Source organism: Nonomuraea mangrovi (assembly GCF_042681425.1).
GTDB lineage: Bacteria > Actinomycetota > Actinomycetes > Streptosporangiales > Streptosporangiaceae > Nonomuraea > Nonomuraea mangrovi.
The window spans coordinates 738561-794592 of record NZ_JBHUFV010000003.1 but is presented as its reverse complement, the minus strand read 5'-3'; the positions used below and the strand labels follow the sequence as shown (position 1 = coordinate 794592).

The 56032-nt window shown below is 70.5% G+C and carries 55 protein-coding genes (1 of these 55 running past the window's edge); 39 read left to right on the top strand and 16 right to left on the bottom strand.

The window, feature by feature from the left end:
* From gap to ACFSKW_RS03860, 5 genes are all read left to right on the top strand, one after another.
* On the top strand, positions 1-944 hold the 3' portion of the coding sequence (gap, locus tag ACFSKW_RS03880; RefSeq protein ID WP_379569142.1) for a type I glyceraldehyde-3-phosphate dehydrogenase. Its footprint begins 61 nt before the window's first position; only the last 944 of its 1005 coding nucleotides appear in the window; its start codon lies off the left edge, out of view; the stop codon is at positions 942-944.
* Positions 944-2122, top strand: a complete 1179-nt coding sequence (locus ACFSKW_RS03875; RefSeq protein WP_379569140.1) for a phosphoglycerate kinase — start codon at positions 944-946, stop codon at positions 2120-2122. Before gap ends, ACFSKW_RS03875 begins: the two co-directional genes overlap by 1 nt.
* A gap of 48 nt (positions 2123-2170) precedes the next feature.
* Positions 2171-2953 carry a triose-phosphate isomerase gene (tpiA, locus tag ACFSKW_RS03870; RefSeq protein WP_379569138.1) on the top strand — a complete coding sequence of 261 codons (783 nt, stop codon included), beginning with the start codon at positions 2171-2173 and terminating at the stop codon, positions 2951-2953.
* A gap of 98 nt (positions 2954-3051) precedes the next feature.
* Entirely contained in the window at positions 3052-3282 is a 231-nt protein-coding gene (secG, locus tag ACFSKW_RS03865; protein ID WP_358139007.1) for a preprotein translocase subunit SecG, read from the top strand.
* Between the two features lie 69 nt (positions 3283-3351).
* Positions 3352-3696: an RNA polymerase-binding protein RbpA gene (locus ACFSKW_RS03860; protein ID WP_183661989.1), complete on the top strand. Its 345-nt coding sequence runs from the start codon at positions 3352-3354 to the stop codon at positions 3694-3696.
* Between the two features lie 809 nt (positions 3697-4505).
* Here the strand turns inward: ACFSKW_RS03860 and ACFSKW_RS03855 are convergent.
* Both ACFSKW_RS03855 and ACFSKW_RS03850 read right to left on the bottom strand, forming a co-directional pair.
* Positions 4506-6143: an amidohydrolase gene (locus tag ACFSKW_RS03855; RefSeq protein ID WP_379569136.1), complete on the bottom strand. Its 1638-nt coding sequence runs from the start codon at positions 6141-6143 to the stop codon at positions 4506-4508.
* 10 nt (positions 6144-6153) lie between these two features.
* Complete coding sequence (locus tag ACFSKW_RS03850) at positions 6154-7548, bottom strand: NAD(P)/FAD-dependent oxidoreductase (RefSeq protein ID WP_379569134.1); 1395 nt, start codon at positions 7546-7548, stop codon at positions 6154-6156.
* Between the two features lie 192 nt (positions 7549-7740).
* Between ACFSKW_RS03850 and ACFSKW_RS03845 the strand changes: the two genes are divergently transcribed.
* Positions 7741-8772 (top strand): GNAT family N-acetyltransferase, encoded by a 1032-nt coding sequence (locus ACFSKW_RS03845; RefSeq protein WP_379569132.1) that lies wholly within the window; start codon positions 7741-7743, stop codon positions 8770-8772.
* An 89-nt stretch (positions 8773-8861) separates the two neighbouring features.
* Here the strand turns inward: ACFSKW_RS03845 and ACFSKW_RS03840 are convergent, their stop codons facing one another.
* Positions 8862-9629, bottom strand: coding sequence for an intradiol ring-cleavage dioxygenase (locus tag ACFSKW_RS03840; protein ID WP_379569130.1), 768 nt, complete (start codon positions 9627-9629; stop codon positions 8862-8864).
* Between the two features lie 114 nt (positions 9630-9743).
* Positions 9744-10322, bottom strand: coding sequence for a Clp protease N-terminal domain-containing protein (locus ACFSKW_RS03835; RefSeq protein ID WP_465264720.1), 579 nt, complete (start codon positions 10320-10322; stop codon positions 9744-9746).
* A gap of 71 nt (positions 10323-10393) precedes the next feature.
* Between ACFSKW_RS03835 and ACFSKW_RS03830 the strand changes: the two genes are divergently transcribed.
* The 4 genes from ACFSKW_RS03830 to add all read left to right on the top strand — a co-directional run bounded on the left by ACFSKW_RS03830 (position 10394) and on the right by add (position 13653).
* The gene (locus ACFSKW_RS03830; protein WP_379569128.1) at positions 10394-11110 is read left to right on the top strand and encodes a hypothetical protein; all 717 of its coding nucleotides are present in this window, start codon (positions 10394-10396) and stop codon (positions 11108-11110) included.
* A gap of 39 nt (positions 11111-11149) precedes the next feature.
* The gene (locus ACFSKW_RS03825) at positions 11150-11986 is read left to right on the top strand and encodes an oxidoreductase (RefSeq protein ID WP_379569126.1); all 837 of its coding nucleotides are present in this window, start codon (positions 11150-11152) and stop codon (positions 11984-11986) included.
* Positions 11987-11996: 10 nt separating this feature from the next.
* A complete protein-coding gene (locus tag ACFSKW_RS03820) occupies positions 11997-12569 on the top strand; it encodes a TetR/AcrR family transcriptional regulator (protein ID WP_379569124.1) in 573 nt (190 codons plus the stop codon).
* A gap of 73 nt (positions 12570-12642) precedes the next feature.
* The gene (gene add, locus ACFSKW_RS03815) at positions 12643-13653 is read left to right on the top strand and encodes an adenosine deaminase (RefSeq protein WP_379569122.1); all 1011 of its coding nucleotides are present in this window, start codon (positions 12643-12645) and stop codon (positions 13651-13653) included.
* A 52-nt stretch (positions 13654-13705) separates the two neighbouring features.
* On the opposite strand, the gene ACFSKW_RS03810 is transcribed toward add, so the two are convergent.
* The 7 genes from ACFSKW_RS03810 to tkt all read right to left on the bottom strand — a co-directional run bounded on the left by ACFSKW_RS03810 (position 13706) and on the right by tkt (position 23357).
* Positions 13706-14920 carry a S8 family peptidase gene (locus tag ACFSKW_RS03810; protein WP_379569120.1) on the bottom strand — a complete coding sequence of 405 codons (1215 nt, stop codon included), beginning with the start codon at positions 14918-14920 and terminating at the stop codon, positions 13706-13708.
* A 123-nt stretch (positions 14921-15043) separates the two neighbouring features.
* On the bottom strand, positions 15044-15820 hold the full coding sequence (gene pgl / locus ACFSKW_RS03805) for a 6-phosphogluconolactonase (protein WP_379569118.1): 777 nt from the start codon (positions 15818-15820) through the stop codon (positions 15044-15046).
* Positions 15821-15979: 159 nt separating this feature from the next.
* Entirely contained in the window at positions 15980-16891 is a 912-nt protein-coding gene (gene opcA / locus ACFSKW_RS03800; protein ID WP_379569116.1) for a glucose-6-phosphate dehydrogenase assembly protein OpcA, read from the bottom strand.
* Positions 16892-16958: 67 nt separating this feature from the next.
* Positions 16959-18560 carry a glucose-6-phosphate dehydrogenase gene (zwf, locus tag ACFSKW_RS03795; RefSeq protein WP_379569114.1) on the bottom strand — a complete coding sequence of 534 codons (1602 nt, stop codon included), beginning with the start codon at positions 18558-18560 and terminating at the stop codon, positions 16959-16961.
* A 1-nt stretch (position 18561) separates the two neighbouring features.
* Entirely contained in the window at positions 18562-20166 is a 1605-nt protein-coding gene (locus ACFSKW_RS03790; protein ID WP_379569112.1) for a glucose-6-phosphate isomerase, read from the bottom strand.
* A gap of 2 nt (positions 20167-20168) precedes the next feature.
* Positions 20169-21260: a transaldolase gene (tal, locus tag ACFSKW_RS03785; protein WP_379569110.1), complete on the bottom strand. Its 1092-nt coding sequence runs from the start codon at positions 21258-21260 to the stop codon at positions 20169-20171.
* Positions 21261-21263: 3 nt separating this feature from the next.
* On the bottom strand, positions 21264-23357 hold the full coding sequence (gene tkt / locus ACFSKW_RS03780; RefSeq protein WP_379569109.1) for a transketolase: 2094 nt from the start codon (positions 23355-23357) through the stop codon (positions 21264-21266).
* 238 nt (positions 23358-23595) lie between these two features.
* Between tkt and ACFSKW_RS03775 the strand changes: the two genes are divergently transcribed.
* Positions 23596-24549, top strand: a complete 954-nt coding sequence (locus tag ACFSKW_RS03775; RefSeq protein ID WP_379569107.1) for a heme o synthase — start codon at positions 23596-23598, stop codon at positions 24547-24549.
* Between the two features lie 53 nt (positions 24550-24602).
* Positions 24603-25820 (top strand): PrsW family intramembrane metalloprotease, encoded by a 1218-nt coding sequence (locus tag ACFSKW_RS03770; RefSeq protein ID WP_379569105.1) that lies wholly within the window; start codon positions 24603-24605, stop codon positions 25818-25820.
* On the opposite strand, the gene ACFSKW_RS03765 is transcribed toward ACFSKW_RS03770, so the two are convergent.
* Positions 25805-26545 (bottom strand): SanA/YdcF family protein, encoded by a 741-nt coding sequence (locus ACFSKW_RS03765; RefSeq protein WP_379569104.1) that lies wholly within the window; start codon positions 26543-26545, stop codon positions 25805-25807. The two genes, ACFSKW_RS03770 and ACFSKW_RS03765, sit on opposite strands and share 16 nt — an antisense overlap.
* 72 nt (positions 26546-26617) lie before the next feature.
* Positions 26618-27556, bottom strand: a complete 939-nt coding sequence (locus tag ACFSKW_RS03760; protein WP_379569102.1) for a COX15/CtaA family protein — start codon at positions 27554-27556, stop codon at positions 26618-26620.
* 140 nt (positions 27557-27696) lie between these two features.
* Here ACFSKW_RS03760 and ACFSKW_RS03755 point away from each other — a divergent pair, with 140 nt between their 5' ends.
* From ACFSKW_RS03755 to ACFSKW_RS03695, 13 genes are all read left to right on the top strand, one after another.
* Entirely contained in the window at positions 27697-28836 is a 1140-nt protein-coding gene (locus tag ACFSKW_RS03755; RefSeq protein ID WP_379569100.1) for an NAD(P)/FAD-dependent oxidoreductase, read from the top strand.
* The gene (locus ACFSKW_RS03750) at positions 28833-29075 is read left to right on the top strand and encodes a (2Fe-2S)-binding protein (protein WP_379569098.1); all 243 of its coding nucleotides are present in this window, start codon (positions 28833-28835) and stop codon (positions 29073-29075) included. Before ACFSKW_RS03755 ends, ACFSKW_RS03750 begins: the two co-directional genes overlap by 4 nt.
* Positions 29072-30445, top strand: coding sequence for an FAD/NAD(P)-dependent oxidoreductase (locus ACFSKW_RS03745; protein ID WP_379569096.1), 1374 nt, complete (start codon positions 29072-29074; stop codon positions 30443-30445). Before ACFSKW_RS03750 ends, ACFSKW_RS03745 begins: the two co-directional genes overlap by 4 nt.
* Positions 30429-31322, top strand: coding sequence for a dihydrodipicolinate synthase family protein (locus tag ACFSKW_RS03740; protein WP_379569094.1), 894 nt, complete (start codon positions 30429-30431; stop codon positions 31320-31322). Before ACFSKW_RS03745 ends, ACFSKW_RS03740 begins: the two co-directional genes overlap by 17 nt.
* A 33-nt stretch (positions 31323-31355) precedes the next feature.
* Positions 31356-32357, top strand: coding sequence for a proline racemase family protein (locus tag ACFSKW_RS03735; RefSeq protein WP_379569092.1), 1002 nt, complete (start codon positions 31356-31358; stop codon positions 32355-32357).
* A gap of 336 nt (positions 32358-32693) precedes the next feature.
* Positions 32694-33836 carry a branched-chain amino acid ABC transporter substrate-binding protein gene (locus tag ACFSKW_RS03730; RefSeq protein ID WP_379569090.1) on the top strand — a complete coding sequence of 381 codons (1143 nt, stop codon included), beginning with the start codon at positions 32694-32696 and terminating at the stop codon, positions 33834-33836.
* Positions 33833-34726, top strand: coding sequence for a branched-chain amino acid ABC transporter permease (locus ACFSKW_RS03725; protein WP_379569088.1), 894 nt, complete (start codon positions 33833-33835; stop codon positions 34724-34726). The genes ACFSKW_RS03730 and ACFSKW_RS03725 overlap by 4 nt, the downstream gene beginning before the upstream one ends.
* Positions 34723-35703 (top strand): branched-chain amino acid ABC transporter permease, encoded by a 981-nt coding sequence (locus tag ACFSKW_RS03720; protein WP_379569086.1) that lies wholly within the window; start codon positions 34723-34725, stop codon positions 35701-35703. Before ACFSKW_RS03725 ends, ACFSKW_RS03720 begins: the two co-directional genes overlap by 4 nt.
* A complete protein-coding gene (locus ACFSKW_RS03715) occupies positions 35700-36467 on the top strand; it encodes an ABC transporter ATP-binding protein (RefSeq protein WP_379569084.1) in 768 nt (255 codons plus the stop codon). The genes ACFSKW_RS03720 and ACFSKW_RS03715 overlap by 4 nt, the downstream gene beginning before the upstream one ends.
* Positions 36460-37167, top strand: a complete 708-nt coding sequence (locus ACFSKW_RS03710; protein ID WP_379569082.1) for an ABC transporter ATP-binding protein — start codon at positions 36460-36462, stop codon at positions 37165-37167. Before ACFSKW_RS03715 ends, ACFSKW_RS03710 begins: the two co-directional genes overlap by 8 nt.
* Entirely contained in the window at positions 37164-38126 is a 963-nt protein-coding gene (locus tag ACFSKW_RS03705; protein WP_379569080.1) for a proline racemase family protein, read from the top strand. The genes ACFSKW_RS03710 and ACFSKW_RS03705 overlap by 4 nt, the downstream gene beginning before the upstream one ends.
* A 76-nt stretch (positions 38127-38202) precedes the next feature.
* Entirely contained in the window at positions 38203-39144 is a 942-nt protein-coding gene (locus ACFSKW_RS03700) for an ornithine cyclodeaminase family protein (RefSeq protein ID WP_379569078.1), read from the top strand.
* 24 nt (positions 39145-39168) lie between these two features.
* Positions 39169-39834 (top strand): GntR family transcriptional regulator, encoded by a 666-nt coding sequence (locus tag ACFSKW_RS03695; protein WP_379569076.1) that lies wholly within the window; start codon positions 39169-39171, stop codon positions 39832-39834.
* A gap of 131 nt (positions 39835-39965) precedes the next feature.
* Here the strand turns inward: ACFSKW_RS03695 and ACFSKW_RS03690 are convergent, their stop codons facing one another.
* The 3 genes from ACFSKW_RS03690 to ACFSKW_RS03680 form a co-directional block, all read right to left on the bottom strand.
* The gene (locus tag ACFSKW_RS03690) at positions 39966-40886 is read right to left on the bottom strand and encodes an EamA family transporter (RefSeq protein ID WP_379569074.1); all 921 of its coding nucleotides are present in this window, start codon (positions 40884-40886) and stop codon (positions 39966-39968) included.
* Positions 40887-40964: 78 nt separating this feature from the next.
* Positions 40965-41732 carry an ABC transporter permease gene (locus ACFSKW_RS03685; RefSeq protein WP_379569073.1) on the bottom strand — a complete coding sequence of 256 codons (768 nt, stop codon included), beginning with the start codon at positions 41730-41732 and terminating at the stop codon, positions 40965-40967.
* On the bottom strand, positions 41729-42637 hold the full coding sequence (locus ACFSKW_RS03680; protein ID WP_379569071.1) for an ABC transporter ATP-binding protein: 909 nt from the start codon (positions 42635-42637) through the stop codon (positions 41729-41731). The genes ACFSKW_RS03685 and ACFSKW_RS03680 overlap by 4 nt, the downstream gene beginning before the upstream one ends.
* Before the next feature lie 148 nt (positions 42638-42785).
* On the opposite strand from ACFSKW_RS03680, the gene ACFSKW_RS03675 reads away from it, so the two are divergent.
* From ACFSKW_RS03675 to hisG, 14 genes are all read left to right on the top strand, one after another.
* The gene (locus tag ACFSKW_RS03675; RefSeq protein ID WP_379569069.1) at positions 42786-43562 is read left to right on the top strand and encodes a VOC family protein; all 777 of its coding nucleotides are present in this window, start codon (positions 42786-42788) and stop codon (positions 43560-43562) included.
* Positions 43563-43657: 95 nt separating this feature from the next.
* Positions 43658-44884, top strand: a complete 1227-nt coding sequence (locus ACFSKW_RS03670; protein ID WP_379569067.1) for a multidrug effflux MFS transporter — start codon at positions 43658-43660, stop codon at positions 44882-44884.
* A gap of 71 nt (positions 44885-44955) precedes the next feature.
* On the top strand, positions 44956-45648 hold the full coding sequence (locus ACFSKW_RS03665; protein WP_379569065.1) for a helix-turn-helix transcriptional regulator: 693 nt from the start codon (positions 44956-44958) through the stop codon (positions 45646-45648).
* Positions 45645-47057 carry a Fe-S cluster assembly protein SufB gene (gene sufB, locus ACFSKW_RS03660; protein ID WP_379569063.1) on the top strand — a complete coding sequence of 471 codons (1413 nt, stop codon included), beginning with the start codon at positions 45645-45647 and terminating at the stop codon, positions 47055-47057. The genes ACFSKW_RS03665 and sufB overlap by 4 nt, the downstream gene beginning before the upstream one ends.
* Entirely contained in the window at positions 47057-48181 is a 1125-nt protein-coding gene (gene sufD / locus ACFSKW_RS03655; RefSeq protein WP_379569061.1) for a Fe-S cluster assembly protein SufD, read from the top strand. Before sufB ends, sufD begins: the two co-directional genes overlap by 1 nt.
* Positions 48178-48495, top strand: coding sequence for a Rieske (2Fe-2S) protein (locus ACFSKW_RS03650; RefSeq protein ID WP_379569059.1), 318 nt, complete (start codon positions 48178-48180; stop codon positions 48493-48495). Before sufD ends, ACFSKW_RS03650 begins: the two co-directional genes overlap by 4 nt.
* 2 nt (positions 48496-48497) lie before the next feature.
* A complete protein-coding gene (sufC, locus tag ACFSKW_RS03645) occupies positions 48498-49244 on the top strand; it encodes a Fe-S cluster assembly ATPase SufC (RefSeq protein ID WP_379569057.1) in 747 nt (248 codons plus the stop codon).
* Positions 49245-49311: 67 nt separating this feature from the next.
* Complete coding sequence (locus ACFSKW_RS03640; RefSeq protein WP_379569055.1) at positions 49312-50565, top strand: cysteine desulfurase; 1254 nt, start codon at positions 49312-49314, stop codon at positions 50563-50565.
* 1 nt (position 50566) lies between these two features.
* Positions 50567-51001, top strand: a complete 435-nt coding sequence (gene sufU / locus ACFSKW_RS03635) for a Fe-S cluster assembly sulfur transfer protein SufU (RefSeq protein WP_379569053.1) — start codon at positions 50567-50569, stop codon at positions 50999-51001.
* A gap of 2 nt (positions 51002-51003) precedes the next feature.
* A complete protein-coding gene (locus ACFSKW_RS03630; protein ID WP_379569051.1) occupies positions 51004-51366 on the top strand; it encodes a metal-sulfur cluster assembly factor in 363 nt (120 codons plus the stop codon).
* A gap of 299 nt (positions 51367-51665) precedes the next feature.
* Positions 51666-53600: a DEAD/DEAH box helicase gene (locus ACFSKW_RS03625; protein ID WP_379569195.1), complete on the top strand. Its 1935-nt coding sequence runs from the start codon at positions 51666-51668 to the stop codon at positions 53598-53600.
* Positions 53601-53735: 135 nt separating this feature from the next.
* Positions 53736-54848, top strand: coding sequence for a mannose-6-phosphate isomerase, class I (gene manA / locus ACFSKW_RS03620; RefSeq protein ID WP_379569049.1), 1113 nt, complete (start codon positions 53736-53738; stop codon positions 54846-54848).
* A gap of 38 nt (positions 54849-54886) precedes the next feature.
* On the top strand, positions 54887-55150 hold the full coding sequence (locus ACFSKW_RS03615; protein WP_358139153.1) for a phosphoribosyl-ATP diphosphatase: 264 nt from the start codon (positions 54887-54889) through the stop codon (positions 55148-55150).
* A 14-nt stretch (positions 55151-55164) separates the two neighbouring features.
* Positions 55165-56010, top strand: coding sequence for an ATP phosphoribosyltransferase (hisG, locus tag ACFSKW_RS03610; RefSeq protein ID WP_379569047.1), 846 nt, complete (start codon positions 55165-55167; stop codon positions 56008-56010).
* Positions 56011-56032 lie beyond the last annotated feature (22 nt).

Here is a 56032-nt window from a genome sequence, read left to right as displayed (position 1 = left end):
TCGCCGCCAGCGGCAAGGACATCGAGATCGTCGCGGTCAACGACCTGACCGACAACGCGACGCTCGCCCACCTGCTGAAGTACGACAGCATCCTGGGCCGCCTGCCGTACGAGGTGAAGGCTTCGAGCGACGAGATCACCGTTGACGGCAAGGCCATCAAGGTCTTCGAAGAGCGTGACCCCGCCAAGCTGCCGTGGGGCGACCTGGGTGTCGACGTGGTGGTGGAGTCGACCGGCCTGTTCACCGACGCCGCCAAGGCCAAGGTGCACGCCGACAACGGCGCCAAGAAGGTGATCATCTCCGCGCCCGCCAAGGGCGAGGACATCACCATCGTGATGGGCGTCAACCATGACAAGTACGACCCCGCGTCGCACACGATCATCTCCAACGCCTCCTGCACCACCAACTGCCTGGCCCCGATGGCCAAGGTCATCCACGACGCCTTCACCATCGAGAAGGGTCTGATGACCACCATCCACGCCTACACGCAGGACCAGAACCTGCAGGACGGCCCGCACAAGGACCTGCGCCGCGCCCGCGCCGCCGCCCTCAACGTGGTGCCGACCTCCACCGGCGCCGCCAAGGCCATCGGCCTGGTGCTGCCCGAGCTGAAGGGCAAGCTCGACGGCTTCGCGATGCGCGTGCCGATCCCGACGGGCTCGGCCACCGACCTGACCGTCGACCTGGCCCGCGAGGTCACCGTCGAGGAGGTCAACGCCGCCGTCAAGGCCGCCGCCGATGGCCCGCTCAAGGGCATCCTCACCTACACCGAGGACGAGATCGTCTCCAGCGACATCGTCACCGACCCCGCCTCCTGCATCTTCGACGCGGGCCTGACCAAGGTCATCGGCAACCAGGTGAAGGTCGTCGGCTGGTACGACAACGAGTGGGGCTACTCCAACCGCCTCGCCGACCTCATCCAGCTGGTGGGCGCTGACCTCTGATGCGCACGCTCGACGATCTCGACGTGAAGGGCCGGCGCGTGCTCGTGCGCGCCGACCTGAACGTCCCCCTCGACGGGGACACGATCACCGACGACGGCCGCATCCGCGCGTCGGTGCCCACGATCAGGACCCTGGTGGAGCGCGGCGCGAAAGTCGTCGTCTGCGCCCACCTGGGGCGCCCCAAGGGGGAGCCGAATCCCAAGTACTCCCTCAGGCCCGTCGCCAGGCGCCTGGGCGAGCTGCTGGGGCAGGAGGTCGCCTTCTCGCCCGAGGTCGTCGGGACCGAGACGGTGGAAGGACTCCAGGACGGCCAGGTCGCCCTTCTGGAGAACCTGCGCTTCGAGCCCGGCGAGGAGTCCAAGGACGACGCCGTCAGGCGTGCCTTCGCCGAGCGGCTGGCCGGCCTCGCCGAGCTGTACGTCGGCGACGGCTTCGGCGCCGTGCACCGTAAGCACGCCAGCGTCTACGACGTGCCGCAGCTGCTGCCGCACGCGGCGGGCAGGCTCATCGTGTCCGAGGTCGAGGTGCTCAAGAAGCTCACCGAGGACCTCGAGCGGCCCTACGTGGTCGTGCTCGGCGGCGCGAAGGTCTCCGACAAGCTCGGCGTCATCGCCAACCTGCTGACCAAGGTCGACAGGCTGCTCATCGGCGGCGGCATGGCCTACACCTTCCTCAAGGCCCAGGGTCACGAGGTCGGCAGGTCGCTGCTGCAGGAGGACCAGCTCGACCAGGTGCGCGGCTTCCTCGACGAGGCCGCCAAGCGCGGCGTCGAGCTCGTTCTGCCCGTCGACGTGCTGGCGGCCACCCACTTCGCCGAGGACGCCGACCACGAGGTGGTCGAGGCCACCGCGATCCCGGCCGACCGCCAAGGGCTCGACATCGGGCCCAGGAGCCGCGAGCTGTTCGCGGGCAAGCTCGCCGACGCGCGCACCGTCTTCTGGAACGGCCCGATGGGCGTGTTCGAGTTCGACGCGTTCGCCGGCGGAACTCGCGCGGTGGCCGAGGCGTTGGTCGCTTCCGAGGCCTTCACCGTGGTCGGCGGCGGCGACTCGGCCGCAGCCGTGCGCAAGCTTGGCTTGCCCGAGGACGGCTTCTCCCACATTTCCACCGGTGGTGGGGCTAGCCTCGAGTATCTCGAAGGCAAGACCCTGCCCGGCCTGGCCGTCCTGGAGGACTGACGTGCAGCGAACCCGACGCAGCGAGCGCGGACGCGTGGTGAGCGAGCATTGAGTACGCGCAAGCCGCTCATCGCCGGCAACTGGAAGATGAACCTCAACCACCTCGAGGCCATCGCGCTGGTCCAGAAGCTGGCATTCGCACTCAACGACAAGGACTTCGACAAGGTCGACGTGGCGGTGCTGCCGCCGTTCACCGACCTGCGCAGCGTGCAGACGCTGGTCGACGGCGACAAGCTGCGGATCGTCTACGGCTCGCAGGACCTGTCCCGGCACGACGCCGGTGCCTACACCGGTGAGATCTCGGGCGCGATGCTGGCCAAACTCGGTTGCACCTTCGTGACCATCGGCCACTCCGAGCGGCGGCAGTACCACCATGAGGACGACGATCTCGTCAACGCCAAGGTCCAGGCCGCCTACCGCCACTCCCTGACGCCGATCCTGTGCGTCGGCGAGACCCTCGAGATACGGCAGGCGCAGAACCAGACGGGCCACTGCGAGGCACAACTTGAGGCCGCCATGCGCGGAATCAGCGAAGAGCAGGCAAAATCGATAGTGGTGGCCTACGAGCCGGTCTGGGCGATCGGTACCGGCGAGGTGGCCACTCCGCAAGACGCACAAGAGGTGTGCAGCGCGCTTCGAGCACGACTCGCCGCGCTCTACACGCCCGAAGTGGCCGTCGGCATCCGTATCCTTTACGGAGGCTCGGTCAAGTCTGACAACATCGCCGGGATCATGGCTCAACCCGACATCGACGGCGCCCTCGTGGGCGGTGCAAGCCTCGATGCAGGGGAGTACGTCAAGATCTGCCGTTTCGGCGAAATGTCTGGCTGACTACAGCGTTCGGAGGGTGCGACTTGACAGCAGGTCGTACCCTCTAGAAGCAAGTTTGAATCGTCGCGCGAACAGAGCATTGAAAGAACGGGTCTACGGTGACTATCGGAATCTCCATCGCCCTCATCCTGGCGAGCTGCCTCATGATCCTGCTGGTGCTGCTCCACAAGGGTAAGGGCGGAGGTCTGTCCGACATGTTCGGCGGCGGTTTCTCGTCGAACTTCGGCGGTTCCTCGGTGGTGGAGCGCAACCTCGACCGGCTGACCATCATCACCGGCATCGTGTGGTTCGTCTGCATCATCGCCCTTGGCCTGCTGCTCAAGCCCTGACAGCACGTCAACGCGTGACAGTGATTCTCCCCCCGCCGCACGCGGGGCGATCGAGCGAGGAGTTCATCCGTGGGTAGTGGCAACGCGATCCGTGGCAGCCGAGTCGGCGCCGGCCCTATGGGGGAGGCCGAGCGCGGCGAGGCAGCTCCGAGAGTGCGGGTCTCGTTCTGGTGCGCCAACATGCATGAGACGCGCCCCAGCTTCGCCAGCGACGCGGCGGTCCCCGAGACATGGGACTGCCCCCGTTGCGGCCTCCCGGCCGGCCAGGATGAGGCGGCGCCGCCGGCTCCCCCGAGGAACGAGCCGTACAAGACGCACCTGGCGTACGTGAAGGAGCGCAGGAGCGACAAGGACGGCAAGGCGATCCTCGAGGAGGCCCTCGAGCGCCTGCGCGCCAACAAGTCCCCCTGGTAGGACTTCCGAACCCCGAAGACCCCGGCCCGCGACAGGCCGGGGTCTTCGCGTTGTCGGCCCTTTCGGCTCGCCCGCGTCCTGGGAGTCCTGGGCCGGCACCGGGTCGCTCGGGTCTTCGTGCAGGTCATCGACCGGATCGTCGGATCGTCGCTCCCGGGGCCCGCGTTCCGCTGGAAGCTCTCCTGTCGGGGCCGGCTTCCCCTCGTTCGACCCGTCGGCCTCCGGGGTTGTCGGGTGGCGTTCCGTCGTCGTCGCCGGGCGCCTTCGTGCCGTGCCCGCTCGGGGTGCGGGGCCGCCTTCCCTGGCCCTGGGGCGGTCTTTCGGTTCCTGCCTTCCGTGCGGTGCCTCTGGGCGGTCTTACGGTTGCTGTCTTTCGTGGGTCGGTTCCCGTTTTTCGCGGCCTGTGGGGGCGGTTCGGTTCCCGCCTTCCGTGGGCTGCGGTCGCCTTTCGGTTGTGACGCGGGCCGTCGCGCGGCGGGGTGTTCGGGCGGCCTTCCGGTCGTCGGTGGCGGTCGCCTCCTGTCGTCGCCCGCCCGGGGTGCGGGTTCTCCCAGGTGAGGCAGGTGTTCCCCCGGCGGCGTGGGGCGGTCTCTCGCCGTGGCGCCGGGGCGGCTCACCTCGTCGCTCAGTGACCGATCGTCTGGAACCGCCCGGCGGGCCGGGTGACCCGCCCAGGCCGTTCGGAGTCGTGTACCCGCACAGGCTGTTCGGGGCCGTGTACCCGCACAGGTTGTTCGGGGCGGTGTACCCGCCAAGGCGGTTCGGGGTCGGGCGAGCACGCCGGGCGGGTGCGTTCCGCGGGGTCGGGGCTAGCGCTGGTAGACCGGTTCGCCGTCGACGAAGGTGAGCCGCACGCGCGCCGTCCAGATCTCGGACGAGGGCAGCTCGAACGGGTCACGGTCGAGGACGACCAGGTCGGCGGGACGGCCCGGCTCGATCGTTCCCGCGGGCGAGCGGTTGATCCACGCCGAGCCCGCCGTGTAGGCGGTCATGGCGGTCGCCAGGTCGATCCGCTCGCCGGGCAGGAACGGTGTCTGCGCGGTCGGGTAGCCGGCGTGGACCGAACCTCCCGGCTCGGTACGGTTGACCGCCACGTGCATCCCCTGGATGGGGTCGGCGTTCGAGACCGGCCAGTCGCTGCCCGCGCACAGGCGGGTCCCGTGCGACAGCAGCGACGCGAACGGGTACTGCCAGCCCGAACGCTCCTCGCCGAGGAAGGGCAGCGTCAGCTCGTCCATCTGCGCGTGGTGGGTGGCCCACAGCGGCTGCAGGTTCGCGGTCACCCCGAGCGTGGCGAAGCGCGGCACGTCGGAGGGCTCGATGATCTGCAGGTGCGCGATGTGGTGCCGGTTGGCGGGGGAGGTCCCCTCGAAGCTGTCCAGCGCCTCGCGCACTGCCCGTTCGCCGATGGCGTGGAAGTGCACCTGGAAGCCGTGCCGGTCGAGCTCGGCGACGTACTCGCGCAGCTTGGCGGGGTCGATGTAGGACAGGCCCGTGCCGCCGCACCTGCAGTACGGCTCGATCACCGCGGCGGTGAAGTTCTCGGTGATGCCGTCCTGCATGATCTTCACCGCGCCGGCGCTGAACCTGTCCAGGCCCTCGGCCATGGCCCTGCGCTCGATCAGCGAGTCGATCTGCTCGGCCCCCTGGGCGCGGTCCCACCACAGCGCGCCGACGACGCGTGCCTTCAGCCGTCCTGCCTTGGCCGCTGCCAGGTAGGTGGGAAGCTGGTCGTCGGAGCCCGCGTAGGAGCCGACGATCGCGTCCTGCCAGCCGGTGATGCCGAGCGAGAACAGGTGCCGCTGCGCCGTGACGAGAGCGGCGTCCATGTCGTCGGCGGTGGGGCGGGGGGTGAGCAGGCCGACCAGGTCCATGGCGCCTTCGTGCAGGACACCGCTGGGGGTGCCGTCGGCGTCGCGCTCGATCCTTCCGTCGGCGGGGTCCGGGGTGTCGCGGGTGATGCCCGCCAGCTCCAGCGCGCGGGTGTTGACCCAGGCGGCGTGGTGGTCGCGCTGGATCAGGTAGGCGGGCCGGTCGAGGAAGTCGAGTTGGGAGCGGTGCGGCAGGCCGCCGGGGAAGGCGGACATGTCCCAGCCGCCGCCGTCGATCCACTCCTTGTCGCAGCGGCCGGCGTAGGCCGCGATCGCCGCCACGTAGGCGTCGAGCCCGTAGATCTCCGACAGGTCGCACTTGGCGTGTTCGAGCCCTGCCTGCACCGGGTGGATGTGCGCGTCCGTGACGCCCGGCATGAGCAGGCCGCCCTCGAGGTCGACCGTCTCGTGGGCCGGCGCCTGCCGTACCAGGTCGGCCTCGTCGCCGACGGCGACGATCACGCCGTCGCGCACGAGCACGGCGTCGCCGGTCGAGGAGGAGCCGGCCGAGGGGGAGCCGGCCGAGGGGGAGCCGGTGGCGGTGAAGACGCGGCCGCCGCGGAAGAGGGTGTGCAACAGGTACTCCTTAGTGACCGGTGATGAGATCGGCGATGCGGGCCAGGGAGGACGTACGGCGCATCGAGCGTTCGCGGGCGTCGGCCGCGCGGTAGAGGCGGTACATGGAGTGGACGCCGAGCCAGCGCAGCGGCTCGGGCTCCCACGCGCGCACCTCGCGGCCCACCCACGGCAGCCCCGTGAGCGGGCTCGGCTCGTCGAGGATCAGGTCGCGCAGGGTACGGCCTGCCAGGTTCGTCGTGGTGACGCCGTGGCCGGTGTAGCCGCCGGCCCACCCGAGGCCGGTGGAGTGGTCCACGTGGACGGTGGAGCACCAGTCGCGCGGCACCCCGAGCACGCCCGACCAGGCGTGGGCGATCCTGGCGGGGGCGGCGGCGGGGAAGAAGTCGACCAGCAGCGACCACAGCGCCTCGATGGTCCAGTCGTGGGTGTGCCCGCGGGCGTCCACGCGCGAGCCGTACAGGTAGGGCCTGCCCCTGCCGCCGAAGGCGATGCGGCCGTCGGCGGTGCGCTGGGCGTACATGTAGTAGTGGGCCATGTCGCCGAGCAGTTCGGAGCCCTCCCATCCGACCTGCTCCCAGAAGGCGTCCGGCAGGGGCTCCGTGACGATCATGGAGCTGTTCATGGGCAGCCACTGCCGCCGCAGACCCTTGATCGTGGCGGTGAAGCCCTCGGTGGCCCTGATCACGTAGTCGGCGGTGACGGTGCCGTACGGCGTGACGGCCCTGTGCGGCGCGATCTCGGCGACCGGCGTGCGCTCGAAGATCTCCACCCCCGACTCCCTGACGACCTTGGCGAGCCCCCGCACCAGCTTGCCGGGGTGAATCCTGGCACAGTGGGTGCTCCAGGAGGCCTGGACCGCGCCCGCCACGCGCAGCCTGGCCTCACGCTCCTCGGGGGTCAGCAGCTCGGCCTCGACGCCCCACCTGGAGCCGGCGGCGACCGACGCGCGCAGCCTGGCCGCCTGCGCGCTGCCCCTGGCGACGTTGAGCACCCCGCCCTTGACGATGTCGGCGTCGATGCCTTCCTTGCCGCAGACCTCGATCACCTCGTCGATCGAGGAGTACATCTCCTGCTGCAACAGCCTGGTGGCCTCCACGCCGTGCGTCTTGGCGTAGCGTTCGTGCGTGCCCGCCAGGTCGCCGGTCAGCCAGCCTCCGTTGCGTCCTGAGGCGCCGAATCCGGCGAACTCCTTCTCCAGCACCACGATGTCGAGCGACGGCCTGGCCCGCTTGAGGTAGTACGCCGTCCAGAGGCCCGTGTAGCCCGCGCCCACGATCACCACGTCCGCCCTGCGGTCGCCGTCGAGGGCGGGAGCGGGGGACGGGTCGCCGAGGGAGCGATGCCAGAAGGAGACGTCTCCGTTGACGAAGTCGTCGCTGAACGAAGGAACACGCGTACTCATGAGGCAACATCCTGCTATATCCGCACATCTTCGCGCATCCCGCCACGGATTCGGGCGTCGGCCGACCGCGGTCCCGCCCGGCACCGCACCCGGCGGGCGAATCCGGCAGACGAAACTGCGGGGCCACCACCGCGTAGCAGGCGCGTAACAGATCTCCCGCATCCTGGAACGGCAACGGAGGGGAGCACTCACATGGCATTTCTGCGCATCCGCACCACGGTCGACGAACGACCGGGACGCCTCGCCTCGCTCACGGCCGCGCTGGCCGCGCGCGGTGGCAACATCCTGGGACTGTCCGTCCAGCCCGACACCGACGGCACCGTCGACGAGTTCGTCGCCGAGGTCCCCGCCTCCGCCCAGGACGTCGTCGCGGCGATCGAGGCCGCAGGCGGCCGACGCGTCCACGTCGTGCCCGCCGCCGCCCACGAGCTGGCCGACGAGCCCACCCGCGCCCTGCTCCTCGCCCTGCGGTTGCGCGCCCAGCCCTGGCGCCTGCCCGAGTTCCTCGCCGAGCTACTGCGCGCCGACTCCGCCCGGTGGTCCTACGGTGATCACGTGAGTGATCTGCCCGACCCGCATCAGCTCGTCGTACCCGTCGCCCCCAAGCGGGCGATCCGGTTGCGCCGCGGCGAGCTGCCCTTCACCCTCACCGAGGCCGCCCGCGCGGCCGCCCTCGTACGGCTGGCCCAGCCCCCCGTCGAGCCGAGCCCGGCCGACCGCGCGCTGCGTCTGGCCGACGGCGTCGAGGTCGAGGTGCGCCCGCTGACGGAGGCCTTTCGCGAGGCCGTACGCGACCTGCACGACCGCTGCTCGCCGGAGTCGCGCCGCTTCCGCTACTTCACCGCCATGCCTGCTCTGCCACCGCGCCTGTTCGACCGGCTGTGCGACCGTGACCGCGGCGAGTCGGTCGTGGCCTGCCGTGACGGCCAGGTGGTCGCTCTGGCCTCCCTCATGTACACGCAGGACCCGGGCAGCGCCGAGATCGCCGTCCTGGTCGAGGACGGCTGGCAGGGCCGCGGGCTGGGCGCCAGGCTCGCCCGCATCCTCGTCGATCTCGCCCGCGACCACGGCTTCGCCGAGATCCGCGCCAGCATGCTGTCGGACAACACCCGCATGCGCCGCCTGATGATCAGCCTGGGCGCTGACCTGCACTACACCGACGATCCCGGCGTGGTCGAGGCCCGCATGGCCACCGGCCGGATGGCGCCGGCGGCTCAGGTCTGAGGCCACCGCGACCGCCGCCGAGCCCGAAGGCCACAGGGGCGAGCTCGGCGGCGCCGCCGCACTCCGAGGCGATCCGATGGAGCGCCCGGTCAGACCGGCACGGCCAGTCTGGCGGTGTAGCCGCCCGAGACGTCCCCGCTCAAGGTCGCCAGCTGGCTTTCGTAGCCGTCGCCGAAGACGTTGTCGTCCTCCAGCGACGACCGGGTCAGGTTGGTGACGCTCTGCTCGTAGCCGGAGGTGGCGTACACCGTCGTGCAGACGTCCTCGGGGAAGGCCAGCTGCGAGGTCTTGACCTGCTCGCCGGCCTTGGTCGCCTCGGCGAGGCTGCCGTACACCTCGAAGTGGACGTGCGGCCAGCGTCCCGCGTAGGCGCCGGGGAAGACGCTGGTGAAGCGGACCAGGCCGTTCGCGTCGGCCTCCTGGACGCCACGCAGGTAGGTCTCGCCGGTGACCCCCTCCGAGTACATCGAGTACCGGCCCTCGCGGTCGCAGTGCCACAGGTAGACGGCCGCGCCCCGGTAGGGGGCGCCGTCGTCGGTGACGGTGAGCTCGATGGTCAGCGGCACCCCCTCGGCGGTCGCCGACCCCGAGCCGAAGCCGGCGCGGATGTCCTGGCGGACGACGCCGCTCTGGGTGAGGATGTTCGGGCCGTTGGAGCCGTCGCCGGGATACGGCCCTGCCGTCTCGTCGGGGATCTCCCCGGCGGCTGCCCGCGCGGCCGAGGAGCCGGCCTCGCCCGCGCACCCGACTGCGCCGAGGAGCACCGCGCCACCGAGGAGCCCGAGCGCCCCGCGCCGGTCGAGCAGCCCCGGCAGGTCGAAGGCGAGGCCCCGGTCGTGGTTGTCGTCAGCGTGCATGTGGCGCCCTCCGGTCTGTCCGAATACCGGCAGGTTGCACCGCGTTTCTGAGAATCACCTGACAGCGGGGTGAGGCGCGTCTGTGGAGGCGAGGCGGGCGACGGACGTCTCGCTCTAGCCTTCGCTCGCGTCGCCGAGCCGTCCGGTGTCCTTGATGTCAGCGGGCGCGCCCAGGGTGTCCAGGCGCCGCTCGATCCTGTCGAGGCTCTCCTGGATCTGCTGGAGCCTGTGGTCGAGGTGCAGCCGGTCCCTCGGGGACGCGGAGCCGAGCTTCAGGACGACTCGCTGCCTGAGCCTGTTCAGGTCGAGCCCTCTTTCGACGAGCACCTGGGCGGCGACGCCCTGGCCCTCGTGGATGAGCCCCAGCAGGACGTGCTCGGTGCCGATGTAGTGGTGCCCGAGCTGCAGGGCCTCCCGCAGCGAGAGTTCGAGCACCTTCTTGGCGCGCGGGGTGAAGGGGATGTGGCCTCCCGGAGGGGAGGAGCCCTGCCCGATGATCTCCTCGATCGCCTCGCGCAACTCGCCGAGGTCGGCGCCGCAGTCCTGCAGGACCATCCCCGCGATGCTGTCGTCCTCGTGGAGCAGCCCCAGAAGCAGGTGCTCGGTGCCGATGTAGTCGTGGTTGAGCGTCCTGGCCTCTTCCTGGGCCAGGACGACCACCCTGCGGGCACGGTCGGTGAAGCGCTCGAACACGGGGGCCTCCGCTCGAGTTGGCTGCTTCCACTATGCGCTACAAATCCGGCCATGTGGGGTACTTGTCAAGTGTGGATCTTGACGAGATCGCCGACCGGCTCTATTCGCTTCCCTTGGCCGAGTTCATCGCCGCCCGCGAGGCCGAGGCTCGCGCCGCCAAGCAGGCGGGACGTCCTGATCTCGCACGTCAGGTGGCCGCGCTGCGCAAGCCCACGGCCGCCGCGTGGGCGGTCAACCAGCTCTCCCGCGATCATCCCGCCGAACTGGCCGAGCTGCTGGAGCTGGGCGAGGAACTGCGTGCGGCCTGGGCGGCGCAGGACGCCGACGCGCTGGGCGAGCTGACCGGCCGGCGCTCCAAGCTCTCCCAGCGGTTGATGCGGCTGGCGTCCTCGGCGGGGACCGAGGTGGAGCAGACGCTCGATGCCGCCACCGTGGACGCCGGCGCCGCCGAGGAGGTACGGCGCGGCCGCCTGGCCAAGCCCCTCAGCTACAGCGGTTTCGCTCCCGCCCCGATCCCCGCGTCCCGCCCGGCCCGCAAGCCGTCGGAGGAGGACAGGCGGGCCGCGGAGGAGCGCAAGGCCAGGGAACTGGCCGAGGCGACCGCCGCCCACGAGGAATGGCGGGCCACGCTGGCGCAGGCGGTCAAGGACAGGGACGAGCGGGCCGCGAAGGTCGCCGACCTGGAGAGGAAGCTGGCGAAGGCGCGCAGGAAGCTCGCCGAAGCCGACCAACGGGCGGAGGTGGCCAGGAGGGAGGAGGCGCACGCGCGGGCGCGGCTCGACCGTTAGAGTGGTGTACGAAACCGTTTCGTACACCTGGAGGGTTCCATGTCCGAGCTCGCAGCGATCGTCACAGGCGCCAACAGCGGCATCGGCCTGCCCACGGCGCGTGAACTGGCCAGGCGTGGCGCGACCGTCACCGTCGCCACGCGCGACCCGGAACGCGGCAGGGCCGCCGTGGCGGGCATCCTGCGCGACGTCCCCGGCGCCGACGTCGGCTTCCGCAGGCTGGACCTGGCCGACCTGTCCTCGGTGAGGGAGTTCGCCGCGGGTGTGGAGCGCGTCGATCTGCTGATCAACAACGCGGGCCTCGGAATGATCCCGCGCGGCGAGACCAAGGACGGCTTCGAGCTGCAGCTCGGCACCAACCACCTGGGCCACTTCGCTCTCACCGGGCTGCTGCTGCCCCTCCTGCTGGCCGCGCCCGCCCCTCGGGTGGTCAACGTGGCCAGCGACGCCCACAAGTTCGGCAAACTCGACTTCGACGATCTCGGCCTGGAGCGCGGCTACGGCAAGGTGAGCTCCTACGGCCGCTCCAAACTGGCCAACCTGCTGTTCACCTTCGAGCTGCAGCGCAGGGCGAGGCGGGCGGGCTCGGCGCTGCTGTCGGTGGCCACCCACCCCGGCGCCACCGCCACCAACTTCTTCAGCGTGGGCCCCTTCCGGCCGCTGCTGAAGCTCTTCCTCCACAGCGCCGAGGACGGGGCGGTGCCCTCCCTCTACGCGGCCACCTCGCCGCTCATCAGGGGAGGTGAGTACCTCGGGCCCAGGTCCAAGCCGCTGACCCCCAGCAAGGACGCTCTCGACGAGGCGCTGGCCGCGCGGTTGTGGGAGATCTCCGCTGAGCTCACCGGCGTACGATTCCAGGAGTTCGCCTACAACTAAGGACCCACGCGTGCCATCACTGGATCCCGGCAGGGAGAAGGCCATTCTCGACGCCACCTTCGACCTGCTGTCGGAGATGGGCTACGACCGGATGTCCGTCGACCAGATCGCCAAGCGCGCCAAGGCCAGCAAGGCGACCATCTACCGGCGCTGGGCGGGCAAGCCCGAGCTCGTCGTCGACGTCATCTGCCGCCGCTTCGACATGGACGTGCCGCCGGTTCCCGACACAGGATCGCTGCGCGGCGACCTCGTCGAGGTCGTCAGGGGCCTGTCGGCGGCGGCCGAGCGCAAGCACGGGCTCATCATGGGGCTGTCGTCCACACTCGTCTCCCACCAGGAGCTGGCCAGAACGCTGCGCGAGCACATGCCGGTGCGCGACCTGGCCGGCACCTCGCTGCTGATCGAGCGGGCGGCGGCGCGGGGGGAACTTCCCGCGACTGTCGAGGCGGGACGGCTGTTCGAGATCGTGGAGGCGCTCGTCTGGCACCGTCTGATCTTCATCGGGCCGCCGCTCGACGACGCCTTCGCCGCCGAGGCGGTCGACGGCGTGCTGCTTCCCCTCACCCGCGCGTGGGCAGGCTGAACCTTACGAGTTGTTGTCAGATTCGCGCCCAAAGCCTTTCTGGCAGCGGGAGCGCATGCCTAGGGTCGTCGACATGACGATCGACGACTTCATCGACCGCCTTCCCAAGGTCGAACTCCACGTGCACCTGGTCGGCTCCGCCTCGGTGCCCACCGTGCTCGAACTGTCCCGCCGCCATCCCGACAGCGGCGTGCCCACTGGTGAGGAGGAGCTGCGGGCCTTCTACACCTTCCGCGACTTCCCGCACTTCGCCGAGGTCTACCAGGCGGTCAACGCCCTGGTGCGCGAGCCTGAGGACGTCGCGTCGCTGGTGGTGGGACTGGCCCGCGACCTCGCACCGCAGAACTGCCGCTACGTCGAACTACAGGTCACGCCGTACGCGCACTGGGTCCGCGGGCTGCCGATGCGCGCGGTCACCGAGGCGCTCGACGTGGCCGCGCGCCGGTCGCTCGACGAGCACGGCGTCGAGATGGCCTACATCTTCGACATCCCCGGCGAGTACGGGACCGAGGCGGCCCGTGTCACGCTGGACCACGCGCTCAACGAACCTCCCGCCGCGTTGGTAGGTTTCGGCATCGGCGGGATCGAGCAGGAGCGGCCCGCCTACCGGGACGCCTACCGTGACGCCTTCACCGCCGCCCGCGCGGCCGGACTGCACAGCGTCCCGCACGGTGGCGAGATGTCCGGGCCCGAGACGGTGTGGGAGGTCATCGAGGGCTACGGCGCCGAGCGGATCGGGCACGGCATCAACTCCCTCGACGATCCCCGCCTGGTCGCCCACCTGAGGGAGACGCAGCTGCCGCTCGACGTCTGCCCGACCTCCAACGTCTGCACGGGACAGGTGAAGCGGATCGAGGATCACCCGCTGCCGCGCATGCTGGAGGAGGGGCTGTTCGTCACGCTCAACAGCGACGACCCGCCGATGTTCGCCACGACGCTGGCCGCGGAGTACCGCGTCGCCGCCCACGTGTTCGGGATGGGGCAGGCGCAGCTCGCGCAGTTCGCCCGCAATGCCGTACAGGCCTCCTACCTGGGGCAGGACGGCAAGCGGGCACTGCTGGCGGAGATCGACGCCCTGGCCTGACACCCGGGCGCCCCGCGGACAGGGGCGCGTCCGCGGGGCTGGGACCGCGGGGCTACAGTCCCGGGATGTAGAGCAGGCGGTTGGGCGAGCCGCTGCCGGGACTCTTGACGACGCCGGTCGTGGCGTTGTTCACGATCGCGTCGCGCACCTGCTGGGGAGTGGCTCCCGTGTGGCCCTGCAGGTAGAGGGCGGCGGCGCCGGTGACGTGCGGGGTGGACATCGAGGTGCCACTGATCGTGCTCGAGGCGGTGTCCGAATCCTTCCACGCCGAGGTGATGTTGTAGCCGGGCGCGAACAGGTCCACGCACGTGCCGCGGTTGCCCCACGACGGCTTGGTGTCGGAGCTGTTGGTGATCGATACGGTGATCGCCTCAGGGACGCGGGCGGGTGACTGGGTGCAGGCGTCCAGCGCGAACAGTCCGAACAGGCCGTTGCCCGCCGCGATGGCGTAGGAGACGCCCGAGGCGATGGAGTTCTTGACCGCGGTGTCGAGCACGGCGTCGGCGCTGCCCCCGAGGCTCATGTTGGCGACGGCGGGCTTGACGGCGTTCGCGGTGACCCAGTCGATGCCGGCCACGACCTGGTCGGTGGTGCCCGAGCCCTCGCAGTTGAGGACCCGGACGCCGACCAGCGTCACACCCTTGGCCACGCCGTAGGAGGAGCCGCCGGTCGTCCCTGCCACGTGAGTGCCGTGGCCGTGGCAGTCGTTGCCGTTCTGGCCGTCGCCGATCGCGTCGAAGCCGATCGAGGCCCGGCCGCCGAAGTCGCTGTGGGTGGGCCTGATGCCGGTGTCGATGATGTAGGCGCGCACGCCCGCACCGGTCGGCCCGTAGGTGTAGGAGGCGTTGAGCGGAAGGTTGCGCTGGTCGATGCGGTCCAGGCCCCACGAGGGCGGGTTCGGCTGGGTGTCGGAGGCCCGGTGCACCACCACCTGCTGCACGTACTCGACCGACGGGTCGGCGGCCAGGCGCTTGGCCTGCCGCTCACTGGCGTGGACGGCGAAGCCGCGCAGCGCGTGCCGGTACTCCCTGAACGTGGTGCCGCCGTGTTTGGCGGTCAGGTCGGTGGCGGCCCTCGACACCTCGGGCCTGTTCCTCAGGACCACGATGTAGGTGCCGGGAACGAGGTTCTCTGGCTCCGCGCTGGGGGTGACCAGCTTGCCCGAAGGCTCGGGGTCGGCGAGGGCGGGAGCGGAGCCGGCGAGTACGGCGGCGGCCGCGGCGATGACCGCGGCCCAGCGACGTAAGGCCACGTTGCGTAAGACCATGGGGGGCGTTCCCTTCGTAGGTCGATGACCATGAAGGTAAAAAACACGCCCGGGGCTGACAAGACCTAAAATTTAGTGTCAAATCCGCTTATGGCCCGGTGGTTGTGGCGACGACGCCCCGCTTCACGGCGAGGCGATCCTGCCCAGTCCCGGCGGGATCTTCGCCGCCGAGGCCCTGTCGAGCAGGAAGAGCGTGCGCTGCCGCCCCCTGGCGCCGGCGGCCGGCACCTGCATCCGACCCGAGTCCTCCGACAGCGCCAGCCGTACGGCCCCGGCCTTCTCCTCGCCCGCGGCCACCACCCACACCTCGCGCGAGGCCTGAAGGGTGGGGAAGGTCATCGAGATGCGCACCGGCGGCGGCTTCGGCGATCCGTGCACGGCCACCACGGGACGGGTGTCGTAGACGGCGGGGTTGCCGGGGAACAGCGAGGCCACGTGGGAGTCGGGCCCCATGCCGAGCAGCATCACGTCGAACGAGGGGACGGGCCCGTGGTCCTCGGGACGCGCGGCCTTGCGCAGCTCCTGCGCGTAGGCGTCGGCCGACTCCTCGGCCGTCATGCCGGAATCGGGCCCCCGCATGACGTGGACGCGCTCGGGGTCGAGGTCGACGTGGTCGAGCAGCGCCTCGCGGGCCCCGGTCTCGTTGCGCTCCTTGTCTCCGGAGGGCAGGAAGCGCTCGTCACCCCACCAGATGTCCAGCTTGCGCCAGTCGACCGCGTCACGCGCGGGCGTCTCGGCGATCGCGGCCAGGGTGGCGATGCCGACCGTGCCACCGGTCAGCACCAGCGACGCCGAACCCCTCGCCGACTGCACGTCGACCAGGCGGGTGATGATCCGCGCGGCGACGGCTTTGGCCAGCACGTCGGCGTCGCGATGCACGACTACGTTGGGAACGCTCACGATCACACCCTATCGAGCGGCGACCTGTCGGCTCGCGTCCGCCTCTCGGGCGCGCGGCCGGGATCGCGCCCCTGCCCGCGGCTTCGGAACGAGAGCGGCGTGGAGGTCGACGGCCGAAGGTCCCCGGTTCAGTCGAACCGGGGACCTTCGGACGGGAGCTCAGGACTTGTGCGAGCGAGCCAGCCGCTTCAGCGCCACCTCGTAGATCTCGTCGGAGTCGAGCCTTCGCAACTCCTCGGCCAGCAGCTCCGAGGTGGTACGGCGGGCGAGCGCCACGTGCCGGTCAGGCTGTCCCGGACGCGACAGGGTGGCCAGGCGGGCGTCGCTACGGGTGACCGCGATCTCGCCGCCGTCGAGCGACAGCCGTACCGCGGTCAGGCCGGGCCCGGTGGACTCGGCCACCTTCACCGGAGCGCCCAGCCGCTCCGACAGCCACGCCGCCATCAGCGGCGCGCTGGGGTTGCCGGCGGCCGCGTCGACGAAGCCCTTCTTGACCTTGCCCACCGGCTGGTCGAACGCCGCGGCCAGCAGGCTGCGCCACGGCGTCAGCCTCGCCCACGCCAGATCGGTGTCGCCGGGAGCGTAGCCCTTGGCCCTGCCGGCCAGCGCCTTGACGCCGTCGTGGGCGGACTTGGCGTCGGTGATCCTGCGCTGGGCCAGCGACCCGACCGCGTCCTGCGCGGGCATGGCGGGCGCCTCGCCCGGCCACCACGCCACCACGGGGGTGTCGGGCAGCAGCAGCGGGCTGACCACCGAGTCGGCGTGGTCGGTCAGCTCGCCGTACAGGCGCAGCACGACGACCTCGCCGGGCGTGGCCTCGCCGACGCGCAGTTCCGCGTCGAGCCTGTTGGCCTCGTCGGTCTCCCGCTTGATCACCACGAGGATCCGCGAAGGGTGCTCGCGGGCGGCCTCGGTGGCGGCGCGGACCGAGTCGTACTGGTCACGCTCGTCGCAGACCACCACCAGCGTCAGCACCATGCCGATCGCGGGAGCGCCCATCTGGTGGCGCAGACGGGTGAGCTGGCTGGAGATCTTGCCGGCGGTCGTGTCCGTCAACATGAAGGAAGTCATGAGCCCTCCTTCGTCGGTCCGATGACTTCCGAAGTGCTGTGTTCGATGGTTCTCTCGCTGTGCTCGTTCACAGTCGCCTCCACACGCGGCCGTCGCGGGCCATCATCTCATCGGCCGACGGCGGGCCCCACGTGCCCGCGGGGTACTCCTCGGGCTGCCCCTGGGTGGCCCAGAACTCCTCGATCGGGTCGAGGATGTTCCACGACAGCTCGACCTCGCGCTGGTGCGGGAACAGCGGCGGATCGCCGATCATCACATCCAGCAGCAGCCGCTCGTACGCTTCGGGCGACGACTCCATGAACGACTCGCCGTAGGCGAAGTCCATCGACACGTCCCGCACTTCCATCGCGGTGCCCGGCACCTTCGAGCCGAACCGCACCGTGATGCCCTCGTCCGGCTGCACCCTGATGACCAGGGCGTTGTGGCCGAGGATCTCGGTGTCGTCCTTGCTGAAGGGCAGGTGGGGCGCCTTCTGGAAGACCACCGCCACCTCGGTGACGCGGCGGCCGAGCCGCTTGCCTGTGCGCAGGTAGAACGGCACACCCGCCCAGCGCCTGTTGGCGATCTCCAGCTTGATGGCCGCGTAGGTCTCGGTCGTGGAGGTGGGCGGGATGCCCTCCTCCTCCAGGTACCCGACCACCTTCTCGCCGCCCTGCCAGCCGGCCGCGTACTGCCCGCGGGCGGTGTAGAGCGACAGGTCGGAGGGCAGCCGCACCGCCTTGAGCACCTTCTCCTTCTCCCTGCGCAGCGCGTTGGCGTCGAAGGAGGTGGGATCCTCCATCGCGACCAGCGCCAGCAACTGGAGCAGGTGGTTCTGGATCACGTCGCGGGCCGCGCCGATGCCGTCGTAGTAGCCCGCTCGCCCCGCCAGGCCGATGTCCTCGGCCATGGTGATCTGCACGTGGTCGACGTAGCCGCGGTTCCAGATCGGCTCGTAGAGGTTGTTGGCGAACCTCAGCGCCATGATGTTCTGGACCGTCTCCTTGCCCAGGTAGTGGTCGATCCTGAAGATCGAGCTCTCCGGGAAGGCCTCGTTGGTGATCTTGTTCAGCTCGTGCGCGCTCTTCAGGTCGTGCCCGAACGGCTTCTCGATCACCACGCGGCGCCACGAACCCTCGGGCGCGTCGGCCAGGCCGGTGCGCTTGAGCTGCTTGACCACGGTGGGGAAGAACTTCGGCGGCACCGACAGGTAGAACGCGTAGTTGCCGCCGGTGCCCCTGGTCTGGTCGATCTCCTTCAACGCCATCGCCAGCGCGTCGAAGGCGCCGTCGTCGGAGAACTCGCCAGGCACGAAGTGGATGCCCTCGGCCAGCTGCTTCCAGACCTCCTCGCGGAAGGGCGTGCGCGCGTGCTCCTTCACCGCGTCATGCGTGAGCTGCGCGAAATCCTGGTTGGCCCAGTCGCGGCGGGCGAACCCGACGAGTGAGAAACCAGGCGGCAGCAGCCCCCTGTTGCCCAGGTCGTAGATCGCCGGCAGCAACTTCCGCTTCGCCAGGTCACCGGTCACGCCGAAAAGTACCAGCACGCATGGGCCCGCCACCCTGGGCAGCCGCTTGTCCCGCGGGTCACGCAGCGGGTTGGCGGCGGCCGCCTCGATCGTGGTGGCCGTGCTCGCGGCGGCGGCCGCTGCGGTGACGGCCTCCTCCACGGGCGCTGCCGGATCCGTCATCTCAGACCTCCTGTGCGGCTGCGAGCAGGTGCGCGATCCCCGCTACGCGGTCGGTCAAATGCAGTCGTATGGCGGGCCGCCCTCGCTCGGTGAGCGCCCGCTGATCACCCAGCGCCTGGGCGAGCTGCAGCTCGCCGAGGGTGTAGGGCTTTCCAGGAACCTGGACGTCGGCCGTCACGGCACCGGTGATCTGCAGGAACACCCCGTTGGCCGGCCCGCCCTTGTGATATTGCCCCGTCGAGTGCAGGAAGCGCGGCCCCCAGCCGAAGGTCACCGGCCGCTCGGTCCGTACGGCCAGCAGCGCCCGCAGCGTCTGGGCGTCGGCCGCCGTCCACGCCTCGGTCATCTGCTCGAAGTCGGCGTCCTTGGGCACGGGCGCGTCGAAGGCGGCCAGCCGGTCGAGGTAGGCCATGACCGCCAGGTAGCCGTCCCGCGGAACGGCGTGGAGCAGCTCGGTGAGCACGCCTGACAGGTCCTTGGCGTGGGTCTCGCCGTAGACCTCGACGGGCCCGTCCACCAGCGCGGGCTCGGCGGCGACCGGCGCCTGCTCCAGCACGCGGGCGGTGTTGTCCTTGGCCCCGGCCACGTCGGGCTGGTCGAAGGGGTTGACGCCGAGCACGAGCCCGGTCAGGGCCGTGGCGTACTCCCACACGAGGAACTGCGCGCCGAGCGACCCGTCCACCCTGACGTCGCCGTCGTCGGACTCGATGGCGACCACCAGTTCGTCGCGCGCGCCCGTCGGCTCGGCGGCGACGACGGGCAGGATGCCCTTGCCGTCCTTGCCTGTGGACTCGGCCACCAGCTGCTCGATCCAGTCGGGCAGGCCGTTGATCTCGCTGAGCTGGTCCTCCAGGATCAGCTTGTCACGTCCGGCGAGGGCGGCCCCGCCGAGCGCGGCGCCGAGCGCGAGCCCGGGGTTGCCCTCGGTCAGCCGCAGCAAGGGGAGCATCTCCTCGGCCTCGTCGAGCAGCTCCGAGACCTCCGCTCCGGCCAGCGCGCTCGGCACCAGGCCGAACGCCGACAGCGCGGAGTAGCGCCCCCCGACCTCGGGGTCGGCGAGGAAGATCGTGTAGCCGGCCTCGATCGCCGCCTGCTCCAGAGGAGAACCAGGGTCGGTGACGACCACGATCCGGTCGGAGGGGTCGATGCCCGCCGACCTGAAGGCCTCCTCGTAGATCCTGCGGTGGCTGTCGGTCTCGACGGTCGAGCCGCTCTTGCTGGCCACCACCACGACCGTGCGGTCGAGCCGGTCGTCGAGCGCCCGCCGTACCTGCTGGGGGTCGGTGGTGTCGAGCACGGTCAGCGGCACGTCGGCGGTGTTGCAGATGACCTCGGGCGCGAGCGAGGAGCCGCCCATGCCCGCCAGGACCACATGGTCGAGGCCTTCGGCGCGGACCCGCTCCACGAGCTTGTCGAGCTCGGGAAGCAGCTCGCGCGAGGTGCGCGGCAGGGTGAGCCACCCGAGGCGGACGGCCGCCTCGGGCTCGGCCGCCGCCCCCCACAGGGCGGCCTCGCCCGCCGCGAGGCGGGCGGGGGCGTCGGCCAGCCGCGCCGCGACGGAGGAGGCGGCCTCGGCCACCCCCTCCTCGCGGTAGGTCACGTCCATTCTCAGTGGGCCAGCTTCTTGGCGACGCTGTCGAGCAGGTCGTTCCACGAGGCCTCGAACTTGTCCACGCCCTCGTCCTCGAGCACCTTCACGACGTCGTCGTAGTCGATGCCGGCCTCCTTGAGCGCGGCCATGGTGTTCCACGCCTGCTCGTAGAAGGGACGGATGGTGTCGCCCGTGATGCGGCCGTGGTCGCCGGCGGCGTCGAGGGTCTTCTCCGGCATGGTGTTGACCGTGCCGGGAGCCACCAGCTCGTCGACGTACATGGTGTCGACGTAGTTGGGGTCCTTGACGCCCGTGGAGGCCCACAGCGGGCGCTGCGGGCGGGCGCCGGCGGCGCGCAGGCGCTGCCAGCGCTCGGAGTTCATGACCTCCTCGAAGGCGGCGTAGGCGAGGCGCGCGTTGGCGACGCCCGCCTTGCCCTTCAGCTCGGGCTTGCCCGCCTTGTCGAGACGCTTGTCGATCTCGGTGTCGACGCGGCTGACGAAGAACGAGGCCACCGACTCGATGGTCGCCAGGTTGAGGCCCTTGGCCTGCGCGGTCTCGAGACCGGCCAGCCAGGCGTCCATGACCTGACGGTAGCGCTCGAGCGAGAAGATCAGCGTGACGTTGACGCTGATGCCCTCGGAGATCGCCTGCGTGATCGCGGGCAGGCCCTCGACCGTCGCGGGGATCTTGATGAGCAGGTTCGGCCGGTCGACCGCCCACCACAGGAAGCGGGCCTCGGCGATCGTCTTCTCGGTCTCGCGCGCCAGGCGCGGGTCGACCTCGAGCGACACCCTGCCGTCCACGCCGTTCGTGGCGTCGTAGACCGGGCGCAGCACGTCGGCGCCCCAGCGGATGTCGTAGGTGGTGATGGCGCGGACGGCCTCGCCCACGTCGACCCCGCGCACGGCGAGGTCGTGCAGCTGGGCGTCATAGGCGTCGCCCTTGCTGAGCGCGTTGGCGAAGATCGTCGGGTTGGAGGTCACACCCACGACGTACTTCTCGCGGATCAGCTGCTCCAGGTTGCCGCTGCGCAGGCGCTCGCGGCTGATGTCATCGAGCCAGATGGAGACGCCCTGGTCGGTGAGCTTCTTCAGATTTTCCGACATGTCCTAATTTCCCGTCGTCTCGCCCTTGTCGTATCCCAGCTTGGCGAGGCTGGCCTTGGCCGCGGCCACGACCCGCTCGGCGGTCAGGCCGAACTGCTGGTACAACGTCCTGTACGGCGCCGATGCGCCGAAGTGTTCAAGACTGACCACCTCGCCCGCCTCTCCAACGAACTCCCGCCAGCCCAGCGCGATTCCCGCCTCGACGGCGACGCGGGCCTTGACCGTCGGCGGAAGCACCGTCTCCCGGTACGCGGAATCCTGCCCGTTGAACCACTCGACACACGGCATCGAGACCACGCGCGTCGGAATTCCCTCGGACTCCAGCAAGTCGCGCGCCGCGACGGCGATCTCGACCTCGCTGCCGGTCGCGATCAGCACCGCCTGCGGCTGCCGGGTGGAGGCCTCGCGCAGCACGTAGCCGCCCCTGGCGACGCCCTCGGCGCTGGTGCCCTCGAACACCGGCAGGTTCTGCCGGGTCAGGGCGAGCGCGGCGGGGCGGTCGGTGTGCTTCAGCACGGTCTTCCACGCCGCCGCGGTCTCGTTGGCGTCGGCGGGACGGACCACGTCGAGGCCGGGGATGGCGCGCAGTGCCCACAGGTGCTCGACCGGCTGGTGGGTGGGGCCGTCCTCGCCCAGGCCGATGGAGTCGTGCGTCCACACGTAGATGACGGGCAGCTGCATCAGCGCCGCCAGCCGTACGGCGGGCCGCATGTAGTCGGAGAACACCAGGAAGGTGCCGCCGTAGGGACGGGTGCCGCCGTGCAGCGCGATGCCGTTGAGGATGGCGCCCATGCCGTGCTCGCGGATGCCGAAGTGCAGCGTGCGACCGTAGGGGTTACCGGGGAACTCCCTGGTCTGGTACTCCTCCGGGATGAAGGAGGGCTCGCCCTTCATCGTGGTGTTGTTCGACTCGGCCAGGTCCGCCGAGCCGCCCCACAGCTCGGGCAACACCCCCGCCACCGAGCTGAGCACGTCGCCCGAGGCCTTGCGGGTGGAGATCGACGAGCCGATCTCGAAGCTCGGCAGCGCCTTGTACCAGCCGTTGGGCAGCTCGCGCTGGGAGATGCGGTCGAACTCTTCGGCGCGCTCGGGGTTGGCCAGGCGCCAGTCGGCGTAGGACTTCTCCCACTCGGCGTGGGCCGAGCGGCCGCGCTCGGCGATCTGGCGGGCGTGCTCCAGCACCTCGGCGGGAACGTTGAAGGACCTGGCGGGGTCCATGCCCATGATCGTCTTGGTGGCGGCGACCTCCTCGGCGCCGAGCGCGGCGCCGTGGGCCTTGCCGGTGTTCTGCTTGTTCGGCGCGGGCCAGCCGATGATCGTGCGCAGCCTGATGAAGGAGGGCCTGTCGGTCTCGGCGCGGGCGGCCTCGAGGGCGTCGTGCAGGGCCTTGACGTCCTCGACGTACTCGCCGGTCTTCGTCCAGTCGACGGTCTGGACGTGCCAGCCGTAGGCCTCGTAGCGCTTGACCACGTCCTCCGACAGGGCGATCGCGGTGTCGTCCTCGATGGAGATGTGGTTGGAGTCGAACAGCACGGTCAGGTTGCCGAGCTTCTGGTGGCCGGCCAGGGCGCTGACCTCGTGGCTGATGCCCTCCTCGATGTCACCTTCGGAGGCGATGCACCAGATGTGATGGTCGAACGGGCTGGCGCCAGGCTCGGCCTCCGGGTCGAACAGACCGCGCTCGCGGCGGGCCGCCATCGCCATGCCGACCGCGTTGCCGATGCCCTGGCCCAGCGGGCCCGTGGTGGTCTCCACGCCGACGGTGTGCCCGTGCTCGGGGTGGCCGGGGGTGCGGCTGCCCCAGCTGCGCAGGCGCTCGATGTCCTCGAGGGTGAGGCCGTAGCCCGACAGATAGAGCTGGATGTAGAGCGTCAGGCTGGAGTGGCCGCACGACAGCACGAAACGGTCACGACCCACCCACGTCGGGTCCGTGGGGTCGTGGCGCATGGTCCTCTGGAAGAGCAGGTATGCCGCGGGCGCCAGGCTCATCGCGGTGCCCGGGTGCCCGGAGCCCGCCTTCTCGACCGCGTCCATCGCCAGGGCTCGGACGACGTCGACCGCCTTCTTGTCGAGGTCGGTCCATTCAAAGGTGCTCAACTGCTCGATCTCCGGAATCTAGTTGTCATGGTGGTGCTGGTGGCTTTTCCCGCCCACACTGACCCTAACTGAGTGGACCTTGCCGGAGAGGACCAACCCGGCCCCCAGTGCCCCCATTGGCCGGACCGGCCCACCCTGCGACTACAGTTTGTTTGTTCGCAGGACGTCTGGTGCTCGGCGTCCACGGTTCCGCTCTCTTCAGAGGTTACGCGTTGACTCCGCACTCGCTGGAAGCGCCTTGACGGTGCTCACGAACAGGCAATCGCCGGCCGAGGCCGCGTCCCCCGCGGCGGCCGTCGCGCCGCGCTCCTTCGCCGCGGTCGTCAAGGCATACGTCGCGCTGACCAAGCCGCGGGTCATCGAGCTGCTCCTGATCACGACGCTGCCGGTCATGTTCCTGGCCGCGGGAGGCCTGCCGCCGCTGTGGAAGGCCCTGTCGGTCATGGTGTTCGGCACCCTGTCGGCGGGCAGCGCCAACGCGCTCAACTGCTACATCGACCGCGACATCGACGTGAAGATGCGGCGCACGCGCAAGCGGCCGCTGGCCAGGCACCAGGTCACCCCGCGTTCGGCGCTCGTCTTCGGAATCGTCCTCGGGACCCTGTCGGTCGCGGGCATGTGGATCACCACCAACCTGCTGGCGGCGGCGCTCAACCTGTCGGCGATCCTCTTCTACGTCTTCGTCTACTCGATGATCCTCAAGCGCCGCACGTCGCAGAACATCGTGTGGGGCGGCCTGGCGGGCTGCATGCCCGTCGTCATCGGCTGGTCCGGCATCACCGGCGGCCTGGAATGGACGCCGCTGGTCCTGTTCGGCGTCGTGTTCTTCTGGACGCCGCCGCACACCTGGACGCTGGCGATGCGTTACAAGGAGGACTACGCGGCCGCCTCGATCCCGATGCTGCCCGTCGTGGCCACCGAGCGCAGGGTCGTGCTGGAGTCCATCGCCTACACCTGGGCGACGGTGGCCTGCTCGCTGCTGCTGTGGCCGGTGGCGGACACCACGCTGCTCTACCCGATCGTCGCCGTCGTGCTCGGCGCCTTCTGCCTGGTGGAGATCTACCGGTTGCTGGGCAGGCTCAACGCCGGCAAGAGCGGCGTCGACCTGCGGCCCATGCGTTTCTTCCACTGGTCCAACGCCTACCTCGCGCTGCTGTTCCTCGCGGTCGCGATCGATCCGCTGCTGGCCTGACCTGCTCTCGAAGTGGGAAGGACAGCGCTATGGCGATCCGTTACATTCACCGTATGAAGACCCGTGATCCACGCTGGGTGTTCAAGGACCGCCCGTCGTTCGCGTTGATCGCGGGTCTGGTGCTGGCGGGCATCTGCGCCCTGGTGTCGTTCTCCTTCGACGTGCTCAACGGGGCGCCCGTGCAGTTCCTCGTCGCCCTCGTCCTGGCGATGGCGCCGGTGCCGCTGCTGCTGGCGGCCGTGCTCGCGCTCGACCGGATGGAGCCGGAGCCGCGCAGCAACCTGATCTTCGCCTACGCCTGGGGCGCCGGCATCGCGGTGCTGGTGGCCGGCGTGGTCAACTCGCTCAACCTGCACTACATCACCGACACCGTCGGCCTGTCGGCGGCCAGCGCGCGCAACATCGCCGCGACCTTCGGCGCGCCCGTGGTCGAGGAGACGATGAAGGGCCTGGTGCTGCTCGGCCTGCTCAGGTTCAGGCGCGCCGAGCTCGACGGGCCCACCGACGGCGTCATCTACGCCAGCATGGTCGGGCTCGGCTTCGCCATGACGGAGAACGTCAGCTACTACATCGCCGCCCAGGACCAGCTGGGCGTGCAGGGACTGGCCGTGACGGTCGTGCTGCGCGGGATCCTGTCGCCGTTCGCGCACCCGCTGTTCACCTCGATGACGGGCGTGGCCGTCGCCTACGCCGCAAGGCGCACGGGCTCCGACCGGGCCCTGGTCATCCTCGCGGGCTGGATCGGCGCGATGCTGCTGCACGGCATGTGGAACGGCCTGGCCTCCTACGGCGGCTTCGCGGGCCTGGTGATCGCCTACCTGGTGCTGCTGGCGGTGCTGTTCGTCCTGATCGGCGTGGTCATCCGCGACCGGCGGCGCATCGTGGCCCTCCTGCAGCGCTACCTGCCGCCCTACGAGCCGACCAGGCTGGTCGACGCGGCCGACATCTACATGCTGTCGGCGCTGTCGCGACGCAGGCAGGCCAGGCAGTGGGCCAAGGCGCACGGCGGCAAGGCGGGATTGCGGGCGATGAGCGACTACCAGCTGGCCGCCACCGAGCTGGGGCTGCTGCACGAGCGGGCGGCCCGCCACATCGTCGACGACCAGACCTTCCACGAGGAGCAGCGGGCGCTGCTGGAGTGCATGAGCGCGGCCAGGGCCGGCTTTCCCGTGCCGGAGCGCCACGCCAGGGCCGCCGCCCGCGGCACCCCGCCGCCCGGTTACGCGCCGGGCGCCCCCGCGCCCTCCACCGACGGTCAGTGGCCGCTCTGAGCGCCTTGAGGCTCGCTTCGGGGACCGCGCGGCGAGAGGCTCTGCGCCTCGGTGAGTGAGGTCTCCTTCGGGCCTGGGAAGACCGGCTGGGCGCCGAGCACGACGTCGCCCAGCGCCTTGGCCGCGGCGAAGAACTCGCGGGCGGCGGAGGCGTAGGTGGTCACCGCCCACTGCTTGGTGGAGTCGTCGCCCACGCCGAACGTCTCCATGCCGGCTGTACGGCACAGCGTGACCGCGCGCGGCAGGTGGAAGACCTGCGTGACCACGGTGACGTCCCGCGCGCCGAAGACCTGGCGGGCGCGCACGCACGAGTCCCAGGTGTCGAAGCCCGCGTAGTCGCGGACGATGACGGTGTCGGGGACGCCTCTGACCAGCAGGTAGTCGCGCATGGCCGAGGGCTCGTCGTAGTCCTTGCGGCTGTTGTCGCCCGACAGCAGCAGCGCCCTGACCTTGCCCGCGCGGTAGAGCTCGGCGGCGATGTCGAGCCGCCTGGCCAGCATCGGGCTCGGGTGTCCCGCGTACAGCCCCGCGCCGAGGACGAGGGCGGTGCCGGAGGAGGGGACCTCCTCCAGCCAGCCGGGTGTGTCCGCCACCACCCTGCGGTCGTCGCTGCCCAGCCATGCCCAGGTCAGCGGGGCGATCGCCAGAACGCTCAGCGCCACGGCCGCCTGGTAGGTGCGGCGCAGCGCCGTACGGGAAACCCGGAAGGAACGGGCAAAAAGCATGAACACGCACCTTCCGCCGGTGGGGGAGTGGCGGACCAATCGTGCCATATGCCCCACCGCGGGGGTGGGCGATCAGTGGGGGAGGGGGACCGGCGCCGCGGGGGCGGCGGCGGGCAGCTCCTCGCGGACCCTGAGGCTGGTCGCCACGCGCAGGGCGCCGATCCACACCAGCGTCGAGCCGAGCACGTGCAGGCCGACCAGGAAGGCGGGGACGGCGAGGAAGTACTGGATGTAGCCGATCGCGCCCTGGGCCAGCTCGATCAGCAGCAGCGTCAGCGCCGCCCTGCGGGCGTGCTTCGGCGCGTCGCTGACGTGGAGCGCGAACAGCAGGGCGAAGGTGAGGCCGACGACGACGTAGACGATGTCGGCGTGCAGCCTGGCCACGGTCTCGATGTCGAAGTCGAAACGGCTGGCCAGCGCGTCGCCCGAGTGAGGACCCGTGCCCGTGACCACGACGCCGGCGACCAGGAGCACGGCCACGGCCGCCACCAGCACGTGGCCGAGCCTGCGGATGTCGCGGTGGACGACGCGCCTGGCAGGGGCGTCGCCCTCGCGGGAGCGGGCGTACAGCGCCCAGCAGCCCGCGATCAGCCCGATGGAGATGAGGAAGTGGACGCTGACCGTCACCGGGTTGAGCATCGTGCGCACCACCAGGCCGCCCCACAGCGCCTGGGCGAGGACGCCCGCGGGCTGCAGCCACGCCAGGCGCACCAGGTCGGTACGGCGAGGCCGCAGCCGCCACGCGGTCAGCAGGCACATCGCGCCCACCGCGAGCACCGCGAAGGTGAGCAGGCGGTTGCCGAACTCCACCGACATGTTGACCCAGCTGTGCTCGGGGTGCGCGACGGGGATGAAACTGTCCGGTGTGCACCTGGGCCAGGTCGGGCAGCCGAGCCCCGATCCCGTGACCCTCACGGCCACACCCGTGACGGTGATGCCGGCGTTGGCGATGACACCGAGCAGGGCCCACAGGGACATCGAGCGAGCGGTCGGCGGCCACAAGGATTTCACGTCATCGATGGTATGGGGCGGGGTGCGCGGTCCCTCCACCGAGACCACCCTCGCAGGTGAGGGTAGTGATCCACGACTGGCCGGGCTGGACGGCACGGCTGACTATGTGACATATTACTGGCCGGAGGTGAGAGCGGACGATGTCCGACGTGATCGTCATCGGCGCCGGGGTCGTCGGCGCCGCGTGCGCCTACTACGCGGCCGCCGCGGGCATGGACGTGACCGTCCTGGACCGTGGCCCCGTGGCGGGCGGCACCACAGGCGCGGGCGAGGGCAACGTGCTGGTCTCCGACAAGGAGCCGGGACCCGAGCTCGACCTGGCGCTGCTGTCCAACCGCCTGTGGCGGGAGCTGGCAGGGCACGGCGGGTTCGAGTTCGAGGCCAAGGGCGGCCTCGTCGTCGCCGAGACCGAGGAGATCCAGCGCCAGTTGGTCGCGCTGGCGGGCAAGCAGGGCGTGGAGTACACCGTCGTGCCCCCTGGAGGGCTGCACGACTACGAGCCGCACCTGGCCGCGGGCCTCGCGGGAGGCGTCTTCTACCCGCAGGACGCCCAGGTGCAGCCCATGCTGGCCGCCGCTCAGCTCATCAGGCACGGTGCCGACAGCTTCGGCCACGGAACGCTCCGCCTGCGGACGGGCGTCACCGTCACCGGCTTCCTGCGCGAAGACGGCGAGGGCGGCAGGGTCACGGGCGTGCGCACCGACCATGGCGACATCATCGGCGGCGCCGTCGTCAACGCGGCGGGCACCTGGGGAGGGGAGATCGCCGCCATGGCGGGCGTCGACCTGCCGATCCTGCCCAGGCGCGGCTTCATCCTCGTCACCGAGCCCCTGTCCGAGCCGCTGATCAGGCACAAGGTCTACACCGCCGCCTACGTGACGAACGTCGCGAGCGACTCTGCCGACCTGGAGACCTCCGCGGTGGTCGAGGGCACCCCCGCGGGCAGCGTGCTCATCGGGGCCAGCAGGGAACGCGTCGGCTTCGACCGCACCACCTCGATCCCCGTGCTGCGCAGGCTCGCCGCCCAGGCGACCGCGCTGTTCCCCGTGCTCAGGGACAAACACGTGATCAGGTCCTACTGCGGCTTCAGGCCGTACTGTCCCGACCATCTGCCCGTCATCGGCCAGGACCCGCGCGTGCCAGGACTGCTGCACGCCTGCGGTCACGAGGGCGCCGGCATCGGCCTGGCGCCCGCCACCGGCCATCTGCTCGCCCAGCTGCTGGCCGGGCAGGACACCGACCTCGACCTCGCCCCGTTCGCCCCAGGGAGGTTCGCGTGAGCTTCGAGATCACCGTGGACGGCAGGCGGGTGACGGTCACCCCCGGCCAGTCCGTCGGCGCCGCCCTGCACGCGGCGGGGGTCACCTCGTGGCGCACCACCAGGCACGGCGGCAGGCCCCGCGGCCTGTTCTGCGGGATCGGGGTGTGCTTCGACTGCCTCGTCACCGTCAACGGGCGCGACTCCCAGCGGGCCTGCCTGGTCGAGGCCATGCCAGGAGACGAGGTGACGACCTCGTGACGCGCGAAACGAGCTACGACGTCGTGGTGATCGGCGGCGGCCCCGCGGGCGTCGCCGGCGCGCTCAGCGCGGCCCAGACCGGCGCGCGCGTGGCACTGGTCGACGCGGGCCCGCGCCTGGGCGGCCAGTACTTCCGCCACCAGGCCGGCGGCCGCCCGTCGGGCCAGGGCGCCGACCGGTTCGCACGGCAGTGCCACGCCCTGCGATCCAGGGCGGAGGTCCTGCTCGGCCACAAGGTGTGGGCCGTCGAGCAGGACGAGGACGGGTCGTTCACCATCCACTGCGTGGAAGGGCGGGACGAGCGGGCCGTCACCCTCACCGGCCGCGCCCTGCTCATCGCCACCGGCGCGCACGACAGGCCGCTGCCCTTCCCCGGCTGGGACCTGCCGGGCGTGTTCACAGCCGGCGGCGCCCAGGCCCTGCTCAAGGGCAACGGCGTGCCTGCCGGGCGGCGGGTGGTCGTCTCCGGCACCGGGCCCTTCCTGCTGCCCGTCGCCACAGGGCTGGCCAAGGCGGGCGTCTCCGTCGCGGGGGTCTTCGAGGCCAACGGCATGTTCGGTCTGGCCAGGCACCCGCTGCTCGCCGCGGGGAAGGCGGGCGAGGCCATGGGGTACGGCGCCGCGCTGGCCGCGCACCGCGTGCCGTACAGGACTCATCACGCGGTGGTGGCCGCGCACGGCACCACCGCGGTCACGCACGTGACCGTCGCCCGCCTCGACCCCGAGTGGCGGATCCTGTCGACGCGCACGGTGGAGTGCGACGCGGTCGCGGCGGGCTACGGCTTCGTCCCGCAGATCGAGCTCGCCGTCCAGTTGGGCTGCGCCACGGGTCACTCGCCCGACGGCAGCGCGGTCGTGGCGGTCGACAAGGCCCAGCGCACCACCGTCGCCCGCGTCTACGCGGCAGGAGAGCCGACAGGAGTCGGCGGCGCCGCCCTGTCGGAGCTGGAGGGCCGCGTCGCCGGGCTCACCATCGCCCACGATCTCGCCTATCCGGGCGGTTCCACGGACCACCTGCCAGGGGTGCTGCTGAGACGCGCCGAACGCCTGCGGGCCTTCGCCGACGCGCTCCAGCGGGCCTATCCCGTCCGGCCCGGCTGGCAGGACTGGCTGGCCGACGACACCCTGATCTGCCGCTGCGAGGAGGTGCCCATGGCCAGGGTCCGCGAGGCCCTGGCGCTGGGCGCGACCGACGCGCGCTCGGTCAAGCTGCTCGCCCGCCCAGGAATGGGCTGGTGCCAGGGCCGGATGTGCGGCTACGCCGTCTCCTGCCTGTCGGGCGAGCCGACCACCCAAGCCCCCCGCCGCCCCATCGCCCAGCCGATCACCCTCGGCTGTCTTGAGAGGATTGAAGATGAGCAACCGCGTTGAGCCGTGGCACGGGATCATGGTCGCCACGGCCCTGCCGCTGCGCGAGGACCTGTCGGTGGACTTCGAAGGGTTCGCCGAGCACTGCCGATGGCTGGTGGAGCAGGGCTGTGACGGTGTGGCCGTCAACGGCTCGCTCGGCGAGTACCAGACGCTCTCCGCCGAGGAACGTGCCAAGACCGTCGAGACCGCGGTGAAGGCCATCGGCGGGCGCAACGTGATGCCGGGCATCGCCGCGTACGGCGCGGCCGAGTCGCGTCGCTGGGCCGAGCAGGCGCGCGACGCCGGCTGCGAGAGCGTCATGCTGCTGCCGCCCAACGCCTACCGGGCCGACGAGCGGATCGTGATCGACCACTACACGGAGGTCGCCAAGGCGGGCCTGCCGATCGTCGCCTACAACAACCCCTACGACACCAAGGTCGACCTCACGCCCGCGGTGCTGGCGAGGCTGTTCGACGAGGGCCTGATCGTGGGCGTCAAGGAGTTCACCGGCGACGTGCGGCGCGCCTACGAGATCGCCGAACTCGCCCCGGGTCTCGACGTGCTCATCGGCTCCGACGACGTGGTGGTGGAGCTGGCGCTCGCGGGCGCGAAGGGATGGGTCGCCGGATACCCCAACGCGCTGCCGGCCGCCAGCGTCGCCCTCTACCGCGCCGCCATGGCGCACGACCTGGAGACCGCGCTGCCGCTCTACCGGCAGCTGCACCCGCTGCTGCGCTGGGACTCCAAGACCGAGTTCGTCCAGGCCATCAAGCTGTCGATGGACGTGGCCGGTCGCCATGGCGGCCCCTGCAGGGCCCCCAGGCTGCCGCTGACCGACGAGCAGGCGGAGGTCGTCAGAGCCGCGACCGAGAAGGCGCTGGCCGAGGGCCTGAGGTGAGAGGGGCCGCACGATGAGAGAGGCTGGACGACCATGAGATCCAAGCGCGTCTTCCACGCCGTCGACTCCCACACCGAGGGCATGCCGACCAGGGTCGTCGTCGGCGGTGTCGGCGTGATCCCCGGCAACAGCATGGCCGAGCGGCGCCTGTACTTCCGCGAGCACTTCGACCACATCAAGCAGCTGCTCATGAACGAGCCGCGCGGCCACTCGGCGATGAGCGGGGCCATCCTGCAGCCGCCCACCAGACCCGACGCGGACTGGGGCGTGCTGTTCATCGAGGTCTCCGGCTACCTGCCCATGTGCGGCCACGGCACGATCGGCGTGGCCACCGTGCTGGTGGAGACGGGGATGGTGGAGGTCGTCGAGCCGGTGACCACCGTCCGCCTCGAGGTGCCCGCCGGTCTGGTCGTCGTGGACGTGGCGGTGAAGGACGGCGCCGCCGAGTCGGTGACGCTGCGCAACGTGCCCGCCTACAGCGACAGGCTGGACGCGGTGGTGGAGGTGCCGGGATTCGGCGAGGTCCGCTACGACCTGGCCTACGGCGGCAACTTCTACGCCATCGTGGACCTCGACTCCTACAAGCTGCCCTTCGACAGGGCCGCGAAGAACGAGATCCTGGCGGCGGGGCTGGCCACGATGGCGGCCATCAACGAGGCGGACGAGCCGGTGCACCGCGAGGACGACCGGATCAGAGGCTGCCACCACGTCTACTTCGCGGCGCCCGGGTCGACGGCCCGGCACTCCAGGCACGCGATGGCGATCTACCCCGGGTGGTTCGACAGGTCGCCGTGCGGGACGGGCACCAGCGCCAGGATGGCCCAGCTGCACGCCAGGGGCGAGCTGGCGATGGACACCGACTTCGTCAACGAGTCGTTCATCGGCACCCGCTTCGTGGGGCGCCTGGTGGAGGAGACGACCGTCGGCGGGGCGCCGGCCGTGGTGCCGACCATCACGGGCAGGGCGTGGGTGACCGGGACCGCGCAGTACTTTCTCGACCCTCGTGACCCGTTCCCCGAGGGCTTCATCCTCTGACGCGCCTGAGGGCCGCGCCGCTCCCCGTGGAGGGAGCGGGCGGACCCGCGCGACAGCGCACAGCCCGGCGGGCGGTAGAGTCCGCCCGCCACCTCCAAACGCGGCGAGCGGGTGCGTTCGCGCGCCGCTTCCGGACATGGCGGGCAGCCGTACGGCAAAGGGGTGTCTTGACCTGCCCAAAATTTTCGCAAATCGGACATCGGGCCGGGATGCTCACCCTGGCCTATCTTGACGTTCCACCTGCGTGTTAGGACGCTAACGGTCTGGTCTCGGCGCTTGACCTGTCCCTGAGCACGTCGGTGTGATGTCACACATCACTCACGGTAGGAGAGTCTCATGCGCAAGACGCACGTCGTCTCCCTGGTCGCGACCGCAATGATGCTGGCGGGTTGCGGACAGGGCCTCCTCGGCGATGGAGGCGGCGCCCAGCAGGAGGCCAAGGGCCCCATCCGCCTGGGCATGCTCGTCCCGCAGTCGGGCAGCGAGGCCGCGATCGGCCCCTATATGACCAACGCGGCCCAGCTGGCCGTCGACGAGATCAACGCCAAGGGCGGCGTTCTCGGCAGGCAGCTGGAGCTCAAGCCCGCCGACGACGCCTGTGACGCCCAGACGGCGGTCGCGGCCGCCAACAAGGTGGTGACCGAGGGCGTCGAGGTGTCCATCGGAGGCTACTGCTCCGGCGCCACGCTGCCCACCCTGCCGGTGTTCGGCAAGGCGAACATCCCCATGATCATCCCTGCCGCCAACTCGCAGGAACTGGTCGACCAGAAGCTCAAGCACGTCTTCCTGATCAACGGTACCGGCACCCAGCAGGCGGAGTCGGCCACCAAGTGGATCACCAAGCAGGGCGCCACCAAGGTCGCGCTCATGCACGACAACACCAGCTACTCCAAGGACATCGCCGTCCGCACCCAGCCGCTGCTGGGCGACAAGGCGATCATCACCGAGGCGGTCACGCCCAAGGAGAGCGACTACAGCGCCAACATCCACAACGTTCTCGAGAAGAAGCCCGACTTCGTCTACTGGACGGGCTACTTCCAGGAGGGCGGCCTGATCATCAGGCAGCTGCGCCAGGCCGGGTACAAGGGCTCGATCATGGTCGCCGACGGCTCCGTCTCCGCCAAGCTCGGTGAGATCGCCGGACCCGAGGCCGACGGCGTCTTCGCCACCATGACCCCGATCCCCGACACGCTGCCCGACGCCAAGGGCTGGATCGACACCTACACCAAGAAGTTCGGCTCGGCTCCCGGCCCCTACTCCAACCAGGCCTACGACGCCGTGCGGCTGGCCGCCGAGGCGATCACCAAGGCGGGCTCCACCGACGGCGCCAAGGTCATCTCGGCCCTGGAGGGGATCAACGGGTTCACGATGTTCTCCGGCCCGCTGAAGTTCACCCCCGAGCACACTCTTTCCACCGGCGGCTTCCAGATCCTGGTGTGGAAGGGTGACAAGTTCGCCCTACAGGATGCCCTGTCATGACACAGCTCGTCTGGAACGGCCTGTTCGTCGGCTCGTTCTACGCCTTGGTGGCGCTGGGCTACAGCATGGTCTACGGCATCATCAAGCTGCTCAACTTCGCCCACGGCGACCTGTACATGCTCGGCGCGTTCAGCGGCTTCGCCGTCCTGTCCGCGCTGGGCGGGGTCTCCACCGCGATGACACTGCCCGTGCTGCTGGGCGTGCTGCTGCTGACCATGGTCAGCACCGGCCTCGCGGGCGTGGTCCTGGAGCGGGTGGCCTACCGCCCGCTCCGCGGCGCCCCCCGGCTGTCGCTGCTCATCACGGCCGTCGGCGCGTCCTTCGCCATCGAGTACGGCATGCGCATCGTCGCCGGGCCCGATCCCAAGGTCTACCCCGTACGGCTCAGCGGCACCTCGCTCGAAGTGTTCGGCGCCAGGCTCACCCTGCAGCAGCTCGTGCTCATCGGCGTCGCCGTCGTCCTCATGGTCGGCCTCAACCTCCTGGTCACCAAGACCCGCGAGGGCAGGGCCATGAGGGCGATCGCCCTCGACCCGCGCACCAGCTCGCTCATGGGCATCGACGTCAACGCCGTCATCTCCAGGACGTTCTTCCTGGGCTCGGCGCTCGCGGGCGCCGCCGGCGTGATGGCGGGCGCCTACTACGGGAAGATCGACTTCCTGATGGGCTTCCTCATCGGGCTGAAGGCCTTCACCGCGGCCGTCATCGGCGGCATCGGCAACATCCCCGGCACCATGCTGGGCGGCCTCGTGCTCGGCCTGCTGGAGTCGTTCGGCACCTACTGGCTCGGCGGTGAGTGGCGGGACGTGTTCGCCTTCGGCGTGCTGATCCTGTTCCTGACCGTGAGACCCACAGGTCTGCTCGGCGAACGTGTGACGGAGCGGGTGTGAACGAGACGACCAAAGCCCCCGAAGCCCCCCGCAAGGTCGGCGCCAAGGGCCCGCAGACCAGGCTGTCCAAGCTGTTCGACAACCGCTGGATCGGCCTGGCGGGCCTGCTGATCGCGCTGCTCGTGCCGTTCGTCAACGCCAGCAGCTACACGCTGTCCATCATGACCAGCGCCGCGATCTTCGTGATGCTGGCCTCCGGCCTGAACATCGTGGTCGGCTACACCGGCCTGCTGGACCTGGGGTACGCGGCCTTCTTCGCGGTCGGCGCCTACACCAGCGGCGTCCTGTCGACCCGCTTCGACCTGCCGCTGCTGGTCACCGTGCCCGCCGTCATCGTCGTCACGGTCATCGCCGGGATCATCATCGGCGCGCCGACGCTGCGCCTGCGCAGCGACTACCTGGCCATCGTGACGCTGGGCTTCGGCGAGATCATCCGCATCACCGCCAACAACCTGCCCGTCACGGGCGGCCCTTCGGGCATCTACGGCATCCCGAGTCTGGTCGACAGCCCTGCGCTCTTCTACTACGTCACCGTGGCGGTCGTCGCGATCGCCGTGGTCGGCGCCTCCCGCCTGGGCAGGTCGCGGCTCGGCAGGGCCATGCGGTTCGTGCGCGAGGACGAGGACGCCGCCGAGGCGACCGGCGTGCACACCTACCGGGTCAAGCTGGCCGCCTACATCGCAGGAGCGGTCTGGGGCGGGCTGGCGGGCGTGCTGTTCGCGGGCCACCTGTCGGCGATCTCGCCCAACAGCTTCACCTTCCTGCAGTCCGCTCTCGTCCTGATGGCCGTGGTGCTCGGCGGCATGGGCTCGGTGCCCGGCGTCGTGCTCGGCGCGATCGTCATCAGCCTGCTGCCCGAGCTCCTGCGTGGCGTGGCCGACTACCGGTTCTTCGTCTTCGGCGTGCTGCTGATCATCGTGATGCTCGTCAGGCCGCAGGGCCTGTGGCCCGCCCGCTCGAAGGAGGCCCTCAAGTGACGCTCCTAGAGGTGAAGGAGCTGCGCCTGGCGTTCGGCGGGCTGCTGGCCATCGACGGCCTCAGCTTCTCGGTGAACGAGGCCGAGATCGTCTCGGTCATCGGCCCGAACGGCGCGGGCAAGACCTCCGCCTTCAACTGCGTGACCGGCTTCTACCGGCCCACGGGCGGCGAGATCGCCTTCGACGGGCGCTCGCTGCTGGGCCTGCGGCCCTCGGCGGTGGCGGGGGTCGGCATCAGCCGTACCTTCCAGAACCTGCGGTTGTTCGGCGAGCTGTCGGTGCTCGACAACGTCCGCGCGGGCAGCCACCTGTGGCTCAAGCAGAGCGTCTTCGACGCGCTGCTGCACACCCCGCGCTACCGCCGCACCGAGCGCGAGTGCACCGACGAGGCCAACCACTGGCTCGACTTCGTCGGCCTGCGCGGCGACCGCTACTCGGCGGCGCGCAACCTGCCCTACGGCGAGCAGCGCCGCGTCGAGATCGCCCGCGCGCTGGCCCGCAAGCCGCGCCTGCTGCTGCTCGACGAGCCCGCCGCGGGACTCAACCACACCGAGAAGGCCGAGATGCTCGACCTGATCAGGCGCATCCGCGACCTCGGCATCGCGATCGTGCTGATCGAGCACGACATGGGGCTGGTCATGCAGGTCTCCGAACGCATCGTGGTTCTCAACTTCGGCAAGGAGATCGCCGACGGCCGCCCCGAAGAGGTGCGCCGCGACCCCGCCGTGATCGAGGCCTACCTGGGGAGCGACGCCCATGCTTGAGATCACTGACCTCGACGTCCACTACGACGGCGTGCACGCGCTGCGCGGGCTGTCGCTGACCGTCGGCGCCGGCGAGATCGTCACCCTGCTCGGCAACAACGGCGCGGGCAAGACGACCACCCTGTCGGCGATCTCGGGCCTGGTACGGCCCAGCGGCGGCAAGGTCGTCTTCGAGGACAAGGACATCACCGGCCTGGCCGCGCACAAGATCACCAGTCGCGGGCTCGTCCACTGTCCCGAGGGCCGCCGGATCTTCAGCACCCTGAGCGTGCACGACAACCTGCTGCTCGGCGGCTACCTCATGCGCGACCAGGCCGAGGTCAGGAAGCGCATCGACCGCGTCTACGACCTGCTGCCGCGCCTGGCCGAGCGCCGCGCCCAGCAGGGCGGCACGCTCTCGGGCGGCGAGCAGCAGATGCTCGCGATCGGCCGCGCACTGGTGACAGGCCCCCGCCTGCTGCTGCTCGACGAGCCGTCGATGGGCCTGGCGCCGCTGGTCGTGGCCCAGGTGATGGACCTGATCGCCGACATCAACGCCTCGGGCACGGCCGTGCTCCTGGTCGAGCAGAACGCCTCCGCGGCGCTGAAGATCGCCCACAGGGGCTATGTGCTGGAGAGCGGCGAGGGGACCCTGTCCGGCCAGGCCGACTCGCTGCGCTCCGACCCTCGTGTGGTCGAGGCGTACCTAGGAGGGGCATGATCCAGACAATCGACTACCACACCGGCGGCGAGCCGTTCAGGATCGTCGTCGGCGGGGTCGGGGAGATCAAGGGCTCGTCCGTCCTCGAACGCCGCGCCGACGCCTTCCAGCGCGAGGAGATCGACAGGGTGCGGCGGCTGCTGTGCCACGAGCCTCGCGGGCACGCCGACATGTACGGCTGCTTCCTGGTGCCGCCCGACTCCCCGGGCGCCGACCTGGGCGTGCTGTTCTGGCACAAGGACGGCTACTCCACCGCCTGCGGGCACGGGACGATCGCGCTGGGCGTGCACGCCGTCCAGGAGGGGCTGGTCGAGGCCGACCCCGACGGCACCACGGACGTCGTCATCGACGTGCCCTCCGGCAGGGTGACGGCGAGGGTGGCCATGAAGGCCGGCGAGATCACCTCGGTGACCTTCAGGAACGTCCCGTCGTACGTGATCGCGCGCGGCGTCCGGGCGGACGGGACGGACGTCGACGTCTCGTACGGCGGAGCCATCTACGCCTCGCTGCCCGCCTCCTCGCTGGGACTGTCGGTGGCACCCGAGCACCTGACGGAGCTGATCGCCCACGGGCGGCGGATCAAGGCCGCGCTCGCGGACCACCCCGTGGCCAGGCATCCCTCGGACGAGCGGCTGTCGGGCATCTACGGAGTGATCTTCTACGACGAGCTCGGGCCGGCCCACCAGCGCAACGTGACCGTCTTCGCCGACGGAGAGGTGGACAGGTCGCCGTGCGGCTCGGGCACCGCGGCCAGGCTGGCGCTGCTGGCCGAGGAACTGCCCGCCGGCTTCACGCTCACGCACGACAGCATCGTGGGCTCGTCGTTCCGTGCCTGGGTCGCCGAGTCGACCGAGGAGGGCGTGATCCCTGAGATCGAGGGCATGGCCTACCGCACCGGGCGCCACAGCTTCGAACTCGATCCACGCGATCCGATCGGAACGGGGTTCACGCTGCGATGAGCCTGGCGATCACCTCGCTCGGAGCCGGATCCGCGCCCAGGGCCGCGGCCGGCCCCGAGGCGGGCGGAGCCGCGCGATGAGCGGCCTGCCGTACATCGAGGACCTGGAGCGGCTGGTGCCGATGGCGCGAGCCATCGACGTCCTGGAGGAGGCGCTGGCCGCGGGGTTCGACCCCGAGACCGCGCCCGCCCGCGCGGCCGTCCCGGCCGGAGCGGGGGAGTTCCTGCTCATGCCCGCTGCGGCCGGCCGGTACGCCGGTGTCAAGGTGGTCACCGTCGCGCCCGGCAACCCCATGCGTGGGCTGCCCCGGATCCAGGGCACCTACCTGCTGTTCGACGGTGACACCATGACGCCGCTGGCGGCGATGGACGGCCTGGCGCTCACCGCCCTGCGCACGCCGGCCGTCTCCGCCCTCGCGGTCAGGCACCTCGCCCCGCAGAGCGCCTCCAGCCTGCTGGTGTACGGCACGGGGCCGCAGGCGTGGGGCCACGTGCTGGCGATGCGCGAGGTGCGCCCCGTGGACAGGGTCACGGTGGTCGGGCGCGACCACGACAGGGCGGTGGCGCTGGCACTCAAGTGCGCCGAAGCCGGGCTCGCGGCCTCGGCCGCCGTGGGCGCGCCGCCCCCCGGCGCGCTGGTCCCGCTCGAGGAGGCCGACCTGATCGCCTGCTGTACGACCTCCAGGAACCCCCTGTTCCCAGGTAAGCTCACCGGCAACAACGTCACCGTGGCCGCCGTCGGTTCACACGAACCCGACGCCAGAGAGATCGACGATGATCTCGTCGCCCGTGCCACCCTGGTCGTGGAGGCGAGGACGGCGGCGTTGTCCGAGGCTGGAGATGTGGTCATCCCCTTGCGCGGCGGTACGATCACCAGTGGTCATCTGGCCGGCAACCTGGCCGACCTGGTCGCCGGTCGCGTCGCCCTGCGGGAGGGGCCGCGGGTCTTCAAGAGCGTCGGCATGGCGTGGGAGGACCTGGTGGTGGCGGCGGCCGCGTATGAGGCGTGGGCTCATTGAACGGACGAAAGTAGGGAAGCCGGGATGGCTGCGGAGGAGAGGCTCGACCTTCCGGTGGTCGGCGAGCGGCAGAGCCTGCGCGAGCAGGTCGCGCACGCGCTGCGCGCCGCGCTCGTCACCGGCGAGATGCGCCCCGGCGTGGTCTACTCAGCGCCGGTGCTCGCCGCCCAGTTCGGGGTCTCGGCCACGCCGGTCCGCGAGGCCATGCTCGACCTGGCCAAGGAGGGTCTGGTCGAGGCGGTGCGCAACAAGGGATTCAGGGTCACCGAGCTGTCCGACCGCGACCTCGACGAGCTGACCGAGATCCGCCAGCTGATCGAGGTGCCCACGATCGCGCGGCTGGCCGACGCGTCCAGGGCCGAGGAGTTCGAGCGGCTCAGGCCGGTCGCCCAGCAGATCGTCGACGCCGCCGAACGCGCGGACCTGCTCGCCTACATCGACGCCGACCTGCGCTTCCACGTGGAGCTGCTGGCGCTGTCGGGCAACGCGCACCTGGTGGAGGTGGTGCGCGACCTGCGCAACAGGGCCAGGCTGTACGGCCTGTCACGGCTGTCGGAGCGCGGCATGCTGCCCGACTCCGCGCGCGAGCACCTGGAGCTGCTCGACGCGCTCCAGGCGGGCGACCGGCAGGCCGCCGAGCGCATCATGGGCGAGCACATCCACCACGTGCGCGACATCTGGGCCGAATAACACCGTCGAAGCGCGCCCGCGGTGCGGCGACGAGGCGGTGACGTGGTGGTGGCGACGAGGCGGTGACGTGGTGGTGGCGAGGTGGCGGCCCAGTGGCGGCGAGGTGGTGGCCCGGTGGTGGCCCGGTGGCGTCAGCGCCTGTCGCCCGCCCGGGTGGCGCCCAGGCTGGCGGCGACGATGCAGATGATGGCCGCCCACTGCTGCACGTGCAGGATCTCGCCCAGCAGCACCAGCCCGATGATGGCCGCGACCGCGGGCTCCAGGCTCATCAGGATGCCGAAGACGTGCTTGGGCATCCGCCGCAGCGCCTGCAGTTCGAGCGAGTAGGGGATCACCGACGACAGCAGGCCCACCCCGAGCCCGATGAGGATCACCGAAGGCTGCATGAGGTCGGCCCCGCCCGTCGTCACACCCACGGGCGCGACGACCAGAGCCGAGACGATCATCGCGAACGACAGCCCCGTGGTCCCGGGGAAGCGGCTGCCCGCGGCCGAGGACAGCAGGATGTAGGCCGCCCAGCAGGCCCCGGCCACCAGCGCGAAGCCGATGCCGAGCCAGCTCACCGAGGCCGACTCCTGCCACGGCGCGATGAGCGCGATGCCCACCGCCGCCAGGACCGCCCACAGCAGGTCGAGACGGCGGCGGGAGGCCGCGATCGCCACGCCGAGCGGACCGAGGAACTCGATCGCGACCGCGATGCCGATCGGCAGCCTGGCCAGCGCCTCGTAGAACGACAGGTTCATCACGGCGAGCGTGACGCCGAAGCCGATGCCCACCGCCCAGTCGCGCCACGCGAGCCCCTTGAGCCTGGGCCGCGCGACCACGCCCAGGATCAGCGCGCCCGCCGCGATGCGCATGAACACCACCGCCGACGGCGGCAACACCGCGAACAGCTCCTTGGCGAAGCCCGCGCCCAGCTGTACCGAGACGATCCCCAACATGACCAGCCCGGAGGGCGGGATCGAGTCCGTGACCGTGCGCAGCAGGCTGCCGGAGCGCGGCAGGGCTGACTTGAGGCGGTCGGCTGGCCCGTCGAGGGCGAAGGCGGTCACAGGACTCCTCGGGGAGAAGGCGAACAAGCAGGCAACGAGCCTACTCGGCGACCCTGACAACGCCTGGAGGCGGGAGGCCTACTCCCAGCGGAACGTCCTGGACGCCAGCCCGAGCGTGAGCGCCGCCCACACCACCAGCACCGCCACCGCGCCCAGCGGCAGCGCCGCGCCGTCGGCCAGCACCGCTCGCAGGCCGCCGGTCAGCGCCGAGATCGGCAGCAGCCCGAGCACCGGCTCCACCCCGTCGGGGAAGACGCTCAGCGGGAACACCACGCCACCGCAGCCCAGCAGCACCAGGTAGACCAGATTGGCCCCGGCCAGCGTCGCCTCGGCCCGCAGCACCCCGGCCATCAGCAGCCCGAGCCCGCTGAAGGCGGCGGTGCCGAGCAGCACCAGCAGCACGGCCGCGGCGAGCGAGCCGTGCGGCCGCCAGCCGAGCAGCAGCGCCACCACCACGATGACCACGGCCTGCAGCAGCTCCACCGCGACGACGGCCGCGGTCTTGGCCAGAAGCAGCCCCGCCCTCGACAGCGGGGTGGCGCCGAGCCGCTTCAGCACGCCGTAGCGGCGTTCGAAGCCCGTCGCGATCGCCTGCCCCGTGAAGGCCGTCGACATGACCGCGAGCGCGAGCACGCCGGGCGCCAGGAAGCCGACGCGCGAGCCCGCCCCGACGTCGACCAGCGGCGCCAGCGAGAAGCCGACCAGCAGCAGCACCGGGATGATCAGGGTGAGCAACAGCTGCTCGCCGTTGCGCAGGATCGCCCTGGCCTCGGCGCCCGCCTGCGCGAGCACCATCCGGTGGAAGGCCGCGGCCCCGGGGGCGGGGGTGAAGTCGAGGGCGGTCATCGCAGCTCCCTGCCTGTCAGCTCGAGGAAGACGTCCTCCAGCGTTCTGCGCTCGATGGACAGGTCGTCGGCCGTGACGCCCTCGGCGGCGCACCACGCCGTCACCGTGGCCAGCAGCTCGGGCCCGACGTGTCCCTCGATGATGTAGTGGCCGGACGGCGACTCCTTGGCCGCCGAACCCGCCGGCAGCGCGCTCAGCAGCTCATCGAGCGTGAGCCCCGGCCTGGCGCGGAAGCGCAGCTGCCGCTCGGCTCCCGTGAGCGAGGCGGGTGTCCCCTCGGCCACGACCCTGCCCCTGTCGATGATCACCACATGGTCGGCCAGCCGCTCGGCCTCGTCCATGTAGTGGGTGGTCAGCACCACCGCCACGCCGGCCCCGCGCAGGTCCGCGACCAGCTCCCAGCAGGCCCGCCTGGCCTGCGGGTCGAGGCCCGCCGTCGGCTCGTCGAGGAAGACCAGCTCGGGCCTGCCGATCACGGCACCCGCCAGCGAGAGCCGCTGCTGCTGGCCTCCCGACATCCTCCTGTACGGCGTGCGCGCGTGCTCGGCCATGCCCAGCCGTGCCAGAAGGGCCGGAGGGTCGAGGGGGCGGGCATGGAAACGGGACATCAGCCGCAGCCACTCGCCGCACCTCATCGCCGGAGGCACGCCCCCCGCCTGCGGCATCACGCCCACCCTGGCCCGCAGCGACGGGTCGGACGGCGGGCGGTCGAGCACCCGCACGCTGCCGCCGTCCGCGCCGCGGAAACCCTCGCAGATCTCGATGGTGGAGGTCTTGCCCGCGCCGTTCGGCCCAAGGATCGCGGTGACCGCGCCGCGCTCGGCGGCAAGGGTCAGCCCGTCGACGGCGGTGGTGCCGCCGTAGCGTTTGACCAGATCGATGACCTCGACGGCAGGGGAGCTCATGGCCACGAGTTTAGGGACCCGTGCGCGCGGTCAGCGCGGCAGGCGGCGCCGACGACGTTCGCAGACGACAAATAGCTAAAAAGCCAGCCAACTGGAGGGCTGTGACCTTGGTCACGTGATTGGGTGTGAAGCGACAGGAGGTAGAGCGATGTCGGTTCGCAGTGGTTACGAGGCGGGCGTCCCGTGCTGGGTCGATCTCTCGACGTCCGACGTCCGGGCGGCGGTCCGCTTCTACAGCGAGATCTTCGGCTGGACGGCCGAGATGATCGACGATCCGGCCGCGGGAGGCTACGGGCAGTTCGTTTACAACGGCAAGAAGGTGGCGGGCGTCGGCCCGATCATGGGGGAGGGGATGCCTCCCGTCTGGAACGTCTACGTCGCCACGGACGACGCCGCCACCGTGGCCGACCGCGTCAAGAACGCGGGCGGCACCGTCGTCGTCGAGCCCATGCAGGTCTTCGAGGAGGGCACGATGGCCGTCTTCCAGGCCTCGGACGGCTCCTTCTTCTCCGTCTGGCAGGCGGGCAACCACTCCGGCGCCGAACTGGTCAACGAGCCGGGCGCGTTCTGCTGGAACGAGCTGGTCACCAGGGACCCGCAGGCGGCCACGACCTTCTACACCACCGTCTTCCCCTGGACCCCGAGGGTCCAGCAGATGGACGGCATGACCTACACCGAGTGGCTGACCGGCGACAAGAGCATCGCGGGCATGATCGAGATGTCGCCCAACTATCCGGAGGGCACCCCCTCGCACTGGTCGACCTACTTCGCCGTGGCCGACCTCGACGCCACGGTCGCCAAGGCCGGATCGCTGGGCGCCACGGTGCTCATCGACTCGATGGACTCGCCCCCCGGCAGGTTCGGGATGCTCATGGACCCGCAGGGCGCCGCGTTCTCGGTCATCCAGCTGAACGAGACCGCGTGAAATTTCGGCAAAAATCTGGGAATGCGGCGGACCAGATGCTGGTTTGACCCCTCGGCCCTCGTGGGTCACGGCCTACGAGGGAGAGGGGTTCACGCATGTCCGTGGCAGAAGCCGCACCTGCTGTCACCAGAGGGAACCGCCGCGGACTGCTCCTGCTGATCCTGGGGGCGCTGTCGGCCATCGGCCCGCTCTCGATCGACATGTACCTGCCGGCCCTGCCCGCCATCACCGCCGAGATGTCCTCGGCCCCCGCGCAGGTCCAGCTCACGCTGACCGCCTGTCTCATCGGCGTCAGTCTCGGCCAGGTCCTCGCCGGGCCGTTGAGCGACGTCAGGGGGCGCAGGCTCCCGCTCATCGTCGGCGTCGCCGGGTACACGCTGGCCTCGCTGCTGTGCGCCTTCGCGCCCTCCGTGGCCGCGCTCGTCGTGCTGCGCCTGGTGCAAGGGATCATGGGCGGAGCCGCGCTGGTGATCGTCCGCGCCGTGGTCCGCGACCTCTACGAGGGCGCCGCCATCGCCCGCATCTTCGCCACCCTCATGCTGGTCAGCGGCCTGGCCCCCATCCTCGCCCCGATCGCGGGCGCCCAGCTGCTGTCCTTCACCTCGTGGCGCGGCATCTTCGTCGCGCTCAGTGTGGCGGGCGCGGTGCTGGTGCTGGCCGTCCTTCCCGGGGTCAGGGAGACGCTTCCCGCGGACAAGAGGGAGGGCGGCGGGCTGAGGAAGACCGCCGCCACGTTCTGGCGCCTGCTCGGCGACCGCTCGTTCATGGCCTGCTCGCTGTCGGCGGGGCTGGCCTTCGCCGGCATGTTCGCCTACATCTCCGGCTCGCCCTTCGTGCTGCAGGAGGTGTACGGCGCCTCGCCGCAGCAGTTCTCGCTCGTCTTCGCCCTCAACGCCCTCGGCCTGACGGTCATGGCGCAGGTCGGCGGCCGGCTGTCGGGTCGCGTCTCGCCCGCCCGCCTGGTGCTGGGCGGGCTGATCCTCAACCTCGCGGGCGGGGCGCTGCTGGTGGTCGCCGCCACCATGGACCTCGGGCTGACCGGCGTGGTGGCCGCGCTGTTCGTCATCATGTGCGGCGCGGGCCTGGTGCTGCCCGGCACCGGCGCGCTGGCGCTGGCGGGCCAGCCGCAGCAGGTGGCGGGAAGCGCCTCGGCGCTGCTCGGTGTCCTGCAGTTCGCGTTCGGCGCGCTCGCCGCGCCGCTCGTGGGCCTGGCCGGATCCGGTACGGCGGTGCCGATGGCCGTCGTCATGCTGGCGCTCATCGTCGCCTCCTTCCTGGTGTTCGCGATCATGGGTCGAGGCCGCGTCTTTGCAGTTAGGTAAGCCTTGCCTGCGTGAGAAATTGCATCCCCATTCGTTTGTGAAGCGGGAAGGAATTACGGCACACTGATGTTGTGAAAAACGTGCACCCCTCGATCGAGCCAGGACATGAGCGCAGTACCCGCGCCCGTGTGGCCAGGCTGATCCTGGAGCACGGGCCCGTAGCGGCCGCGGCGCTCGGAGAGCGGCTGGGGCTCACCCCCGCAGCCGTTCGCCGTCACCTTGACGCGCTGCTGGCCGACGGGATGATCGAGCCCCGCACGACACGGCCGCGCGGACAGCGCGGGCGCGGGCGACCGGCCAAGCTGTTCGCCATCACCGACGCGGGGCGCAGTGCTTTCGAGCACGCCTATGACGATCTCGCGGGGAGCGCGTTGCGCTTCCTCGCCGAGCGCATGGGCGAGGAAGCGGTGACCGAGTTCGCCCGTTCCCAGGTCGAGGGCCTGGTGAAGCGGCTTGAGCCGGTCATGCGGACAGTGCCGGAAGACCAGCGCGTTCAGGTGCTGGCCCAGGCGCTGTCGGCGGACGGTTACGCCGCCTCGGCCAGCAAGGCCAAGTCGGGCGGCGACCAGCTCTGCCAGCACCACTGCCCGGTGGCGCACGCGGCGGCGGAGTTCCCGCAGCTGTGCGAGGCCGAGACGGAAGCGTTCGCGCAGCTGCTCGGCACCCCCGTGCAACGCCTGGCCACCATCGCACACGGCGACGGGGTCTGCACCACCCATGTGAGCCCCGTTCGGATAAGAGAGAGCAAGGAGACCGGAAGGTGACTGTCACCGACCGCCCGGAGCTGGAAGGCCTCGGGAATTACAAGTTCGGCTGGTCCGACTCTGACGCCGCGGGAGCGGCGGCCAAGCGAGGCCTGTCCGAGGAGGTCGTCCGCAACATCTCCGCGCTCAAGAACGAGCCGGAGTGGATGCTCGACCTTCGCCTGAAGGGCCTCCGTCTGTTCGACAAGAAGCCACTGCCCACGTGGGGTTCGGACCTGACGGGCATCGACTTCGACAACATCAAGTACTTCGTGCGCTCGACCGAGAAGCAGGCCGCTTCCTGGGACGAGCTGCCCGAGGACATCAAGAACACCTACGACAAGCTCGGCATCCCCGAGGCCGAGAAGCAGCGGCTCATCGCCGGTGTCGCCGCCCAGTACGAGTCCGAGGTCGTCTACCACAAGATCCGTGAGGACCTCGAGGAGAAGGGCGTCATCTTCGTCGACACCGACACGGGCCTGAAGGAGCACGAGGAGCTCTTCAAGGAGTACTTCGGCTCGGTGATCCCCGTGGGCGACAACAAGTTCGCCGCGCTCAACACCTCCGTGTGGTCGGGCGGCTCGTTCATCTACGTGCCGCCGAACGTCGAGGTGGAGATCCCGCTGCAGGCCTACTTCCGGATCAACACCGAGAACATGGGCCAGTTCGAGCGGACCCTGATCATCGTGGACGAGAACAGCTACGTCCACTACGTCGAGGGCTGCACCGCGCCGATCTACTCCAGCGACTCGCTCCACTCGGCCGTCGTCGAGATCGTCGTGAAGAAGAACGCCCGCTGCCGTTACACGACCATCCAGAACTGGTCGAACAACGTCTACAACCTGGTCACCAAGCGCGCCGTGGCGTACGAGGGCGCGACCATGGAGTGGATCGACGGCAACATCGGCTCCAAGGTCACGATGAAGTACCCGGCCGTCTACCTGATGGGCGAGCACGCCAAGGGTGAGACGCTGAGCGTCGCCTTCGCCGGCGAGGGCCAGCACCAGGACGCGGGCTCCAAGATGGTCCACCTGGCGCCCAACACCTCCTCCAGCGTGATCTCCAAGTCGGTGGCGCGCGGCGGCGGCCGTACCTCCTACCGCGGGCTCGTGCAGATCGAGGAGGGGGCCCACGGCTCGGCCTCGACCGTCAAGTGCGACGCGCTGCTCGTCGACCAGATCAGCCGCTCCGACACCTACCCCTACGTCGACGTCCGCGAGGACGACGTCTCCATGGGGCACGAGGCCACGGTCTCCAAGGTCAGCGAGGACCAGCTGTTCTACCTCATGAGCCGCGGGCTCGACGAGGACGAGGCGATGGCGATGATCGTGCGCGGTTTCGTGGAGCCGATCGCGCGTGAGCTGCCCATGGAGTACGCCCTCGAACTGAACCGCCTGATCGAGCTGCAGATGGAAGGAGCCGTCGGCTGATGGGCCTGAACGAGAAGCCCCTGTCGACCCTGCACGAGAAGTCGTCCTACAGCCTGGACGACTTCGCGGTGCCGACCGGGCGCGAGGAGCAGTGGCGCTTCACGCCGCTGTCGCGCCTGAAGGGCCTGCACAACGGCGCCGCCGAGGTGACCGGGCAGGTCGTCACGCAGGCGTTCACGCCCGCGGGTGTGAACGCCGAGTGGGTCAGCCGCGACGACGCGAGGGTCGGCAAGGCCTACGCCCCCGTCGACAGGGTGAGCGCGCAGGCCTACAACTCCTTCGAGAAGGCTCTGGTCGTCACCGTGCCGAAGGAGGCCGTCCCGGCCGAGCCGATCCAGATCGAGGTGCGCGGCGGCGGCGTCGAAGGCGCCGCCTACGGCCACATCGTGGTCAAGGTCGAGCCGATGGCCGAGGCCGTGGTCGTCATCGACCACCAGGGCAGCGCGCTCTACGCCGACAACATCGAGTTCGTCGTGGGCGACGGCGCCACCCTGAAGGTCATCAGCCTGCAGGACTGGGCCGACGACGCCGTCCACGTCTCCCACCACCACGCCCAGCTGGCCAAGGACGCGACCTTCCGCGGCTTCGTGGTCACCCTGGGCGGCGACCTCGTACGGCTGTCGCCCAGCGTCGCCTACACCGCCCCCGGCGGCGACGCCGACCTGTCCGGCATCTACTTCGTCGACGCCGGTCAGCACCTGGAGCACCGCCTGCTGGTCGACCACTCCCAGCCCAACTGCAAGAGCTACGTCGACTACCGCGGCGCGCTGCAGGGCGAGGACGCGCACGCCGTCTGGATCGGCGACGTGATCATCAGGGTCGAGGCCGAGGGCACCGACACCTATGAGCTCAACCGCAACCTGATCCTCACCGACGGCGCCCGCGCCGACTCGGTGCCCAACCTCGAGATCCTCACCGGCGAGGTCGCGGGCGCGGGTCACGCCTCCGCGTCGGGCCGCCTGGACGACGAGCACATCTTCTACCTCCAGGCCCGCGGCATCCCCTACGACGAGGCCCGCCGCCTGGTCATCAGGGGCTTCCTGGGCCAGCTGGTGGAGAAGATCTCCGTTCCCGAGCTGCGCGAGCGCGTCCTGGCCAAGGTCGAGGCGGAGCTCGAGAAGTGACATTCCAGAAGGTCTGCAAGATCAGTGACATCTCCGACGGGGGTGTCATCGGCGTCGAGGTGGACGACACCCCCGTGGCGCTGGTCCGCAAGGGCGATGAGGTCTTCGCCCTTCACGACGTCTGTTCGCACGCCGAGGTGAAGCTCAGCGAGGGGGAGGTCTACGACGGGACCCTCGAGTGCTGGCTGCACGGCTCGTGCTTCGACGTGCGCTCGGGCAAGCCCACCGGCCCGCCCGCCACCAAGCCCGTGAACGTTTACCGAGTGAAGATCGACGGCGACGACGTCCTCGTCTCGCTCTCGAAGGAGTCATAACAGTGTCCACCCTTGAGATTCGTGACCTCCAGGTCTCCGTCGCGGACAAGGAGATCCTGCGCGGCGTCAACCTCGTCGTGAAGGCGGGCGAGACCCACGCCATCATGGGTCCGAACGGCTCGGGCAAGTCCACCCTCGCCTACGCGATCGCCGGTCACCCCAAGTACACGATCACCGGCGGCCAGGTCCTGCTCGACGGCGTCGACCTGCTGGAGCTGTCGGTCGACGAGCGCGCCCGCGCCGGCCTGTTCCTCGCCATGCAGTACCCGGTCGAGGTTCCCGGCGTCAGCGTGTCCAACTTCCTCCGTTCGGCCGTCACCGCCGTGCGCGGCGAGGCGCCGAAGCTGCGCGAGTTCAGCAAGGACCTGAAGTCCGGCATGGACTCCCTGGCCATCGACTCCGCCTTCGCGACCCGCAACGTCAACGAGGGCTTCTCCGGAGGCGAGAAGAAGCGCCACGAGATCCTCCAGCTCGAGCTGCTCAAGCCGAAGATCGCCGTCCTCGACGAGACCGACTCGGGCCTCGACGTCGACGCGCTGCGCGTGGTGTCGGAGGGCATCAACCGCTTCCGCGCCTCCGGCGAGACCGGTGTCCTGCTGATCACCCACTACACCCGCATCCTGCGCTACGTGAAGCCGGACTTCGTGCACGTCTTCGCGGGCGGCAAGATCGTCGAAGAGGGTGGGCCCGAACTGGCCGAGAAGCTCGAAGCCGAGGGCTACGAGCAGTACACGAAGGCATCGGCGTAATGAACCCGGAGCGAACCCGGCGCAGTGAGCGGGGTCCGCGAAGCGAATGAGGAGTGGTGAGCGACCAATGAACGGAGCGTTCGACGTGGAGAGGGTCAGGAAGGACTTCCCTGTCCTCTCCCGCGAGCTGTCCGGCGGGCGCCCGCTCGTCTACCTCGACTCGGGCAACTCCTCGCAGAAGCCGACGCAGGTCATCGAGACCATGCGCGACCACTTCGCGATGCACTACAGCAATGTGGGGCGGGCGCACCACGCGCTCGGCACCGAGTCGACCGAGGCGTACGAGGCGGCGCGCGACAAGGTGGCCGCCTTCGTGAAGGCGCCCAGCCGGGACGAGATCGTGTTCACCAAGAACGCCTCCGAGGCGCTCAACCTGGTGGCCTACTCCTTCGGCAACCGCACCAACACCGACCCCCGGTTCGCCCTCGGTCCCGGTGACGAGATCGTCATCTCCGAGATGGAGCACCACTCCAACATCGTCCCGTGGCAGATGCTGGTGCAGCGCACGGGCGCGACGCTCAAGTGGTTCGGCGTGACCGACGACGGCAGGCTGGACCTGGCCGACGGCGTCATCACCGACCGCACGAAGATCGTCTCGGTCGCGCACCAGTCGAACGTGCTCGGCACCGTCAACCCGGTCGCCGAGATCGTGCGCCGTGCCCGCGAGGTGGGCGCGCTGGTGATGCTCGACTCCTCCCAGTCGGTGCCGCACCACCCGATCGACCTGGCCGGGCTGGACGTCGACTTCGTGGCCTTCACCGGCCACAAGATGCTCGGCCCCTCGGGCATCGGCGTGCTGTGGGGGCGGGCCGAACTGCTCGAGGCGATGCCGCCGTTCCTCGGCGGCGGCGAGATGATCGAGGCGGTCTGGATGGATCGCTCGACCTACGCGCCCATCCCGCACAAGTTCGAGGCGGGGACGCCGCCGATCGTCGAGGCCATCGGGCTCGGCGCGGCGGTCGACTACCTCGAAGGCGTCGGCATGGCGGCCATCGAGGCGCACGAGCGTGAGCTGACGGCCTACGCGCTGCAGGCGCTCGCCGAGGTGCCCTCGCTGCGGATCGTCGGCCCCGCCTCGACCGAGGGCAGGGGCGCGACGGTGTCCTTCACCCTGGAGGGCATACACCCGCACGATGTTGGGCAGATCCTCGATGACCGGTTCGGCGTCGCCGTACGGGTTGGACATCACTGCGCGCGGCCACTTCACCTGAGGTTCGGAATACCCGCGACCACGCGGGCGTCGTTCTACCTGTACAACACCACGAGCGAGATAGACGCCCTGGTCAGGGGTCTCCACCACGTGCAGAAGGTGTTCGCCTGAAATGATCGCCGAGTCGATGTACCAGGAGCTGATCCTGGAGCACTACAAGCACCCGCAGGGGCGGGGGCTGCGTGAGCCGTACGACGCCGAGGTCCACCACGTGAACCCGACGTGCGGCGACGAGATCACGCTCAGGGTCAGGGTCGGCGACGGCGGCAAGATCGAGGACGTCTCCTACGACGGCCAGGGCTGCTCCATCAGCCAGGCCGCGGCCTCGGTGCTGCACGAGCTGGCCACCGGCTCGACGGTCGAGGCTTCGCTGTCGGTCGTGGAGGAGTTCACCAGGCTGATGCAGGGCAGGGGCAAGGTGGAGGCCGACGAGGACGTGCTGGGAGACGCGGTCGCCTTCGCGGGCGTGGCGAAGTTCCCCGCGCGCGTCAAGTGCGCGCTGCTGTCCTGGATGGCTTACAAGGACGCTGTTGTGAGGAGCGCTTAGATATGAGCAAGCCCGTGGAGACGCCGACGTCGGCGTTCGACGGTGACGCGACCGTCGAGGAGGTCATGGAGGCGCTCAGAGACGTCGTCGACCCCGAACTCGGCATCAATGTCGTCGACCTGGGCCTCGTCTACGGCCTCAACCTCGACCCCGTCGAAGGCGGCCAGCCCGTGGCCACCATCGACATGACGCTGACCAGCGCGGCCTGCCCGCTGACCGACGTCATCGAGGACCAGGCCCACTCGGCCCTCGACGGCATGGTCTCCGACGTGAAGATCAACTGGGTCTGGCTGCCGCCGTGGGGCCCCGACAAGATCACCGACGACGGACGTGACCAGTTGCGTATGCTAGGATTCAACGTCTGATCTTTTCGCTGTACGGCTGGCGATTTGCAGCGCCAGCCGTTTCAGCATGCCAGGGCTCCGGAAGGTCCGGGTCCCGCGCGGGGAATATCCCCATCCTCTCGCGTGTTTGGCAACACGTGCACCTGACGCACCATCGTGCGTGAACGCCGCCTGCGGCCGGCTCATTGGGTGCGCGTAGACGGGCCGAAGCTAGTGGCCCAGTCCCCACCCCGAAGGGCGTAAGAGACGCCCGTGTACTCGGCTCGTCCTTTCGCAGAAGTGACGCGCCCACTCTGACTGAAAGGCACGACTTCGTGACCATGCTCGACGCTGCCATGCCCGAAACCTCCACCGAGGAGCAGGGCGTTCCGGAGTTCGAGTTGCTTGGCCTGCCCAAGCCGCTCGTCACCGGCCTGTCAAGGCAGGGCATCGACAGCCCCTTCCCCATCCAGACCGCCACGATCCCCGACGTGCTGGCCGGCCACGACGTTCTCGGCCGGGGCCAGACGGGCTCGGGCAAGACCCTCGCCTTCGGCCTTCCCACGATGGCGCGCATCGCGGGCGTCAGGCCCACCCCCAAGCGCCCCCGCGCGATGATCCTGGTGCCCACCCGTGAGCTCGCGCTGCAGGTCCACGACGCCCTCGAGCCCCTCGGCCGCGGCCTCGGCCTGCGCATGAAGGTCGTCGTCGGCGGCATGTCCATGGGCAAGCAGGTCGAGGCCCTGCGCCGGGGCGTCGACGTCATCATCGCCACGCCGGGACGCCTGGGCGACCTGATGCGCCAGGGCGAGTGCTCGCTCGACGCCGTCGAGGTCAGCGTCCTCGACGAGGCCGACCACATGTGCGACCTCGGCTTCTTCCCCGTCGTGTCGGACCTGCTCGCGCAGACCCCCGCCGACGGGCAGCGGCTGCTGTTCTCCGCCACGCTCGACGGCGACGTCGACAAGCTGGTGCGGCGCTTCCTCAAGGACCCGATCACCCATTCGATCGCGCCCGCGACCTCGCCGGTCGACACCATGGAGCACCACGTGATCCAGGTGAGCCGCGACGACAAGTTCGACGTCACCGCCGAGATCGCCAACCGCGAGGGCCGCACGATCATCTTCGTGCGCACCCAGCACGGCGTCGACCGGCTGTGCAAGCAGCTGGCCCGTGTCGGCGTCAAGGCCGGCGGCCTCCATGGCGGCAAGCGCCAGAACCAGCGCACCCGCATCCTGGCGGAGTTCAAGGAGGGCCAGGTCGACGTCCTGGTCTGCACCGACGTCGCGGCCCGCGGCATCCACGTCGACGGCATCAGCCTGGTGCTCCACGTCGACCCGCCGCAGGACCACAAGAGCTACCTGCACAGGGGCGGCCGTACGGCCCGCGCGGGCGAGAAGGGCACCGTGGTGACCCTGGTCCTGCCGAACGAGCGCCGTTCCACCGACGCGCTGACCCGCCGCGCCGGCATCCACCCGTTCAGGCTGAAGGCCGTGCCGGGCAACGACCGCGTCGCCGAGGTGACGGGCGCCCGCGCCCCCAGCGGGGAGTCCATCCCCGTGTGGGAGCCCGACGTGCGCAAGCCGCTGCGTCCCCGTCGCGAGGGCGCCGGTCACGGTGGTGAGCGTCGCGGCCGTCGTCGTGACTTCGGCGACGACCGGCGCCCGCGTCGTCACGACGGCGAGGACCGGCGTCCCCAGCGCGACTTCGACGGCGAGCGCGGCCCGCGCGGCGACTTCGGCGGCGAGCGCCGCCCGCACCGCTCCTTCGACGGCGACCGCCGTCCGCGCCAGAACGACGGCGGCTCGGCCGAGCCGCGGACGTTCGGCGAGGGCAGGCCCGCCTACCGCGACAGGGGCCAGGGCGGCTACCGCTCCGACGACCGTGGCGGGTTCCGCTCGGACGAGCGCGGCGGCAACCGTTCGGACGACCGCGGCGGATTCAGGTCCGACGACCGCGGGCCGCGTTCGGGCGGGTTCCGCTCGGGCGGCTTCGGCTCCGACGACCGGGCGCCGCGTTCGGGCGGCTATCGCGACGACAGGGCCTCCCGTCAGGGTGGCGGCTACCGCTCCGACGACCGCGGCCGTCCCTTCTCCAGCGACCGGGGGTCCCGCCCCGCGGGATTCCGTTCCGACGACCGCGGCGACTCCAGGGGCCGCCCGTTCTCGGCCAACCGCGACGACAGGGGGCCGCGCGGCGGCTTCCGCTCCGACGACCGCGGCAACGGCGGCTACCGCTCCGACCGCGGCAACTCGGGCCGTCGCTTCGGCCGCTGACCCACCTCGTCGCCGCCCGCCTGCCCCGCCTTCCGGCGGGGTACGGCGGGCTGCGCCGTTTCCAGGGGTTCCGCTCGCGTTCATACCGGCGCGATAGTCTCGACGAGGCCGCACACTGGCGCAATCGGAGATCTCGTGACTGAGCTGCTTTCCAACCCCGTCAAGCACTACGACTGGGGTTCCCGCACCGCCATCGCCGCTCTGACAGGGCGCCCGACTCCCTCGCCGGAGCCCGAGGCGGAGATGTGGCTCGGCGCCCACCCCTCGGGCCCCTCCCTGCTGGCAGGGCGAGGCGTCACCCTCGACCAGGCGATCGCCGCCGACCCCGAGGGCGAGCTGGGCGGCCAGACGGTGGCCAGGTTCGGCGCGCGCCTGCCGTACCTGCTGAAGCTGATCGCGGTCGGCAGGGTGCTGTCGCTGCAGGTGCACCCCTCGGCCGAGCAGGCCGAGGCGGGTCACGCGCGCGGCGCCTACGTCGACGCCTACCCCAAGCCCGAGCTGGTCTGCGCGCTGACGCCGTTCAGCGGCCTGGCGGGTTTCCGCGCGCCCGGCGAGGCGGCGCGGCTGCTTCAGGCGCTCGCACTGCCCGAGCTCCAGCCGGTCGTCGACCTGCTGGAGGCGGGCGAGGCCGCGGGCGCGCTGCGGCTGCTGCTGGAGTGGCCGGATCGCAAGGCGCTGGTCGAGTCCGTCGTGGCGGCGGCCGGGCCGCTCGGCCATGACCTCGTGCTCCACCTGGCCGAGCAGTACCCCGACGACCCGGCCGTCCTCGCGCCGCTGCTGATGAACAGGCACGACCTGAAGCCGGGAGAGGCGCTGTTCCTCGGCGCGGGCGTGCTCCACTGCTACCTGAGCGGGTTCGGCGTGGAGATCATGGGGGGCTCCGACAACGTGCTGCGGGCGGGGCTGACCCCCAAGCCGATCGACGTGGACGAGCTGCTGCAGATCACCGACTTCGCCGCCCAGCCGCTGCGGGTCGAGCCCGTGGACGGGCTCTACACGGTGCCCGTCCCCGAGTTCGCGCTCGGCCGCGCGCAGGGGCCCGACGACACACTGGAGGGCGGCGTTCCGCGCGTGTTCGTGTGCGTCGAGGGGGAGGTCACCGTCGACGGCCGGACGCTGCGGGCGGGGGAGTCGGCGTTCGTGCCGGGCTCGCAGGGCGCCTTCGAGGTGCGCGGACCCGGCACCGTCTTCTGGGCCCAGCCATCTCGGGTGGCGGGCGTTCCCGCTGCTGAGCCTGAGTGCCGATAGGCTGGACGCGCTATGTCAACCGAGCACCGAGAGAGATCATGAAGACCTTCGATGAGCTGTTCGCCGAGCTGTCCGAAAAGGCGCGCACCCGGCCCGCGGGCTCGGGCACCGTGGCCGCGCTGGACGCCGGCGTCCATGCCATCGGCAAAAAGGTCGTCGAGGAGGCAGCCGAGAGCTGGATGGCCGCCGAGCACGAGTCCGACGACCGCGCCGCCGAGGAGATCTCGCAACTGCTCTACCACGTGCAGTGCCTCATGATCGCCCGCGGTATCGGGCTCGACCAGGTCTACAAGTACCTCTGAAAGGAGCGTCCACGATGCTACGGCTGGCCGTACCCAACAAGGGCGCCCTCAACGAGGCCGCCGCCACCATGCTGAAGGAAGCCGGATACCGCACCAGGAAGGACAGCAAGGAACTCGTCGTCGTCGACGCCGACAACTCCTGCGAGCTGTTCTTCCTGCGTCCACGCGACATCGCCGTCTACGTCGGCGAGGGCACGCTCGACGCCGGGATCACCGGCCGCGACATGCTGTTCGACTCGGGAGCGCCGGTGGAGGAGGTGCTGCCGCTCGGCTTCGGCGGCTCCACCTTCCGCCTGGCCACCAGGTCAGGCACCATGTCCACCGTGCAGGACCTCAACGGCCTGCGCATCGCCACCTCCTACGCCGGGCTGCTGGAGAAGTACCTGTCCGAGAGCGGCGTCGACGCCCGCGTCATCAAGCTCGACGGCGCGGTCGAGACGGCCATCCGCCTGGGCGTCGCCGACGCCGTGGCCGACGTGGTCGAGACCGGCACCACCCTGCGCAACGTCGGCCTCGAGGTCTTCGGCGAGCCGATCATGCGCTCGGAGGCCGTGCTGATCAGGCGCGAGGGCATCGCGGAGACGCAGGGGATGCGGCAGCTCGTGCGCCGCCTCCAGGGCGTCATCCACGCCCGCGACTACGTGATGATGGACTACGACATCCGCGCCGAGCAGATCGAGCAGGCCAGCGCCATCACGCCGGGCATGGAGGGCCCCACGATCTCGCCGCTGCACCGCGAGGGCTGGGTCGCCGTCCGCACCATGGTGCCGCGCAAGGGCCACCAGCAGGTGATGGACCAGCTCTGGGAGATCGGCGCGCGCGCCATCCTGGTCACCGACATCTACGCCTGCAGGATCTAGCGGGCGGCCGGCGATCATCATC

What these genes read in the sequence shown, in the direction of transcription:
- ACFSKW_RS03630 (WP_379569051.1), top strand. Translation starts at nt 51,004, where the DNA reads ATGAGCAAGCCCGTGGAGACGCCGACGTCGGCGTTCGACGGTGACGCG.
- hisG (WP_379569047.1), top strand. Translation starts at nt 55,165, where the DNA reads ATGCTACGGCTGGCCGTACCCAACAAGGGCGCCCTCAACGAGGCCGCC.
- ACFSKW_RS03735 (WP_379569092.1), top strand. Translation starts at nt 31,356, where the DNA reads ATGAGATCCAAGCGCGTCTTCCACGCCGTCGACTCCCACACCGAGGGC.
- opcA (WP_379569116.1), bottom strand. Translation starts at nt 16,891, where the DNA reads ATGACTTCCTTCATGTTGACGGACACGACCGCCGGCAAGATCTCCAGC.
- ACFSKW_RS03705 (WP_379569080.1), top strand. Translation starts at nt 37,164, where the DNA reads ATGATCCAGACAATCGACTACCACACCGGCGGCGAGCCGTTCAGGATC.
- ACFSKW_RS03850 (WP_379569134.1), bottom strand. Translation starts at nt 7,548, where the DNA reads ATGAGTACGCGTGTTCCTTCGTTCAGCGACGACTTCGTCAACGGAGAC.
- ACFSKW_RS03730 (WP_379569090.1), top strand. Translation starts at nt 32,694, where the DNA reads ATGCGCAAGACGCACGTCGTCTCCCTGGTCGCGACCGCAATGATGCTG.
- sufU (WP_379569053.1), top strand. Translation starts at nt 50,567, where the DNA reads ATGATCGCCGAGTCGATGTACCAGGAGCTGATCCTGGAGCACTACAAG.
- ACFSKW_RS03725 (WP_379569088.1), top strand. Translation starts at nt 33,833, where the DNA reads ATGACACAGCTCGTCTGGAACGGCCTGTTCGTCGGCTCGTTCTACGCC.
- zwf (WP_379569114.1), bottom strand. Translation starts at nt 18,560, where the DNA reads ATGACGGATCCGGCAGCGCCCGTGGAGGAGGCCGTCACCGCAGCGGCC.
- ACFSKW_RS03875 (WP_379569140.1), top strand. Translation starts at nt 944, where the DNA reads ATGCGCACGCTCGACGATCTCGACGTGAAGGGCCGGCGCGTGCTCGTG.
- ACFSKW_RS03685 (WP_379569073.1), bottom strand. Translation starts at nt 41,732, where the DNA reads ATGACCGCCCTCGACTTCACCCCCGCCCCCGGGGCCGCGGCCTTCCAC.
- ACFSKW_RS03680 (WP_379569071.1), bottom strand. Translation starts at nt 42,637, where the DNA reads ATGAGCTCCCCTGCCGTCGAGGTCATCGATCTGGTCAAACGCTACGGC.
- ACFSKW_RS03700 (WP_379569078.1), top strand. Translation starts at nt 38,203, where the DNA reads ATGAGCGGCCTGCCGTACATCGAGGACCTGGAGCGGCTGGTGCCGATG.
- ACFSKW_RS03675 (WP_379569069.1), top strand. Translation starts at nt 42,786, where the DNA reads ATGTCGGTTCGCAGTGGTTACGAGGCGGGCGTCCCGTGCTGGGTCGAT.
- ACFSKW_RS03845 (WP_379569132.1), top strand. Translation starts at nt 7,741, where the DNA reads ATGGCATTTCTGCGCATCCGCACCACGGTCGACGAACGACCGGGACGC.
- ACFSKW_RS03615 (WP_358139153.1), top strand. Translation starts at nt 54,887, where the DNA reads ATGAAGACCTTCGATGAGCTGTTCGCCGAGCTGTCCGAAAAGGCGCGC.
- ACFSKW_RS03790 (WP_379569112.1), bottom strand. Translation starts at nt 20,166, where the DNA reads ATGGACGTGACCTACCGCGAGGAGGGGGTGGCCGAGGCCGCCTCCTCC.
- ACFSKW_RS03765 (WP_379569104.1), bottom strand. Translation starts at nt 26,545, where the DNA reads ATGCTTTTTGCCCGTTCCTTCCGGGTTTCCCGTACGGCGCTGCGCCGC.
- tal (WP_379569110.1), bottom strand. Translation starts at nt 21,260, where the DNA reads ATGTCGGAAAATCTGAAGAAGCTCACCGACCAGGGCGTCTCCATCTGG.
- ACFSKW_RS03825 (WP_379569126.1), top strand. Translation starts at nt 11,150, where the DNA reads ATGTCCGAGCTCGCAGCGATCGTCACAGGCGCCAACAGCGGCATCGGC.
- ACFSKW_RS03810 (WP_379569120.1), bottom strand. Translation starts at nt 14,920, where the DNA reads ATGGTCTTACGCAACGTGGCCTTACGTCGCTGGGCCGCGGTCATCGCC.
- ACFSKW_RS03710 (WP_379569082.1), top strand. Translation starts at nt 36,460, where the DNA reads ATGCTTGAGATCACTGACCTCGACGTCCACTACGACGGCGTGCACGCG.
- add (WP_379569122.1), top strand. Translation starts at nt 12,643, where the DNA reads ATGACGATCGACGACTTCATCGACCGCCTTCCCAAGGTCGAACTCCAC.
- ACFSKW_RS03670 (WP_379569067.1), top strand. Translation starts at nt 43,658, where the DNA reads ATGTCCGTGGCAGAAGCCGCACCTGCTGTCACCAGAGGGAACCGCCGC.
- ACFSKW_RS03770 (WP_379569105.1), top strand. Translation starts at nt 24,603, where the DNA reads ATGAAGACCCGTGATCCACGCTGGGTGTTCAAGGACCGCCCGTCGTTC.
- sufD (WP_379569061.1), top strand. Translation starts at nt 47,057, where the DNA reads ATGGGCCTGAACGAGAAGCCCCTGTCGACCCTGCACGAGAAGTCGTCC.
- ACFSKW_RS03695 (WP_379569076.1), top strand. Translation starts at nt 39,169, where the DNA reads ATGGCTGCGGAGGAGAGGCTCGACCTTCCGGTGGTCGGCGAGCGGCAG.
- ACFSKW_RS03625 (WP_379569195.1), top strand. Translation starts at nt 51,666, where the DNA reads ATGCTCGACGCTGCCATGCCCGAAACCTCCACCGAGGAGCAGGGCGTT.
- ACFSKW_RS03640 (WP_379569055.1), top strand. Translation starts at nt 49,312, where the DNA reads ATGAACGGAGCGTTCGACGTGGAGAGGGTCAGGAAGGACTTCCCTGTC.
- ACFSKW_RS03740 (WP_379569094.1), top strand. Translation starts at nt 30,429, where the DNA reads ATGAGCAACCGCGTTGAGCCGTGGCACGGGATCATGGTCGCCACGGCC.
- ACFSKW_RS03840 (WP_379569130.1), bottom strand. Translation starts at nt 9,629, where the DNA reads ATGCACGCTGACGACAACCACGACCGGGGCCTCGCCTTCGACCTGCCG.
- ACFSKW_RS03755 (WP_379569100.1), top strand. Translation starts at nt 27,697, where the DNA reads ATGTCCGACGTGATCGTCATCGGCGCCGGGGTCGTCGGCGCCGCGTGC.